The sequence below is a fragment of the Clostridium sp. DL1XJH146 genome, from assembly GCF_054819755.1.
The window spans coordinates 115344-161470 of the sequence record NZ_JBTVVN010000003.1 but is presented as its reverse complement, the minus strand read 5'-3'; the positions used below and the strand labels follow the sequence as shown (position 1 = coordinate 161470).

Sequence of the window (46127 nt, the reverse complement as noted above, 5' to 3'; positions counted from 1 at the left end):
CCTTTTTGAGATATAAAAAAATCATTATCACATTTAATGCGATAATGATTTTAATTTCATAGTTTTTCAGTGGCCTCGTTCTTAGTGGAGATAACTTTAAAAGATTATGATTACGATACAGTTTATATGTCACCTTCTTACTCACGCAAAGTAGAGTTTGAAGAGCCTATTGTGATTGATGTTAAATAGATAGATTATTGTAAAAAATATCAAATAGCAACTAAAAAGCAAGTAGGCCAAAGAAGTTTGGACCACTTGCTTTTTCTATCTTAGTTAAAAAACCATTGACAACTATTCTTGTCAATGGTATTATATATATGACAAGAATAGTTGTCAATATTAAATGTAAGTTTGTCAACATAATAAATAAAGTTGTCAAAATCATATACAAATTTTTAACAAGGAGGACAAGATGCCGTTATATAATACTTTGAAAGTGCAAAGAGCAAAGCTAGGTATTAACCAAACAGAATTAAGCAAAATGTGTGGGGTATCAAGGCAAACAATAAGTTCAATTGAAAGAGGGGAGTATAACCCTTCTATAACCTTGGTACTAAAGTTAGCAAAAATATTTGATACTGCGGTAGAAGAGATTTTTAATTATGAGGAGGAAGATGAAAATGAATAATGTAAATAAAATAAACAAAGTGAATAAAAAGACGCCGTTTCGTTTTTTACTATTATTATTTATCGGTGGAATTATTGGAGGAGTTTTATCTATAGCAATGCTCAAGTTTAAAGATTCGGTATATGTGGATTTATTCAATAATATGGGCAGTTTTTTCATGGAAAATAACATAAAAATAAATATTGCCTTAATAATATTTTTATTTCTTCCAGCTGTTTATTTTAATATTAAAGGTAGACAAATGATTAATAAGATATCTCAGGCAGAAGTGTCTGAAGAGGAAATGGAGGCACTCGAAAAATCCGGAAATAAATTTGGGGATATTTCCTTATCTATCAATGCTGCTTTCATTGTGCTAAATTTTATGCTTTTAGGAATGACTTTTGATGTTACTAGTAGTAAAGTTTTGATTGCACTCCTTGTGTTTTTGATTTGCTGTATGGCTGGTTCAATACTAGAGATTATAACTGTTAAATTTATTCAAAAAAATGATAATAGATTTAAGGGAGATCCAACATCTTTCAAATTTCACAAAGATTTTCTTGAGAGCTGTGATGAGGCTGAAAAGCTTAAAATATATAAAGCCGGATATAAATCTTTCCAATTTTCAAGAGGTGTATCTTTAGCTCTAGTAGTCATTACTATAATGTGTAACATGGTATTTAAAACTGGGGGCTTTTCTGTATTTGTAAGTTGTATGTTCATGTTGCTTCAAGTAAGCTCTTACAATTATTATGCTATTAAAGATAATAATTAGTCTAAGGGAGGGGTTAATTATGATAATAACAGGGAAAAAAGTTTGTACTTTTATTGGTTGGTTAGTATTGATAATTTCTACTTTGATGGTGCTAGGAAATCTTATCTTAGATTATGGTTTTTCTTATATTGCTATTGGGATTGGTATTGTAGCAGGTTGTTTAGTATTAACAATTTGTGCTGAGAAGAAGAACAGTTAATTTAACAATTGGAAGAGGCAAGTCTAAATGTCTGAAATACTAGTGGAATTGCTGATAAAAAATAGTATATAATATTAGATAAGTATAGGTAGTTATGATTTACAGTGAGCAAAGGAGAAGTTATGAAGGAAAGAACAAGTGATATAGTTTTTAAAAACATCCAGGCGAAAATATTCCGAGGAGAATGGAAACAAGGGGACAGAATTACTACAGAAACTCAAATGGCAGAGGAACTGGGTGTAAGTAGAATTTCTGTTAGGGAAGCCATTGAAAAATTAGCTACACTAGGTATTCTTAGCAAAAAGCAAGGTGGAGGAACTTATGTGAATGATTTAAAACCTAGTATTTATTTTAATAAGCTTATACCTATGTTTACATTGGATAGAGATAATTATATGGAGATTTTAGAATTTAGACTTATAACGGAAGTTGAAAGTATAAAATTATGTGTTGAGAGATGTTCTGATGAAAAAATTGATGAAATAGAAAAATCTTATGAAATTATGCTTGAACATAAGGAGGATATTGATAAATTTACAGAAGAAGATTTAAACTTTCATATGAAAATAGCTGAAGGAAGTAATAATCCTTTAATTATAAAAGTGAATGAGGTATTAAAAGATATATTGAGATATCATCAAATAGAACTATATAAAGGGTTGGGTCCTAGCGGAGGGATAAAAGAACACAAAATTATTTTAGATGCAATTAAAAATAGAGATGCTGAGTTAGCTAGTATATATGCCAGAAGGCATATTGAAAGAACGATAGAAGATTTGAAAAGGCATCAAAAAAATGTCTGAGATAGCTAGAAAGGTATAACTTCTGATCAGTAGATTGGGAGTTTTTTATTTAGGAAAATTCTTACAACATTAATAAGCAGCAATATCATTGCTACAGTAAAATTATTGTGATAAAATAAGATGCAATGAGAAAGGTGGCTAACAAAATTGAATAGAATAAGAACGATAGATTTCAAAATTTTATTAGTTCCACTTATAATTATGATTATTTTTGGTAATTTTACTGTATACCTACTCGCTTATATATTTGCTGATACTTATCAAATAGCTAAAGCTGCTTTAACTGGAGGACTAAAGAGACACAGAGCTTACTTGATTTTAAATTATGGTATGCTTATGGCTTTTCAAATTGTAGTTCAGATAGCTATGCTAAGTCCAATGTACGTTGGAATTTGGCATATAGTATTAGCTAAAATATGTACAGGAGTATTATTAATTGCACCATTTATTGTTGAAAAATATATGATTGTAAATAAAAATGCTACAGTAATAATGCCTAATATTAGGCAAGTGGGAGTTGCTTCTTACAAGGATTTAGCGAAGTTGAAAACAGCACTGAACAAGGATAGTATAGAGGATCTAATAGATAATGTAAGTAGAACAAGTATAGCTCAGTATACAAACAAAGATAGTTTGACAGAAAATTATTTTGAATTGTGTGATAAAAGTTTACAAAGAGACGATGAGGGTCAAATAAGATACAATCAAAAAGTATATATTATTGTATCTGATACGGGCAGCAGTACTAGTAATTTAGTTTCAATCTTTACAAAAAAGAAATATAATCATGCTTCTATAGCTTTCGATAGAGAACTTAATACTATTGTTAGTTATAATGGGGGGGAAAAGATATTTCCACCAGGGCTTAACCATGAGATGATTGAATATTTTAATAAAAAAGAAGGAGCAGCTATTGCTGTTTATTCATTAGATGTTACTAAAGAACAGAAAATTAAGATGATAGATTATATAAAAGAGATTAATGAAACAGGTAGCGCCTATAATACCTTAGGGTTAGTAACCAAACATAGCTTTAAAGATAATATGATGTTTTGCTCACAGTTTGTCTACAGCGTGTTAAAGATAGGTGGAGCAACTTATTTTAATAAGAAAGCTATAGACGTTATTCCTACTGATTTTGTAGAAAAAGACTATGAAAGAGTTTTAAATTTCGAGTATAAAATTGAGTTTTAATAAATTAAAAAAACTAAGGGATCCAGCCTCATAATTTTGAAGCTGGATTTTAATTTTAGCATTATTAGACAGAAAACAGGTCATGCTGATGGAAGCAAATCTAAGAAAACATTTAAGGTTTTACGTGGTACATTTACAGAAGAGCAAATGAAGAAAGAAACGGAGCGTTGTCTTGAGTGTGGTGATGCAGTTGTAGATGAATACATGTGTATAGGCTGTGGTCAATGTACTACTAAATTCAAATTTGATGCAATTCCGTTGGTAAGAAAATATGATAGTGCGGGTGTACCATTGAAAGAAATGAAACAGACAATTGTGAAAGTAAATCTATCTAGTATTTCTGGAACTAAAGAGAATTAACATTATAAAAAGTACCGAGTTAAATTAATTTATTATAAATAATGAAAACAACAATTAATAAGTAACGGTACTTTTTTAATTGGAGTGTATTTTGAATATTATCTCATAGTTATTGCATTATGAGGACAATAATCTATACACTTTTTGCAGCCAATACAGAGAGCTTTATCGACAACAGCGGGACCTTTATTAAAGAAACCCTGAGATTCTTGAGAGATTGCTTTTACAGGACAAGCCCTTTTAGATGCGCAAAACGGTGATCTATCACATTTATTTGGATTAACATAAGCTTTTTTCATTTTAATACCTCCATAACAACAATATACCCTGTGTGGGTATATTCATTATAAATCAATTTTTACAGCTTTTCAATAGTATTGATTAGTATTTTTGTTATAAATTGCGATATTGATATTAGTAATCTTAAGTTAGATAACAAATTTATATGTAAAATGCAGACAGGTAAAGACCAATAATTGTTAGAAAATAATGAAAATTACTAGAATTTAATATATAATATTAGTAAGTAAAAAGGATAATAGAATTAAAATATATACTATGCAAAAGGATATGAAAACTGGCAGAAAAACAGAGATAGATGGTCTTGTTTTTGAAATGATAAAAATGGCTAATGATTTAGGTGTCGATGCTCCTGTATATTCTATGATTGGCAAACATTTTGAATATCAAGGGAACAAGTTCTAGCTAATGGTCAGAGAATACGGGATGTTATTATTTTTCTAGACTATGTTTTAGAATATTGTGTATTAAAAATCTGTAATGGCAAAAGGTAGTGTGTTTATGGAATTTATAGAAAAAGTAATAGAGATGAGATTAATAACTATGGTAGAAATAATAGACTACTTTATAAAACTCGACGGTAAAAGAATTGAATACGGAAAAGTTATAGGGGATGGGTGGAAAGTAGAAGTTAAAGAAGAGAGTCCAATTAATCTAGGTTCCATCAGGCTACCTGTTATAACTATTGTATTTAATTTTAGAAAAGACCTATTTGATACAATGTACTATGATTTTTGTTTGAAATTTTCCCGTGGGGGAGGATAGTGAGCATATGTTTATGATAGCTAATATAAATAACAAAACAAAATTTTGAAATATAGCTAAGTTAGGGGTAGCTATATATAAAGTCTTTGACTTAATATGACAAAGTGTATATTATAGATATATATATAATATATCTATAATACATAATTAGCTACAGTTTAGAATAGGAGGGGAAAAATGTCAAGAAAAGGTAAAATGGATTTGAAAGAGAAATCATATTTATATATTAAAGAAAAAATAATAACAGGAGAGTTAAAGCCAGGTGAGTCAATATCAGAGGACGAATTACAAGAAGAAATGGGTGTTAGTAGAACACCAATAAGAGAAGCTTTAATGAAATTAGAAAATGATAGATTAGTTAATATATATCCTAGAAAAGGTATTTTTGTATCTAATATAACGGCAAAAACAATTAAGGAAGTATTTCAGATAAGAGAAATAATAGAACCTAAAGCTTTAGAAATTGGTAAGGACAATATTTCTAAAGAATGGTTACTTGATATAAAAGATAAATTTGAAAATGTACCTGATGAATTAAAAACAGAACTAGATATAAAAAATTATTATGTTGAACTAGATAAAAATTTACATACTTACATAATTGATATGTGTAGAAATACTTTTTTATCAGATGTAATGACTAATATTTGGTATCAAAATCAACGAATGAGAATTTTAACTTTTAATATGGAGAAAAGGAATGATGTTAGTAATCAAGAACACATTGATATTATTAACTTCTTATTAGATGATGAGTTTGAAAAAGCTAAAGGAGCATTACTGAGTCATTTATCAAAATCTGAGGAAGTTGCGTTTAAATATATCGAAGTATAAGTTTGGAAAAATAAAGTCTATTTAAAAAATAATGATTTTAGAAAGTATAACTACCTTATATAGAATAAATAATTTATATAGAATAATAATAAAGACGAGATTTAGTATAATAAATCTTGTGTTTTTTTTATAAGGTCAATATAGAATTAAAAGTTAAAAATTTAACTTTTAATTCTATATTGACTATCATATATAAATAATATATGATAGATATATCAGTGATATATATTACTGAAATCGCAAATGAAATCTTTTACAAAGATAAGGGGGAGAATTAATGAAAGTTAAATTTCAAGTAGTATTATTAGTTTTGGTTGCAATGATTTCATCTTTACTAGTAGGTTGTACTGGTGGTAATCCAAATAACTCAACTTCAAACAATGAAGTAACAAATGATGGTGGAGAGGCAGCAACAATAACAAGAGAAGATAATGAAGAATATAAAATAGGTTTTATTACTTCACAATTTGGACATAGTGTACCAATGGCATGGAGTGAGGGAATTGAAAAAGAACTTGCATATTTTGAAAATGTTACATATCAATCATTTGATGGCGAAGGAAAAGCTGAAGTACAAGAAACTCTTATGCAAGATTTAATAAATCAAGAATATGATGTAATCGTTCTTCAAGCATTAGATGCAGCAGCTTTATCTGCAGTAACGACACAAGCTGAAGAAGCTGGTATTTTTGTTATCACACTTAACCTTGATGTAGCAGTAGACCATGCAGCATTAGTTCAAATGGTTGATTATCAAGCAGGTGTTATAGTAGCTGATGAAATTGCTAAAGCTACTGGTGAAGAAGGAAATGTTGTTATACTTCAATCACCTCCAGGTGCAACTCTAGGAGTTAATAGAGAACAAGGTTTCAGAGATAGATTAGCTGAAAAATATCCTAATATGGAAATTATTGCAGCACAAAATGCTGAATGGATGAAAGATAAAGCAATATCTGTAATGAATAATATTTTACAAGCAAATGATAAAATTGATGGTGTTTATGCAATAAATGATTCAATGGCTGAAGGAGCAGCGATAGCAGCAGATTCAGCTGGAAGATTAGATGAAATGGTTATTTGGGGAGCTGATGGTGAAAGAGACGCTCTTACTATGATAGAACAAGGAAAACTTACTGGTACAGTATATACTAACTGTTATGATCAAGGAGCAACAGCAGCTAGACTTGCTATGTTCTTATTATCAAGCAATACTCATCCAACAGAGATTCCAAAGACAGGAGTAATCGAAATCGCTCCAGTAGCTGTTACTCAAGATAATGTTGATACGATTAGAGAAGAAGATAGATGGTAAATTAATTAATAATGGGAGCTGCTGGTCAGCTCCTTTTGTAAATTAATATTTAACAAAGACAGGAGAGGTATAAATGAAAATGAAGCAAGATACTATGAGAAGGCTAGTGCTTGTTGTATTACTTATTGTAACAATGGCTGTTTTTACTTATTTAAGTCCTTATTTTCTAACTACTAATAACTTGTCCTCTATTTTGAGAGAAGCATCAGGGATAGGAATAATTGCTATTGGGATGACATTTGTTATTATTACTGCGGGTATTGATTTATCTGTAGGTTCTATAGTTGCATTTGTAGCTATGTTATGTGTTAATTTTATGAATTACACTAGTATTCCTGTAATTATATTTCTTCCGATTGCTATATTGGTAGGAGCATTTTTAGGATTTGTAAATGGATTTATAATAACAAAATTTAAAATGCCTGATTTTATTGTTACATTAGCAATGATGGGTGTCTTAAGAGGTATGACAACACTAATTTCAATAAAACAGAATGGAATAATAAGAAATGTTGTAATACAAAACAAATCATTTGTTAGTTTTGCAGGCAAGATATCGGGAATATATTATGTTGCCATTGCATTCGCAGTTCTTGCAATTATAGGACATTTATTATTAAAGCATACAAGGTTTGGTACGTACACTTATGCTATAGGCGCTAATTTGAAATCTTCTAAGTTATCAGGAATAAACGACAAAAAAACAAAAATTTTAGTGTATACATTCTCTGGAGCAATGTGTGCTATAGCTGCAATATTCTTATCTGCAAGACTGATGACTGCAACACCATCTATGGGAAGTGGAATGGAAATGGATGTAATAGCTGCAGTTGTAGTAGGTGGTACTGCATTTAGTGGTGGACGTGGAGATATATTAGGAACAGTAATAGGGGCTCTTTTTATGGCGGTAATCCAAAATGGAATTTACAAGTTTCATATTTCTGCTGCTTATCAATCTATTATAATGGGTGTAATTGTAGTAATTGCAGTTATGTTTGATGAATGGTATAAAGGCCGTATTGATAATAAAGTAGCATAATAATATTATTTATAAAGGAGATAGGAAATGAAAGATAACATTTTACTTAGAGCTGAAAAAATCGTGAAATCTTATTCTGGAAATGTTGTTTTGAGTGATGTTGATTTTGAAGTAAAAGCAGGAGAAGTACACGCTTTAGTAGGTGAAAATGGAGCAGGCAAATCTACTTTAATTAAAGTAATTACTGGTTTTGTAGAAAGAGATTCAGGAGAATTTTACTATAATGGTGAGGACATAAAAATTAAGCATACTAGAAATGATGCGCAAGATATGGGTATATCAGCTATATATCAAGAACTTAGTTCAATACCAAGTTTAACGGTGGCACAGAATATTTTTTTAGGTAGAGAGCCATTAAATAAATTTACGAAAACTATAAATAAAAAAGAAATGTACAAACGTGCTAATGAATTAATTCAAAAATACAAATTTGACATAAAGGCAGATACGAAGGTTGAATCTTTAAGTATAGCCAAAAGACAATTGGTTGAAATACTAAAAGCACTTTCATTGAAAGCATCCTTGTTAATTATGGATGAACCGACAGCATCTTTAAGTGCTAGCGAATCAGAAATTTTGTTTAAAATTATTGCAGACCTAAAAAAAGAAGGCGTAAGTATAGTATACATATCTCATAGAATGGAAGAAGTTTTTGCTCTAGCAGATAGAGTTACTGTTTTAAGGGATGGAAAGAAAGTTGCTTTGCTTGAAAAAGATCAAATAGACCCAGAAGAAATAATAAAACTAATGATAGGAAGAAATATTGAAGAACAAGAATGTCATTCTATGCTGAAAAAGATAGATGGGGATAGTGTACTTAAAGTAGAAAAGCTTACTTCTGTAAAGGGATTTCAAAATATATCTTTTAATTTAAAAAAAGGTGAAATCCTTGGTATTAGTGGATTAGTAGGGTCAGGTAGGACTGAACTAGCAAGAGCTATTTTTGGTGCAGATAAGTATAATAGTGGAAATATTTATTTGAATGGTGAAAAATATAAACCTACAATAAAAAAATCCATTGCAAATGGAATAGGGTTTGTTCCAGAAGAAAGAAGAAACCAAGGAATAGTTCCCGAGATTTCAGTACAAAGAAATATTGCTATATGTAATTTCGAGAAGATTTCAGATAATAATGTGGTTAGTTTTGTAAAAGAGAATAAACTTGCTAGAGAAGCAATTGAGATAATGAATATAAAACCTAATAATACAGAAATTCATGTTGGAAATCTTTCAGGTGGTAATGCCCAGAAAGTAGTATTAGGAAAATGGTTAGTTAGAGATTTAAATATTCTCATAGTTGATGAGCCAACAGCTGGAGTTGATATTGGAGCAAAGGAAGAAATTTATACATTAATAGAGAAAATTGCGGCTAAAGGTGTAGGCGTAATAGTTATTACATCGGATTTACCAGAATTAACTCGTCTTTCAAATAGGATACTTATAATGAGAGAAGGTAAATTAATAAAAGAATTTTCTGAAGGGTCTATAGATGAAGAAACAGTTTTAAAAGCATCGCAAGGACTTATGGTATCAGGGGGTAGTTCAGATGAAAAAACTGAATAAAGAATTATTATATAAATATAGATTAGTTCTAATTTTAGTAGTTTTAGTAGTGATTTTATCGATTTTATCACCAAAATTTTTAACAGTTAGAAATTTATCTAATGTTTTATGGTCAGTAGCGATAACGGGTATTATGGCAGCAGGAAGTATATACACTATTATAACAGGTGGAATAGATTTATCAGTAGGGTCTGTAGCAGCCTTAGCGGGTATAGTATTTGCTACACTTATGGTCAATTTTGGTTTTAATATGATATTTAGTATTATTATTACTTTAGCAGTTGGTTCTTTGATAGGTCTTATAAATGGTATTCTAGTAGCCAGGTTCAAGGTTCCAGCTTTTATAGCAACGATGGCATCTTTAAGTTATATATTTGGTTTGAGCTTAGTAATATCTGATGGGCAAACTATTGGTATATTAGAGCCTAAATCATTTGTTTTTATTGGATTAGGTAAGATATTTGGAATACCTGTACCCGTATATATAATGTTTGTTATATTTGGCATAAGTTATTGGATATTAAATCATAGTTCATATGGTAGAAAAATTATTGCAACAGGGGGAAATCCAGTAGCATCTGAACTTTCGGGTATTGCAGTAAGAAAAATAACTGCTTTAGGCTATGTGATTTCAGCTTTTACTGCAACTACTGCAGGAATTGTATTATCGTCAATGACGCAACAAGCTAAATCAACTATGGCCCAAGGATATGAACTTGATGTAATTACAGCAATAGTTCTTGGAGGAACAAGTTTAGCTGGAGGTAATGGATCTATAAAAGGAGCTGTTTTTGGGACGGTTTTAGTAGGAATAATATCAAATGCAATGAACCTTTTAAATATTTCATCTGAATATCATTTGGTAATTAAAGGGATAATAATTATTGCGGCTATAGCCTTCGATAGTTTTTCAAAATCTACGCTCAATAAAAAGGTTAAAGTAAGTAAATCAAAATAAATAATTCTATCTAATAAAAGGAGAAAAGATATGAACAAAATTATGGAAATGGCGAATCTAATTGATTCAATGGAAGTAATTGATTTATCACAAGTATTAGAAGAAAATATTCCAGTGTGGCCTACACATTCGAAGTTTATGCATAATGTTTGGCATTCTATAGGACTGGGTGATGATTCAACCAATTTTCAAATAATTATGAATGAACATAATGGAACTCATGTTGATATGCCAGCTCATTTTATTGGAGATGGAGAATTAAGTAAAGTTAATACTAAAAACATAGAATTAGATAATTTTTATGGACCTTGTGTTAAAATTGACTGTTCAGATTTTACTAAAGGGCAAGTTTTAGAAAAAGAATATATAACAAATTGGGAAAAACAGTATGGAGATATTAATGAAGGCGAAATAGTGCTAGTGGATTTTGGGTGGGCTAAACATTGGAAGTGTAAACCAAATGATAGCGAGTTCTTAGATAATTGGCCAGGAGTAGGCAAAAGTGCAGCTCAGTATTTGGCAGAAAAGAAAATAAAGCTTTTAGGCGTGGATACTTTAGCAGCTGATGTTTATGGGTCTACAGAAAATCCAACTCATAATATTTTATTAGGTAATAAAATATGTATAGTTGAAAACTTAAATAATTTAGTAAAAATGAAAGAGCGAGGTTATTTTATAGCTCAACCACTTAAAATAAAAGACGGATCAGCGTCACCAATAAGACCAATAGGTATTTGTGAAAAATAATGGGAAAGAGGGATTAATATGAAAGCAGTTGAAATAAAAGAATCAGGAAAGATCGAAATAGTAGAAAAACCTATTCCAACACCAAAAAAAGGAGAAGCACTTCTTAAAATCCTTTACTGTGGTATTTGTGGGTCTGATATAGCAACATTTACAGGTAACCAGCCTTTTGCTAGTTATCCAAGAATTCCAGGACATGAATTTTCAGCAGAAATTGCAGAAATTGAAGAAAATGATTTAGGGTTAAAAGCTGGTATGGTAGTTACGGCAAATCCGTACTTTAATTGTGGAGAATGTTATTCTTGTGAGAGAGGAAAAGTGAATTGTTGCGAATCCAATGAAACAATGGGAGTTCAAAGAGATGGTTCATTTGCGCAGTATATTATAATGCCAATAGAAAGAATTAGGGACGGAAAAGGATTATCCCCTAAAACTTTAGCTCTAATAGAACCATTTTCTATAAGTTATCACGCAACTAATAGGGGAGATGTTCAAGACGGAGATAATGTACTTGTAGTTGGGGCAGGTGCTATTGGAATGTTTGCTATGCTTTCTGCAAAATTAAGAGGAGCAAAAGTGTATATTTCAGATGTACTTGATGGAAGATTAGAAAAAGCAAAAAAACTTGGAGCTGACGGTGTAATTAATTCAAGTAAAGAAAACTTAAATGAAAAGGTTAAAGAGATAACTAACGGAAATGGTATGGATGTATGTATCGAAGCAGTAGGACGTCCTGAAACATTCTTAAGCTGTATTGATAATGCTGCTTTTGGTTCAAAAGTAATTCTTATTGGAAATGGTAAAAAAGAAACTACATTTAATCACTCGATTTTATTGAAGAAAGAGTTAGATGTCTATGGTTCTAGAAATAGTTTACTTGATTTTCCAGCACTAATCGATTTAGTATCACAAGGAAAAGTAGAAATTGATGAGATTGTTACAGATGAATTTGAATTAGATAAAGTAACTGAGGCTTTTGATACATTGATTAACAATGACGGTTCGAAATTAAAAGTAATCGTAAAATTCAACTAGTTAAAATATGGGGAGGCATAAAAAGTGAGATTAAATAGAGAACTTAAATCAAGCATTAGAAATACAGAGAGAATAGTACAATTTGGCGAGGGAAATTTTTTAAGAGCTTTTGCTGATTGGATGATTGATAAAATGAATAAAGAAGCAGATTTTGATAGTTCAGTTGTCGTTGTTCAACCTTTAAAGCAGGGACTTATTGATAAATTAAATGAGCAAGATGGTTTATATACTTTGTATTTAAATGGAATAAAAGATGGACAAGCTATTAGTGAGCACAAAGTAATTGAATCTATTAGTAGAGGTATTAATCCTTATTTTCAACATGAAGAATATTTAGAATTAGCTAGAAATCCAGAACTAAGATTTGTATTATCAAATACAACAGAAGCTGGCATAGCTTTTGATGAAGAAGATAAATTAGAAGATAAACCTCAAAATAGTTATCCAGGAAAGCTTACTGCACTATTATATGAAAGATATAAAAACTTTGATGGAGATAAGAACAAAGGATTAATACTAATTCCTTGTGAACTTATAGAGAAAAATGGAGAAAAACTAAAAGAAATAATACTAAAGTATGCATCACTATGGAATTTAGAAGAAGGATTTACTAGCTGGATAAATGAATCAAATCAATTCTGTAATACTTTAGTTGATAGAATTGTACCTGGTTATCCAAGAGATAGAATTGAAGAAATCACAGAAGAATTAGGATACGACGATCAATTAGTTGTAGAGGGAGAGCAATTCCACCTGTGGGTTATAGAAGCACCATTGTGGGTAAAAGATGAATTCCCAGCAGAAAAATGTGGATTAAATGTAGTTTTCACTGATGACTTGACGCCTTATAGAACAAGAAAAGTTAGAATATTAAATGGCGCACACACAACTATGGTGCCTGTATCATTATTATATGGCATAGAAACTGTTAGAGAAACTGTTGAACATGAAGTAATGGGTAAATTTATAGAGGATGCGATTTTCAATGAAATAATTCCAACACTTGATCTGTCTAAAGAAGAATTAGATTACTTTGCAGGGGCAGTATTAGAGCGTTTCAAAAATCCATTTATTAAGCATTACTTAATGAGTATTTCTTTGAATTCAAATCCAAAGTTTAGAACTAGAGTACTTCCATCTTTATTAACTTACAAAGAACGCAAAAATGAATTACCAAGTAAGCTAGTGTTTGCTTTTGCAGCGACTATACGTTTATACAAAGGTGATATTAATGGAAATACAATACAATTAAAAGACAACCAAGACATATTAGATATGTACAAAGAGTTATGGTCTAATTGCAGTGGTGAAGAAGATTATAAAAATATAGTTACTACTGTTTTAGCAAGAGTCGATATTTGGGAAATGGATTTAAATGAAGTAGAAGGACTTGCAGAAAAAGTAACTTATTACTTATCTATAATTGAAAAGGTAGGAATGGTTGAAGCTATAAAAGAGGTGATGTAATGAAACCTTATATTAGAATTAATACTAGTGACAATGTAGTGGTTGCACTGCAGGATTTAGATAAAGATACAATAATTGAAATAGATGATAAAAAGGTTAAAACACAAGAGAATATTAAAAAGGGGCATAAGGTTGCTCTAAAAGATATTAAGGTTAATGAAAATATTATTAAATATGGGTCAGCTATAGGTCATGCTATAGCTGATATTGAAGAGGGAAAACATATCCATACTCATAATATTAAAACTAACCTAAAGGGTATTGAAGAATATACATTTTCTGAAGATTTTAATATTACTTTTGATAAGAAAAAACCATTGAGTTTTAAAGGATATGTTAGAGAAGATAATCAAGTTGGAATTAGAAATGAATTATGGGTAGTTCCAACAGTTGGCTGTGTTAATGGAATAGGTCAACAAATTCTTGAAGAATTTAAATTAGCAGAAAATCCTGAAGGGACAGATGCTATGGAAGTATTAAAGCATAATTATGGGTGTTCACAGCTTGGAGACGACCATAAAAATACAAGAAGGATTCTTGAAGATATCGTGAAACATCCTAATGCTGGTGGAGTATTGGTATTAGGACTAGGTTGTGAAAACAATGAAATGAAGATTTTCATAGAAAATCTAGGTGACTTTAACGATAAAAGAGTAAAATTTTTAGTAGCTCAAGATGTAGAAGATGAAATAGAAGAAGGCGTAAAGTTGTTAAAAGAGCTTTATGGACATATGAAAAATGATAAAAGAGAAGATGTACCTATATCTAAGTTAAAAGTGGGATTAAAATGTGGTGGTTCAGATGGACTTTCAGGAATTACAGCAAATCCACTATTAGGAGCTTTTTCTGATTCATTAATTGCACAAGGTGGTACAACTATCCTTACAGAAGTACCTGAAATGTTTGGGGCAGAAACTATTCTTATGGATAGATGTATAAATGAAGAAGTTTTTAATAAAACTGTACATCTTATTAATGATTTTAAAGAATATTTCATGAGTTATAACCAACCAGTATACGAAAATCCATCACCAGGGAATAAAGCTGGTGGAATTACTACACTAGAGGATAAGTCTCTAGGTTGTACACAAAAAGGTGGTACAGCCCCTGTTGTAGATGTATTAAAGTATGGTGAAATTCTTAAAACTAATGGATTAAACTTGCTTAGTGCACCAGGTAATGATTTGGTTGCTTCAACTGCTTTAGCTTCTTCAGGCTGTCATATTGTCTTATTTACTACAGGAAGAGGAACACCCTTTGGTACTTTTGTACCTACTATGAAGGTATCTTCAAATTCTGAGATTTATAATAAAAAACAGCGTTGGATTGATTTCAATGCAGGGGTTTTAGTAGAAGATAAATCTATGGATTTAGTGGTAGAAGATTTTATGCAATATATAATAGAAGTTGCTAGTGGAAAGCTAGTAAATAATGAAATAAATAATTTTAAAGAAATAGCTATATTTAAAAATGGCGTTACTTTATAGAAAATCACCAAAAGGTACTTTGAGACAAATACGTTGAAATATGGCGTATAAAAGTGATTGACACCAAATACACCAAAACGTCAATGTCGAAATTAAAAGAAAATATATATTAAGAAAACCAGTATCGAAATTATGATACTGGATTTTTCTTGTCTAAAGATAAGCAGTTAATAATTTAATGGAAAGGTATAGTGGGCTATAATGCTATTTGATAAGTTGGTATTATATTTATAAGTTGAAGGAGTTGTAAATGACAAAGTAGCTAGAGGAGTTCTAAGAAAAAAAGTCAAGATACAAATCTGAAATAGAATGGAATATTGATTATTATTTTATAAATTTACTAAAAACATAGAAGAAAATATGCGAATAATGTAGTATTATATACTTATATGAGTATAATTATTTACGTAAAGTTATTGATTTGTTCACATATATGTAAAGTTATTGAAATTAATTACACAATAAGTGTTTAATGCTTTTGTTTTTTAAGCTTTTAATTCTTTAACTGTACTCGTAAAACTGAAAATTATACTCTATGTTTCAGAAAAAAGGGGGTTATTATATGTTTTGTCCAAAGTGTGGTAAGAAAAGAGAAGGAGAAGCGAAATTCTGTGGAGGTTGTGGCTACAGATTTCAAGAAACAACTATTAACGATAAAGAAAATTCAGAAGACATAATAAAACCACAAGCTATAATAAATGCTAATGTAGTTAATGAGCAAGAAAAAAAGGAACAACAATCTACAGTAAAACAGAGTAACACTCAAAACGCAGTAAAACAGGATCAATATGTAAAAAATACTGCTAAAACTAAAGGTATGAGTAATAAATCAATAATAATTACAATAGTTGGGGTAGCATTTGTGGTGGTGGTATTGGCGGTGGTAATGGTTTCAATCATTGGTGGGGATAATAATTCTAATAACGGAAATCTTATAGCTGATAGCAATAATAATGATATTGAAGACGTTAAAAATGATGACACTGATAATAATTCTAAAGATAATTCCTTAGACAATATAGATAATAGCCAAAATAATATTGAGAACAATACTGGAAGTAGTATCGAAAATAATACTTCAGACAATAGTAACAATCCAAATGACATAGAAGACAATTCAAATCCAATAGAAGACAATGGAGAGATAGATTATTTGCTTTATGATGATAAATACATAGAACCACTTTCTATTGAGGCTTCATCTTATTTAGAATCTACAAGTAATGGTCACTATTTTCCAGAGAATATTAATGATTACAATAATGAAACAGCTTGGGTTGAATCAGTACCGGGTGATGGTAGTGGACAATGGATTCAATTAAATTTTGAAAAAGAAACTACAATAAATGGAATTGATTTTGAAATTGGATATAGAAAATCGGAGGAAACATATTTTAAAAACAATAGACCCAAAAATGTAAGAGTTGAATTTTCAGATGGAAGTGATTTTTATATTGAATTTAGTGATGGTTTTGGATACGGAAGCAGAGTAGAAACAGATTCAGTAAAAACTACATATGTAAAAGTCATTATAGAAGATGTTTATAAAGGAAGTTCTTATGACGACACTTGTATTTCGGAGATACATGTTTATTAAATAAAATGAGGGTTTAAATTATATAAAAAGGGGGCTTAAAATATTGGGGCAAGTTATCAATTTAATGATTAAAGGTATAAGAAAAGATTTTAAAAAGAATATGATTAAAGCTTTGGCAGTATCATTTGTGATTTTGATACTTAATTTTATCCTTTTGAGTAAATTTCAAAAAAGTGGACTCGGACCATATTTAAGTTCAACTCTTGCTATACCAGGTAATAGACTTGGTGGAACCTTATTTTGGTCATTAGCTGGTGCGAATGTAGTAAATGTTTTTTCTAAGTTAAAAAATAAGAAACAATTATTTATATGGACAAGAATTAAACCTGCTAGTAAAAGTGTACTTTCGTTTTCAGAAAATGAATTTAAATTAGCGTATATTATAGGAATTACATTAGCAATATTGTTTAGTAACATAACTGGGAGTGTTTCTTTTAGCCTTTTAGCAGCTATAACCTTTTTTTCTTCTTCAGTTCAAATAAAGAAGAGCAAACTGGCTTTTGTACTTAATATGATTTTTGGAAGATTAATGAGAGCAATGTTTAAAAAGAAAGGAAACGGGTCTATAAATTCTCTTATGAGTGGATCAACCTTAGGATTTATGTTTTACGGTTTACTTAATGGTAATGAAATAGGATTATTTATTGGACTAGCTTTAATTATTTTGTTTATTGTAATAAATGTTATGGATATTTTTAAGAAGAAAAAGAAAAACGGGGAGGAAATATAATGAAAAAATTATTTGCTTTTATATTCATTTTGTTATTGCTTCTACCTGTGATTTCTGTAAAAGCTATTGGAAATGTTGAAGAGAATATTAATACTATAAAAGATAGAGAGGGCTATAAGAAATATGATTTTGAGCTTTCTTTAGAAGAAATAGAAAATAGCGAATATATGATTATGGAAGAAAGATATAATTTTTATTCTAATGAAGGCAATTTACCAGATGTAACAATTTATATTAAAAATAATAAATTTCAAGAAACAATTCTTTCTGATGGAACACAGATTAAATCAGTGGAAGATTTCTCTAAGATAATTGAAAAAGGATATTATTATAGTGAAAAAAATGTTCGTAAGATAAAAATTGACCGTCCTTATTTCAGACAAACAGTAACATTAAATAAATATTCTAGAGAAACGGGAGATATTATAGAAGAGTTTCATGGAGTATTTGATGGAGTATTTAATGATGACGGTAGTATGCTAAAAGGTGACATTTTTGAGCACACTGTATATCCTGATAATACTGAATTTTCTGGTGCATATTATAAAATGGAGCTTTTCAAAACTGGTGCAGATTATTATAATCCAAATAATGATCCAATTATTGGAGAATGGTACCCGGAAGATTCATATTTTAAGACTGATTATTATTCTTTTACCGACTATTTAAATTTAGATGATGAATTTAATGTTCAAGAACAATCAACGCAAGCCTACAGAATTTCCATAGAAAATATTAATAACATAAGTGGAGGCAGCACAGGAAATTCGGGAACAACAGATGGAAATTCAGGAGGTAATATAGGGGGAGGTGATATTAATCCACTAGTAGATGGAATGCTTCCTTTTGTGGGTAGTTTATTAGCGATACTAGGTTTGCTGGGTTTATCTTCAGGACTTTCGGGATTCGGTGGTACTAGCGATCCTAATGGGACAGATGGAGAAGATTTTACCGATAATGAAGTTCAAGGAGATGGAGTAGGTGGAAATGACTCAGATGAGGAAGAAGAAAATACACTTGCAATAGAAGCAAAAATTTATGATGGGCCTCTAATGGCGGGTAATAGCAGAAAAAGTGTAACTCTTGTGGCTTCAATAGTGGGTAATGCAGAGGAAAGTGTAAAAGTACAAGCGGCAAGTAGTATATCAGTGGAGGCAATTGCAAGTAGCCAAGGTGCTTCTTACGTATACATTGAACAGGAAAGTAATAGTAGTGGAGCTGAAAAGCAGTTTTACATTTCATTCACATATTTAGCTAGCTCAAAATTCTATGAAGGAGATAGCGGTATTACATTCCCAATAGAAGTTCCACTAGTAGTTAACTGTGCTTCACCAAAGATTCATGCTAAGCAAGTAATGCTCAAGGTAGAAAAGGATGAAAAGAAATTAATTTTAGAGCCTAATTCCATTGTTATAGGAGATAAACAAATGGAGCATTATCCTATAAAAGTAAGAGTTAAATCCATGGAAAAATTAGAGTGGCAGTTTTCAGCTGAGGTTGAGCCTTCTCTTGAGATGGGTATAAAATATATAGATTGTATTGATGTTGAAAATGACAACTGCGGTATTAAGATAACACCAGAGATACTACCAGAAGGTTCAGGAACTTCCATTTCTAATACTGTAATTGTAAAGGCTATGAATATTAAAACGAATAAAGAGATTTCTAAAAAGTTACCAGTGACAGTAGCTAGAGAAGGATTAATAGTGGTGAGTGAAAAGCCTCTAAATATAGTTGCAGACGGTATTTCACAAGCTAAACTTAAAATAGGAGCTGTAACAGCAAAAAATGGGGAATTACAAACAGATTATGAGCTTCTTTCTAATTTAAAAATCGTACCTAAAATAAGTACAGATGAGAAGCTTGCCCAAAATGCTTTTGACGCTTCTAAAATCGAATTTAGCACAGGGAAATGGGATAATTTTGAGGGATATAAAAACAAAACACTATCGACTTATTCCTATGAAATGAAAACCACAAGAGAGATACCAGGTAATGGAGTAAACTACAGAGGGAAGCTTATGGCAAGTGCTTCAAGTGGAGATAAAATTTATAATGTAGAAATACCATTAGTTTTAGATGTACTGTCTATGGGGCCAGGTAGTCCAAGATGGGAAGAGGAACTCCAAAATTGTAGAAAAATCATTAAAATGATTCCAAAAGAATATCAACCAAAGATGAATAGTATTTTGGAAAGTAAAGCAAAGGTAATGGGAGCAAGAGGACTTTATACTCTTCGTAAAAAGATATGGAAGATAGGACAATCCCTATGGGAAGCTGAAGGTGGAAAAGGTTATGAAGATTTAGAAAGATGGGCTGGTTATATTGAGGATACTCTTAATGTAGCTCATTGGTTAGGTAGAATGGCTGCAGATGTTGCAGGGACAATGGTTACAGGAAGTCCATTCTTAGGTATAGTTGTTGGAGAGAGTCATGATGCTATAGTTTCAGCTTTGGTAGCTTATAGAGATGGTTTGGATTTAAATGAGTGGTACGAACAATATTTTTATAATGATTTGATGGATATGATTGAAGGTTTAGGGGAAGAGGCTGTAAGTCCTGAAAGAATAACTAAGTACTTAACTAAATTCTTCAAAAAAAATCCAAAGATGAAGATTGTAGCTTATTCAATGCTATTCATCTATAATTTAGTAAATAATATTTGTCGAAGGGATATGGATGTATTTGATGCTGCAAAGGCAGCAATAAAAGACATTCTGTATGCAGAGGTATTAAAATTTGTTGTAGGAAGAATTTCTAAAAAAGTTGAAAAAGGAAAAGCTAAAGGAAATGTTGATAGTTCCGCTAATAGTAAAGGAAACGTAGATGGTTCATCGAGTAGCAAGGGAAAGGTTACAGGTAATACTGATTTTAATGACCCAATGACGAATCAAAAGGGATTTTCAAAGGCAAATCAAAAGGTAAATAATTTGCATGACGCCGTTGAAAGTGGAGATCCTAAAGCAATTGAAAAAGCCGTTTATGACATTAAAACAGATAAGTATGCTATTGCTGAAATAAATAAAAAAATAGATGGTAAATCTGTGTATTCAGATAGCCTAAAAATTAAGGTTGAAGATGTTTATGATGATATGGTTAAAAAACCAGTAAATAGCAAGCTAAATAATAAAATAGAAGACCTCTATAATAAAAAAACTAATGTTTCAAAGGTTCTTGGAATTGAAGATACAGGACGTTCAAATCCTACTAAAGATGCAAAAGTAGGCTCCGACTGGGATGTAGGTAAAAAGGTTAAGTACATTGACAAAAATGGATGCTATAGAACTGAAATTATGAAAGCTAAAGATATGAAACCATTACTTACTGATTCTATTAATGAAACCATAGGAAATAAGTATGGAAAAGGTATAAGCCCAGAAGATTTAAGGGCAAAGAATGACATAGAGCCAATGGGAAGAGATGCAGCCGGAGGATTTGCCGATGATGTTGATAAGGCAATTGGTATCAAAAACAACAAAACTCATTATTACGATAATCCATTAGACATTAAAGATCCTGAGGCCTTTGGTAAAACAGCAAAACACAAGGTATTAGAGTGGTGGAGTGAAAAAGCTGATTATCTATCAACAAATGGAGGAAGTCAATTAGATATTAATAGCAACAAGCTTGAAGGATTAAAACAATACAACAAACAATATAATACTTTACTAAAACCAATGGAAGATATAGCAAAAATCAAGAAACCAAACTTAAAAGCACCGCCACAAGTACTTGATCAATTTCAAAAACTAACAGATGAAGTTATCAAAGGTCACAAATCTATAGAGTACATGGAAAATACCTTAAAGAAAAGCGGATATTCCGTTGAGAAAATAATCGATATATTTGGAAGTCATATAGAAACTTATGCCAAAGAACTATAGTAATTGGTTTTGTTTTAAAAAGGTGTTGATTTATAAAATATTGCTTTATTACTAAATAGTCTATTTTGTTAGTAAAATCATCTTTAATTGTGCATTGTACATTAAGGTCTTAAAGGTTTTAATATTTTAATTGCACTCTGCACTCTGCAAATTGCACACTTATTAAAAAGAAGGGGGTTTTAAAATGAATTTTGATAAGGCAGAAAAAGAGTTTTCATTTGCAAAACGAGCTTATGAAAATGGAGTTATAAACCAAGCTGAATATCTAAATAAAATTCGCAATGAGCTTTTAGTTCAAGATGAAAATACAGGGAAATGGATGCTTGATTATGAAAAAGGCAATTGGTTATGGTTTGATAATTTGAATAATGAATGGATTAGAAGAAATAGACCTGGATATAAAAAAAATGAAGAAGAATATATAATACAAATTACAGCATCAGAGCCACCACAAATTGATGAGAAAATCAGAAAAGAAATCTTACAGTATCAAAATGAAGAAGTAATAAATGAACCAAAAGTAGGAAAAGAGGAATTAATTAAAGAAGAAGTTTTTGAAAATATTAAAGAAGAATCCACAAAAAAATGCAATAAATGTGGGCAAGTTGTGGATAAAGATAATAAATTTTGTCCTATCTGTGGAAATAAAATTGAAGAAAAAAAGATGAACTTTTGTAGAAATTGTGGAAAAGAAATTAAAGAAGGTAATGAATTCTGTATATTCTGTGGGACTAAGAACTAAAAAGTGATTGATGAATCCAGTATTGAAAGCTATAGTCAATACTGGATTTGTATTTTAAAAATAAAAATTATTAATTATACAATATTATTTAGGAATTCAAATCTTACAGTTTTGAATCTAAAAAATACCATGTTTTTTAAACTTTTTATACGTGAAAGGATTGCCTTCCATAATACATTTAAGACGTCTTATAACTTCAGTTATTTCGTGATTATGTTTTCGAGCTGAAGCTTTTTCACTATTAGACATATCATGACGGTTACCTTCATCTGTATTACTTTCTCTAATTTTAATATAATTACTTGGAGCATATTTTTTTGCTATATCATAGGCATTATCGCCAACTTTATTAGTAAGCGCTACATTAGCACCTCTATCAAGTAAGTCGTGAATAGTGTTAGTAGGCATATATTTAGCTGCAACCATTAATGGGGTAACACCTTCTAAATTTTGATGGTTTATATCTTCAGTTTTATTGACGATTAAATCATATTTTTTGCGGCTCTTTTTTACAGCTTCAAATAAGGGTGTTCTACCTTTATTGTCGGTTATATTTGGATTTGCACCAGCTTGTAGTAAGTAATCGACACATTCATCATTATATTTTGTTTCAATAGCATAAAATAAGGCTGACTTACCATTACTTTTGTTTTTTATATCTACATTGATGCCAGATTCTATTGCTTTTTTCATAACATCCACAAAAGATAATTCGCCTTTTTTAGGGAAGAAATGTGAGCTTACAGCTATCATTAAAATATTACGGTCCAAACAATCGGTAGCGCTTAAAGAATCGTTTTGCAAATAGCCTATTAATTCATTCACTCTATCAAGATTTTCGTTGTGATTGGATTGAGATTTTTTTCTTAATATTAGAATAATTTGAATAACAGTGATTAGAAATAATATGAAAAAGATTATTGTCATTATTCATCCCTCCCCTTAATTCGAGAACCACAATTTCCACAGAAGTCACCTTCCGTATTTAATTCTGTGCCACATTTACTACAAAACTTGTAGCTTGGGATAGCTTGCTTTTGAACTTGTACTTTTTCATTTTGTGTGAATGTTTTTTCTTCGATTTTATTTTCAGTGTTATTATCAGTATTATCTTTTACAGTTAGATTATAATATTTCTTAGGCTCATACTTTATAGATTTTTTGTATTTATACAAACCTAAATTTACTAATATAAATACAATATTTAATAATAAGCCTTGCCAAAAGGTGCTTGTACCAATGTCGGTTTTCATTACAATAAATGGTATGCCAAAAGCGATGAATAAGAAGCCTAAAACGATAGCTAAGCCAATAAGTGGATTTTGTTTATGCTTTTTTTGAATTTTCATAATCTTTTCTTTTGTTTCTTGTTTTTCTTCAGTGAGTGGTATTTCTTCAACTGGGGTCTTACAGTTTGGACAGAATTTTTGTTTTAACACTAATTCTTCACCACATTTAATACAATAATGATTTTTCATAAAAACCTCCCTTTTTTCCTGTTTACGCATCAAAGTTCACAGTATATAATTGAAAGATTAAAGCATCAAAAGATTAATAAATAATAAATCGACAAATTAACTTTAAATTCCCTATAATACCAGTTTATCATAAATGAATAAATATAATCAAAAGTAAAATTTGTCTTTTAGGGCAACGAGACATTAAAAATTAGGTTCTGTAGTAAATTGTAACATTCGTATCAATATGGATGAAGATATTTGGTTAGAAATTTAAATGAATGGAGAAAGAATTTTATCATAATAAATGTTATTTAAACTGTATGAAAATTATGAATACAGAGGAGTGCTTAAATGAAGTAAGTTCTAAAGAACTTTTATTACAAAAATATAACAAATGACAAAAATATATAAAAATTGCAAAAAAAATGTGGTAAAATATAAAGGTAAATAGATTGTAGCTTATATTCTAAAATTTTGCGACTTAAAGGGGTGCATATTACGGAAACGGAAGTAGTAAAATCAACGGAAAGTGAAATGAAAAGGCAAAGTAAAAAATCATATCCAATAGAGGGTAGAGTAAAAAAACGCAAGAAATTATTTATAGGTATTTTAAGTCTTATAGGCATTTTAGTTTGTATATATTTTGGTATGTCCATTTACTTTATGAATCATTTTTATTTTGGGTCTACTATAAACGGTGTGAATGTTTCAGGTGAAAGTGTGGAAACAGTAAATGAACTAATGGCAGCTGAAATAGGCAAATATCAGTTAACGCTTAAAGAACGTGATGGAATAGAGGAAATAATTATACCAGATGAGGTTGGTTTAACCTATGAGGGAGACGGAGAATTTAGAGAGCTTAAGGACAATCAAAATCCTTATAGATGGGTTATAACACTTTTTGATAAAGAAAATTTGAACATAGTAGAGGGCGTTAAACTCGATGAAGCTCTTCTAGCAGAAAAAATGGACAAACTTTCTTGTTTCGATGGTAGTAAAGTAATAATTCCACAAAGTCCTGTTCTTCAATATAAAGATGGTTCTTATGAACTTATACCTGAAGTAAATGGCAACGAGGTAAAGAAAGATATACTATATAATGAAATGAAGGATTCATTACTTGAGAGACAAGCTGAAATTGACCTAGAGGAAATTGATTGCTATGTGAAACCTGAATATACTATAGATTCAGAAGAGGTTGTTGATGCAGAAAAATTGATTAATACTTATGTAGCAGCAAAAATTACTTATAGCATAGGAAGTGACCAAGAATATTTAGATGGTGATACAATAAATAAATGGATTACTATAGATGAGAATTATAATGTGACTTTTAATGAAGAAGAAGCTAGAAGTTATGCAGCAAGTCTTGCTAATGAATATACTACTGTAGGTAAGCAAAGATCTTTTAAAACATCAGGAGGGTCTACAATAAATGTTGGTGGTGGAGATTATGGATGGGCTGTAGGTATAACCAAAACTACAGAAGCTTTAATTGAATCCATAGAAAAAGGCGAAACAGTAACTAAAAAGCCTTCATACTATGCAACTGCAATGGTAGAGGGTAGAAATGATATTGGAAATACCTATGTAGAAGTAGATCTTACAAATCAGCATTTATGGTTTTATAAAAATGGAACATTAATAGTTGATGGACCTGTTGTTACGGGTAATGTAAGTGCTAATAATGCAACTCCAGCTGGTGTTTATAAATTAAAGTATAAAGAGAAAAATGCTACTTTAAGAGGAGAAGATTATGAGACTCCAGTTGATTATTGGATGCCTTTTAATGGTGGTATAGGAATACACGATGCAACATGGAGAAGTGAATTTGGTGAAACAATATATCAGACAAGCGGTTCTCATGGTTGTGTAAATTCTCCATACAGTTTAGCAAAAACAGTTTTTGAGAATATTACGCCAGGTACTCCTGTTGTTTGTTATAATTAACCTTAAAAATCCAGTACTGAAGTATAGTACTGGATTTTTGTTTTAGTAATAGAACATATGATTAGCTAATTAGGGGATTTAAGTCTAAATTTGTTGAGAATGTTTAAAAATAATAATATAATGAAAGTAAAGTAAAAAAATAGGATGAGTTTATGAGAAATAATAATAGAAAAATAGAAATAATAAAAATTAGCATTATTGTTATTGTTGTAACGTTTATATTGAGTATGCTAGAATGGGTATTGTTGAATGATTATAACAATAATGTAAGTTCTTATAATAATGAAATTCAAGAGTATTATGAAGACCAATACAATACAGTTATATACCAATATAGAATGCTCTCAAAAGCGTATTTTGATGAAACTATTAATAATAATCGGGTATTAAGTATTATTGAAGAAGCTAATGCAGCAGACGAAGAAAATAGAAGTGAGTTAAGGGAAGAATTGAACGATATTTTAGTAGGAACCTATAATAATGCAGTAGAAAACAATTTTAGGCAACTTCATTTTGTTTTAAGAGATTCCACAAGTTTTCTGAGAATGCACAAAGTAGAAAAGTATGGTGATAATTTAAGAGACATTCGAGATACTGTAAGAATTGCAAATGAAGAGAAAATATATGTTGAAGGTTTTGAAGAAGGACGTGTTTTAAATGGATATAGATTTGAATATCCATTGTTTAAAGATAATGAACATATCGGTTGTGTTGAAGTGAGTATATCATTTATTTCTATTATTAAGATGATGGATCAATTATTTGAAAACCCAAGTGCATTTATCATCAAAAAGTCAGTAGTGGAAGATAAGGTATGGGAAGAGCAAATTGAAGACAATTATGGGCAAAGTAGAATATCAAATCTTTATTATTATGATAAAGAAGCATATGAGTATATAAGTGATAAAGAAAAATATAATGATTTTCTCGGAAGTGTAATAAATGATAACAACGTATTAGAAAAGGTAGGAAAGTTATTAGAGAAAGAAGAAACTTTTATAATAAATACTAATAATAATGATCAAATATATACAGTTTTCTTCTTAAAGATAGAAAATGTAGTGGGAGAACAGGTTGGATATCTAGTTTTTTATAATGAGAATGATATATTTTCTGCGTTTAAACAAAGTATCATTATAAAAAGTATTTTTATAGCTATCTTATGGGTATTGATTTTATGGACTATTTTTATTATATACAGATCAAAAATTGAAATGGATAAAATTACATATTTTGACAAACTAACTGGTGCATATAATAGAAACAAACTGTATCAATATATTCAGCAAGAGATAGAACGTAATAAAAGATATGGGACAAGTTTTTCAATTATAATCTATGATATAGATTATTTCAAAAGAATTAATGATAATTATGGACATTTAGTCGGAGATTTGGTGCTAAAAGAAATTACTCATTTAATCAAAAATAATATAAGGAGTAATGACTATTTATTTAGATTTGGGGGAGATGAGTTTATAATTTTACTACCCAATACAAAGCTAGAAAATGCAAAAATAGTGGCTGAAAAAAATAGAGCTATGATTGATGAAAAAGAGTATGTTACTGAAGCAGTAGATAATATTACTTTGAGCACAGGGGTAGCACAGTATATTGAGGGTGAAAAAAGCGAAGAACTTATTAGTAGAGCAGATACTGTACTATATAAAGCAAAATCAGAAGGTAGAAATAGAGTCGTTGGAGTATGATGAGTTTTAAAATTAATAAATAAGTAAGAAATCCAGTATTGCAATTTAATACTGGATTTTTATTTTTTTGAAAATAATTTTTGAATTTAATTATATATATAGTCATTAAAAAGTATAAATATATATATAAATAAATAGGTTAAATTTTCAACAAAATTAGTATGATATAAATTAATTTTAAAACTTTTATTAATTAAAGGGGTGGGGATTACGGGGAAGAAACCATTAAATCTAATAGTAACTTTTATAAAAAGGCGAAAGAAAATCATCAAATGGGATTTAATATCTTTTGGTATATTTATTAAAAGTAAAATACTAAACCCTATAGGAAGAGTGATAAAAAGAAACAAAAAGATTTTTATAGGTATTTCAATAACACTTTGTTCTTTACTTGTTATATATATGGGTATGGTGATTTATTTTATGAATCATTTTTACTTTGGTACTACTATAAATTGTATAAGTGTTTCAGGTAAAAAAGTGGAGGCAGTCAATGAATTGATGGAAGATGAACTTGACAAATATGAGCTGAAGCTAAATGAACGTGGAGGCATACAAGAGGTAATTAAAGGAAATGAAATTGGATTATGTTACGAAACAGGTAGAGAATTTAGGGATACTAAGGATGAGCAAAGTCCATATAAATGGGTATCATCTATTTTTAATACAGAGGATTCAAAGATGATAGAAGAAGTTAAATTTGATAATGAATTATTAAACAAACAGATTAATAGCCTTTCTTGTTTTGATAGTAGTAATGTAATTGAACCACAAAATCCTTGTTTTGAATATGTAGACGAAAGCTACGAAATTATAGCTGAAGTAAATGGGAACAAGGTAAATAAAGAGGTTTTATATAGCTATGTAGAAGATGCGCTTCTTAAAAGACAATCTTCAATAGACTTAGAGGAAATTGATAGTTATGTTAAACCGGAATATACTTCAAATTCTCAAAAAATAATTGATACAAGAGACTTACTTAATAAATATGTATCATCTAAAATTACATATAACTTTGGAAGTGACAATGTAGTTTTAGATGGTAATACAATAAATACATGGCTTAGTGTTGATGATACTATGGAAGTTAAATTGGACGAGCAAGAAGTAAAAAACTATATTGACGAACTTGCAAATAATTATAATACAATTGGTTCAAAAAGGAATTTTGCTACATCTTCGGGAAGCACAATACAAGTAAGTGGAGGAGATTATGGCTGGTCTGTTGATAGAGCAGAGGAAACCGTCGCCTTAATAGAATCTATAAAAGCAGGTGAAATTGTCACAAAAGAAACAGCATTTTCTCAAAGAGCAATGTGCCTTGGTAAAAATGATATTGGAAATACTTATGTAGAAATAAACCTATCAAATCAACATTTATGGTTTTATAAGAATGGATTATTAATAGCAGATGGACCAGTTGTTACTGGTAATATAAGTGCTAATCATGGGACACCATCGGGTATTTATAGATTGAAATATAAACAAAAGGATGCTGTTTTGCGGGGCGATGATTATGAAGCACCTGTGGCATTTTGGATGCCTTTTAACGGAGGAATAGGAATGCATGATGCAAATTGGAGAGGTTCTTTTGGAGGGTCAATATATAGGACAAACGGGTCACATGGTTGTGTGAATTGTCCCTACTATTTAGCAAAAGCAATATTTAATAACATTGATGCAGGCACCCCGATTATTTGTTATAAATGACTTTAACTCAAGCTTATAGTTGAAAAAAGGTACCTACCACCAAAAAAAATTCCGACATGATCTTTTATAATTTATAGTATTTTTATTGCAATAATTCCTATATTTTTTATTAGCAAAATACACTTTTATAGTCTAAACAATAGAAAAAGAAAAAAGCAGATAGTAATTTAATAAGATTTATAATAAATGTAAAATATAAGCTGAAAAAATTACAATATACAAAAATACAAAAAATCTAGCATCTTAAAATCCTTGTATAAAAAACTTAACAAATTATAGAAAATATATTAAAATATTACTTAAAGATATTTGTTAGTATGGTAATAGGAGGTTTACAAGATGACTTTGGGAGAAAAAATTAATAAATTAAGAAAAAGTAAATCTATTTCACAAGATGTATTTGCGGAAGATATGAAAGTAGCTAGACAGACTGTAGCAATGTGGGAACTAGACAAATTTTATCCTGAAATAAATAAATTAATAGTAATAGCTAATATTTTAGATGTTACTTTGGCTGAATTACTTAACTAGAATAAAATACTTTTCGATAAATTATTTTAGAAAATATAGATGTGTGGTAAAATCAAATTATAATAATATAAGAGTTACTTCAGAAGAAATGGGTGATATAAATTGATAGATAAAGCTATTAGTAAGATGATTTTTTATTTTGATGGAGATGTAAGAAGGATTAATCACGCTCTAAAAGTTTATTCTTTTTCTAAAATTATTGGAGAACTAGAAGGCTTAAATTCTAAAACTATGCTTACCTTAGAGCTGGCAGCTATCTTCCATGATATTGGGATTAAAGTTAGTGAGGAGAAATATAATTCTTCAAGTGGAGTGCATCAGCAAATAGAAGGGCCACCTATTGCGAGAGAGCTTTTAAAAAAATTTCAACTAGAGGAAAAAACTATAGATAGAATTTCTTTTTTGATAGCTAATCATCATACGTATTCAAATATAGTTGGAATTGACTATAGGATATTGATTGAATCAGATTTTTTAGTGAATATATATGAAGATGAAATGGACAAAGATGCAATTTTAAATGTTAGAGAAAAATATTTTAGGACAAAGACGGGATTAGAGTTCGTAGAATCTTTATATTTAAGCCAATAAAAATATATGATTAAGAATAAATAGTAAGCCATTTTGCAATATGCAAGATGGCTTATTTATCTATTTTAGTCATTTTGTAATGAAAGTATTTTAACATGAAATTTAATTCTTAAGGAGATTTTGAAAGGGTAAAATTGATACATATATTTAATAAACATTAAAAGTAAAATTGAGAAAATTAAGTAATATTTTGAGCTGTATTATGTTATTATATATATAAATAGGTAAAAGTGTAGAAAATAAAAATCTAGGAGTAACATTTTGATGAAAAATAGGTTGAAAAGATTCCTTTTAATGGTTTTAATAATAACATCAATAATTACTAATGGGAGCATATTATTTCTAATCAATTATCAGGTTAATAAAAATATTGAAAAAACAAAAGAATCTACTATTAAAGATATAGAAAAAATTGTTTTAGAGTTTGATAGAAAGATAATGCAGATGGAAAAAGAAATTAATTTACACGGATATTCTGTAATAAAATATGTATCAGGGGAACTAATTGAAGAGGGTATACTAAAAGAAAATGTTAATAGTTCTTACTTAGAGGGATTATGCAGTGAGTATGAAATTGATGACATATATTTAGTAAGAGACGATGGTAAAATATATAAGAGCACTGATCCTAGAATGTTGTATATGAACATTTTCCAGATGCCGGATTATCTAACAAATAATATTAAAGAAATTTATGGTAAGGGGGAGGTTTGTACTCAACGCGTTATACCAGAAATTAATACGGGCAAATTGAATAAATACTATTTTTATAATCCAAAGGATACGGATTTAATTATAGGAATAGCTATTGATTTTAATTCATATATAGAGGAGCATAACTATAAAAGTTATAATAAAGAATTATTAGCTGATATTTTATTAGATCCAAGTTTGAATAAAACACATGTAAATGAAATAGATGTATATGACTTAAGTAATGATATTGGTTGGTCTGTAATGAGGTCGAAAAAAACATTAAGTAAAGATATAAATTTCATTGAAAAACTTCGACTAGAAGATACAATTGTTGAGAATAATAAAGGACAAGTTGCTATATATGATTATCAAGAAAATGATGAAGGTAGGCCTTATTGTATTGAAGTAAAAATGGATTTTACTATAATTTATGATGTGCTTTATAAAGTTATGATTATCATTTTAATCATGAGTATAATACTTGTATTAGTTCTATACCCAATTATATTTAGATATTTTATTATTAATTTTAATGACAGAATAGAAATAATTAATAGGCAATTAAATAAGCTTAGTAATGGTGATTACAGTATTGATGGTGAATATGATAAGAGCCCTTCTAGATTACATATTAAAGATAGTGATGAATTACAAAATATTATTTATAATATTGATGAATTAAGGGATAATATAGAAACACGTGAAAATGAATTAAAGTCACAGCTAAGCTATATAAAATGTTTAATAGATACTGTTCCAGTACCAATGTTCACTAAAAATTCTTTAGGAATTTATAGCGATTGTAATATAGCTTATATGAAAGCGTTTAGCATATCAGAGGATTATCTAAAAGATAAGAAGTGTTTAGAATTTTTTTCAGAAGAATTGAAGAGAACAATTAAGGAAACAGATAAGTATTTATTAAAAAACGGAGGAGAAAAATTCACTAATGAAAAAATTGTTTACGCCGATGGTTCAGTTCATGACATAGTCTTATGTAAAAGCACATATGTAAACGCTGATGGTTCAATAGCTGGCATAGTGGGTGTTTTTTATGACATAACCAGTAGATTAGAAGCTGAAAAAAATAAAATGCTTTTAGAAGAGACTATAGAATTAGATAGAATAAAAACTGAATTTTTTGCAAATATATCTCATGAATTCAAAACACCAATAAATATTATACTATCATCAATACAACTTATTGAACTTTATTTAAATAAGAAAGATGATAATTTAGATATTTCTAAAATAATAAAATATACTAATGTAATGAAGCAAAATGACTATAGATTGATTAGGCTAGTAAATAATTTTATTGATGTTATAAAATTAGATTCAGGATATATAGAAGCAGATTTAAAAAATCTAAATATTGTAGAAATAGTTGAGAATATTACGCTATCTGTTGTTTCTTTTATTGAGAATAATGGGATTGAAATTGAATTTGATACAAATTTGGAAGAGAAAATTGTAAGTTTTGATCCATATCATATGGAAAGAATATTATTGAATTTGATTTCTAATGCTATAAAGTTCACAAAACCAGGTGGCAAAATCACTGTAGTTATACAGGTTGAAGAAGAAGAAACTTATATTTTTGTAAGAGACACAGGTATAGGTATTGCAGAAGATAAACAAGAAATTATATTCAAAAAATATATCCAAATAGATAAAAGCTTAACAAGAGAACATGAAGGTAGTGGAATAGGATTATCTATAGTCAAGAATTTAGTGGAGCTAAACGGAGGCGAAATTAGTGTCAATAGTAAATTGGGAAAAGGGTCTGAATTTATAATAAAAATACCTAATAAAGTGATAGAAACAAGTAGCCAGGAAAAAACTAATAATTATAATTCTTTAGTAGAAAGGATATCTATTGAATTTTCTGATATTATATCTAGTTAATATTAAAGTCTTATTTTTTAGTAAGATATATAGGAAAATTTAATGTAATACATTCAAAAAATACTATTAAAAATTAATGACTATATAAAACATAGACTTAATCGTAATAGTATTTTTTTGACCATTCTTCTAATGCATCTAATGCAGGCAGAAGATCTTGACCTTTTTCTGTAAGGCTATATTCTACTCTAGGAGGAACCTCAGGGTAAATTTTTTTGCAGATCAAACCATGTTGTTCCAATTCTGATAATTTTTCTGTTAATACTTTTTGACTAACACCACAAGTAATACGTTGAAGTTCTAAAAATCGTTTGGGTTCATCTTCTAAGTGGCATAATATAACTGATTTCCACTTACCACGTATAAAGTCCATAGCGAGGTCAAGATGACAGACATAATTTTTATTATTGTATTTAAGCATTGGACACCTACTTTTTAGAGTTGATTGATATAAATTATAACATATAGAATATACAAGTAAATAGTAGATAGGTAATAAATTTATATGCTATGAGTTATTGAAATTACTTAAGACTTACCAAAAGGTAAGCTATCTAACGAAAAAGTGCGTACTTTCCATGTGAAAATATATGTTATATACTTTCAATATAGAAACAAAAGGATTTATTTCAAAAAATAATGGAGGGTTTAATAATGAAGGTTGTAGCTTTTAACGGAAGTCCGAAAAAAGAAGGAAATACTTATCACGCAATAAAACTAGTTACTGAAGAACTTAAAAAAGAAGGCATTGAAACTGAAATAATTCATGTTGGGAATAAAACAATAAGAGGATGTGCTGCTTGTGGTATGTGCTCAAAAAATAAAGATGAAAAGTGTATTATTAAAGATGATGAAGTAAATGAGTGGATTCAAAAAATGAAGGAAGCAGATGGAATTATACTAGGATCACCAGTTCATTATTCAGCTATTGGAGGAACAATGAAAGCTTTTTTAGATAGAGCATTTTTAGTAACTAGTGTCAATAGTGGAATGTTGAGACATAAGGTAGGAGCACCTGTAGTTGCAGTAAGACGTTCAGGAGGCGTTCCAACATTCAATCAACTGAATAATTATCTTAATTATTCAGAAATGGCAATACCAACTTCAAACTATTGGAATGTTATTCATGGAACAGAGCCAGGGGAAGCTCTTCAAGATGAAGAAGGTATTCAAATTATGAGAGTACTTGGTAAAAATATGGCATGGCTTATGAAAATAGTAGAAAACGGAAAAGATAGGGTAGAAGAAACTGAAAAAGAGGAAAAGATATTTACTAATTTTATTAGATAACTAATTTTATTTTGGGCAGTTATTTATTATGAATTTGATGTTTTATTTAAAAGGAAACTGAGCAGTAAAGAGATTTGCGTAAAGTAAATCTCTTTACTGCTTTTTTATTATATATTTTTATAAAAGATAGAAATAAAAATTTTCTGTAAAAAAGTCTATTTTAATATAGTTGTGACATTAGTATTATATAATAGCATTATCTTATTTATTAATATTGATATTATATAGTTATTTTCTTTAAATATTTATATAACTTATCTTAGATACATATAGATTTTAAATAATATGAATAAAATTTCAATGTAAAATATATATAGAAAGGAATAAACAGGCATGTTAACTTTATATATGATTTTATCAGCAATGTACCTTGTCCTAAGTTTTTCAATATTTACAAAAGATTCAAGATGGGTAAATAGATGTTTTGCTTTAATGGCTTTAAATTTATCTTTTTTCTCTTTCATGAGTGGATGGTACACTATTAGGATGAATAATTATAATGGTAGATTTATGTTTTTAGTATTGATTATTTTAGATATTATATTTTACTACAATATGCTAATTTTTGTTATTCTACTAACAGAACATCAAAATTGGTTTAATAAATTATGGAAAAAAATAGTTTTTTCGTTACCTATGCTAGTTGCTATTTATGTTTATACAATTTGGAATTATGACCCTCTGGAATTTTCTACAGTTATAAGAGGAGAATATTTATTTAAAAATATACAGTATGGATATTTTTATAATACATATTTTTATATATATTATAGTGTAGTTGGAATACTTTCATTAGTTTTACTTTTAAATTGGTATATAAAAGCGACCTTAAAGAGAAAGAAAAGACAAGCTATGATTATATTTATTGCTACGATATTAGCGTTGATTGTAGGTACGGTTATAGATTATTATGTGCTTCCATCTACAGAAGGGATAAATTTAGACCCAGCCCGTATAGTACCACACATTGACCCTTTTATGGTAATAATAACTGCAATTCCATGTATAGCTATTACATATGCAATGAAGAAGTATAAAATGATGAACGTTGAACCTAAAAGTTTAGCGGTAGAAATCGCTGGATTAATGTATGAAGGTATTTTTGTTCTAAATCATAAAGGAGTAATTGAATATGCTAATGATGGAGCTAGGAAGATGCTTGGATTTGAAAACAAAGAGTTATTAAATCAGAATATTTCCTTAGTTATAAAAAAAGATTATGAAAAATTGAAAGTAAAAAATATAAATAGTAGAGAAATCAAAATAACAACTAAAGATAATAAGGAAATTCCAGTTTTATTATCATCAACTATGAGTTGGGATGATTTTGATGAAATAGTAAGTATTGTATTAATATTCCAAAACATATCTCAAATGAAAGATATCCAGAATAAAGTTATAGAAATGAATAATGATTTAGAAAAAATTGTTACTGAAAGAACTAATAATCTAAATAAGACTAATAAAAAACTAGAGGTTGAAATCCTAAAGAGAATAGATGTTGAAAAAGATATAAAGTTTATGGCAAATCATGATTATTTAACTGGACTCTCTAATCGTAGATATTTAATGGAACAGTTCACAACACCTGTTGACCCTAATGAAAAGTTAGCTATTATTTATATGGATATTGATTCATTTAAAAATATAAATGATTCACTTGGACACACAATTGGTGATGAGATTTTGTTAGAAGTAGGAAATAGACTAAATAAAATCATCAAAAAACCTAGTATAGTTGGAAGAATTGGTGGAGATGAATTCTTATTTTTGATTAATGATTTTAAAAGTAGTGAAGAATTAGTTAAAATACTTGATGATATATTACATTGTTTTGATGATACATTTGAAATTGAGCAAGAAAAAATAGCAGTGTCTACAAGTTTAGGGGTGGCTATTTACCCTGAAGATGGTGAAGATTTTGTAACGCTTATGAAAAATGCGGATATTTCATTGTATAGTGCAAAGGCTGAAGGAAAGAAAAGGTACAAGATCTGTAGTGAGGAATTAAAAGAGCAGGTTAATGAAGAATTAAAGTTAATAAGCAATCTTGAAAATGCATTAGAGAACAAAGAAATTGAAGCTTATTATCAACCTAAAGTTAATCAATCTACGGGTAAAATTATTGGATTTGAAGCCTTAGCTAGATGGAATAATAGTGAGTTTGGGGCTGTAAGTCCTGTTAAATTCATTCCTATTGCAGAAAAAACAGGGATAATAGTAGAAATAGGAGAGTATATATTAAGAACTGCTTGTGAAAGAATGAAAATCTGGGTGGATAGAGGATATAACGACTGGGTGATGTCTGCCAATATATCTGTTATTCAAATAAGAAAAGATAACTTTGTAGAAAGAATAAAATTAATTATAGACCAAACTGGATTAGAATATAAAAACTTAGAATTAGAAGTTACCGAAAGTTTACTTATTAAGAATAATGATTCTATAATAAATAAGTTAGTAGAATTACAAAACATGGGTATTAAAATATCTATGGATGATTTTGGTACAGAATATTCATCCTTGAGTTATTTGAAATACTTACCAGTGAATAAGATTAAAATTGCACGTGAATTTGTTTCACAGATTAATATAAATAAAAAGGATGAAGCAATTATAAAATTAACTTTAAATTTGATTAAGGAATTTGGTTTTGAAGTAATTGCAGAGGGCGTAGAAACATTAGAGCAAGCCGAGTTTTTAAGAAAATTAGGATGTGATGAAATTCAAGGATACTATTATTATAAGCCTATGCCTTGGAAACTAGTAGAAATGGCAATAGAAGAAAAAGAGATAGAGAAAAATTAATTTATAGAAATTAAAAGTAAAATGGCATAATATCAAACAATACTAGAATAATAGTGTTATAATATATCAATAGTTTCATAATGATAACATTATAACTAAGTTTAAAATAAATTTAAGCTGAGGTATTAAATTTGGAGGGGTAAAGATTTATGTCTGATAAAAATATTGAAATGATGAAGAAAATTTTAGAGAAGAAAAAAGAGCAACAGAATAAAAAACAAAATTTTACAACCAATAAAAAAATTGGTTCAACAAGTGCAGCAAAGAATAATATGAAAACACGTGGGTCAAATAATAAAGTTTAAATAAATTTTATAAAACAGGAGATTATATAATGGAATTTAAATCATCGGTTATGGATATTATTAAGAGTAGACGTTCAGTAAGAACTTATTCTGACAGAAATATTGAACAAAAAAAGAAAGAAATTATGAAAGTGAGCATAGAGAGTTTAAATAATGAAAACTTTAGATTTGAAATAATAGACTTCAATTTTAAAGAAGGCGAAAAACTTGGTACCTATGGAATGATTAAAGGGGCATCTACTTATATTATAGGAATATTAGATGAAAAATTCACCTTTGATAAAGAAATAGCTGTAGATTTTGGGTATGCTTTCGAAAAAATCGTACTAAAGGCGACAGATCTTGATTTGGGAACATGCTGGATGGCTGGTACATTTAAAAGTAAAGATTTGATAGATGTTGTTGATTTAAAAGATGAAGAACAAATAGTTATGGTATCACCTCTTGGATATGGTGATAAAGTAAGAGCTACAGAAAAGCTTGCAAGAATAATAGCAAAATCAGATAAACGTAAACCTTGGGAAGAGTTGTTTTTTGAAGATGATTTTAATAATAGTTTACGGAAAGAGAACGCAGGAGAGTATTCTGATGTATTAGATATGGTCAGAATAGCTCCATCTGCAGGTAATACTCAGCCTTGGCGTATATTGAAAATAGACAATAGATATGATATTTATATAGCTAAGACATCATTTTCTGAAAAAGAAAAACAGAAAATTAATGTAAGTTACAATGATATAGGAATAGCAAAGCTTCACTTCGAATACTCAGCTAATGAAAAAAAATTAGCAGGGAATTGGATTGTAAATAAAGAATATGCGAGTAAAGAGGAAAAGTTTTCTTATGTGTGTAGTTGGCAAATGAATAATAAATAATATTGAATATTGAGATCCAGTATCAAAAGTTGATACTGGGTTTTGACTGTATGTTAAGATAATTTTACAAATATTATATTGCGAAATATAAATGTGTATGCTAGCATATGAGTATATTGCAATATACTCATATTTAAGGCGGTGTATTATAAATGACAGAGATATTTAAAACCCTTGGAGATGAAAATAGGCTTAGGATCTTAAATTTACTTATGCATGATGAATTGTGCGTTTGTGAAATTGAAGTAATTCTCCAAATAACACAATCAAATGCTTCTAGACATCTAAGTAAACTTAAAAGAATAGATATAATAAGTTCTTCAAAAGATGCTCAATGGATACATTATAAAACAAGCGAGGAATTTAAGAAGCAAAATAAATTAATATTTCAATACCTAGAAGAAAAATTTTTTGTTAATAAACTATTTCTTAATGATTTAGAAAGATACAAAAGATATAAAGAACAAAACTTGAACTGTAAGTTCATCACTGAGGATAAAGAAAATGTATTGAATCTTATAAAATAAAAAAGAGTACAAAAGATGATTATAAAATAGCATTACATAGGAGGATTTAAAATGAATGATAAAAAAGTTATAAAAGCAGCTGATGGAATGGGCATATTTGGAAGATATTTAACAGTCTGGGTAGCACTTTGTATTGTTGTTGGAGTAATGATTGGCAGGTGGATACCGGCCATACCACAAACTCTTAGTAAATTTGAATATGCCAAGGTTTCTATTCCAGTAGCTATACTAATTTGGTTAATGATTTATCCAATGATGCTTAAAATTGATTTTACTAGTATTGTTGAAGCTACTAAGAAGCCTAAAGGATTAACTATAACATGTGTGACTAATTGGCTTATAAAACCTTTTACAATGTATTTGATAGCTGCCTTTTTCTTGAAAGTTGTATTTAAAGCTTGGATAGGACCAGACTTAGCAAACGATTATCTAGCTGGAGCAGTGCTTTTAGGAGCTGCACCTTGTACTGCAATGGTATTTGTATGGAGCCATCTTACAGAAGGAGACCCCGCTTATACTTTAGTCCAAGTCGCGGTAAATGATTTGATACTTTTAATTGCATTTACACCAATTGTTGCTTTCTTACTGGGAGTAAGTGATGTAGCAGTGCCTTATGATACTTTATTTTTGTCAGTAGTATTGTTTGTAGTAATACCACTAGTTGGCGGCTATCTATCAAGAAAATACATAATAAAGAACAAAGGGCAAAATTATTTTGAAAATAAATTTATTAAGAAATTTGACAATACAACTATTATAGGATTGTTATTAACTTTGGTTATTATATTCTCTTTCCAAGGAGAAATAATTTTAAACAATCCATTCCATATTTTACTTATTGCAGTACCATTAATAATACAAACATTTTTTATTTTTTTTATAGCGTATTTATGGTCCAAAGTATGGAAACTTGACCATAGCATTGCTGCACCAGCAGCCATGATTGGTGCAAGTAATTTCTTTGAACTAGCAGTAGCAGTTGCAATTTCACTCTTTGGACTGCAATCAGGAGCTACACTTGCAACTGTGGTTGGTGTATTAGTAGAAGTACCGGTTATGCTGACACTTGTGAAAATAGCTAATAGAACAAAAGGATGGTTTAAGTAGAGCAAATACAAAATGTACTATACGCTAATATTAATTTAAAGATATAGATATTAATAATATAATTTGGTGTAGTGGGTACTATACTTCATACTTAAAGGAGCGATATATATGAGAATAGTTGTTATTGGTGCTGTTGCTGCGGGGACTTCAGCTGTAGCAAAGGCTAGAAGAAATGATGATGAAGCAGATATAGTTATATATGAAAAAGATCAGGATATTTCTTATTCAGGGTGCGGACTTCCTTACTATATTGGAGGAGAAATAGAAGATATAGGAGAACTTACTCCAAGAGATCCTTTATTTTTTAAGAAAAAGTATGACATTGATGTTTTGACAGGATATGAGGTGTTGAAAATTGATGCAAGAACTAAGGAGTTGACTGTTAAAAATTTATATTTCGGTGAGATATTTGTTGATAAATATGATAAATTGGTTATTGCAACAGGAGCAACTCCATTTGTTCCAAATATAGAAGGTATTGAGAAGGATAATGTATTTTTCCTTAGAAACGTTCAAAGTGCTAGAGTTATTAGGAATTTTATAGAGAAGAAACAGCCTAAACATGCAGTGATTGCAGGAACTGGATTTATAGGTTTTGAAATGCTTGAAAATTTAATGGCTGATGATATAAATGTTACCATAGTTGAAATGCAAGGTAAGATTACTCCTAATCTTGATATAGATATGGCTCAATTCTTAGAAAATGCTTTACTTAAGAAAAACATATCTATATTGAAAAATGCAATTATAACTAAAATATTAGAAGATAAAGTAATACTTAAAGATGGAAGAGAATTAAAAAGTGATATGGTTATTATGGCTACAGGTGTAAGGCCTAATGTGGCTTTAGCAGAGGCAGCCGGCGTAGAATGTGGAATAACAAGAGCTATAAAAGTAAGTGAAGCTATGGAAACTAATATAAAAGATATTTATGCTTGTGGAGATTGTATAGAAACTTTCTCAGCTATTACAGGAAAACCAGTTTATAGACCACTTGGTTCTACTGCTAATAAAACTGGAAGAATAGCTGGTGATGCATTGACAGGTGGAAGGCTACGATATAAAGGAAATTTAAGTACTGGAATATTTAAATTATTTGACATGACTATAGCAAGTACAGGTTTGTCAGAGAGAGAGGCTTTAGAAGAAGGCTATAATATTGAGATAATACATAATATAAAACCAGATAAACCCGCTTATTTCCATGGGAAGGAAATGGTTATAAAGGCTATAGCAGATAAGAATACACAAAAAATATTAGGTGTACAAATAATAGGATATGAAGGAGTGGATAAGAGAGTTGATGTATTTGCTACACTTATAACTTATGGAGCAAAAGTAGATGAATTATTTCATTTAGATTTAGCTTATGCACCACCTTTTTCTACAACTAAGGATCCAGTACATTATACTGGAATGATATTAGATAACGCTATTAATAATAATAGACCTATAATTACATCAAAAAAGGTTCAAGCTTTAGTAGACAAAGGAGACAATCTTCAAATAGTAGATTCCAGAATAAGTAAACAATATAATGAGGCACATATGGATTCAGCTATAAATTTGCCACATAGTAATTTGAGATATAGGCTAGAAACTTTAGATAAGGAAAAGTTAACAATAACTTATTGTAATAAAGGTGTTACTGGAAATGCAGCCCAAAATATATTGATTAATCGTGGATTTAAAAAAGTTTATAATCTATCAGGGGGACATAAATTTTATAAAGGAAGCAAACAGAAATAGAATTAATATAATAAAAGTGCCAGGTACCAATCATTATAATAATCTAAATATAAAAGAGTACTATATCTATTAGAACTCTTTTATATTTCTTTAAATTGGAATTATTACAATTTATGATAAATATATTTTATTCGTGTATTGATGTTAAAATCACTTCGAATTTATTCATATTATCTTCAATATATGATCGTACCTGGCCATGATGAAGGTCTACAATGCTTTTTACAATAGCAAGCCCAAGACCATTACCGTTTTTAATTGTATCTAATTGATAAAAGCTATTCCAAATATTATCTAATTCATTTTTTGGAATTAAGGGACCTGAATTTGATATAGTAAATTTAACTTTATCTGATAAGTTTATTAAATTAACAATGATTTGTCCACTTTGGTTTACATATTTAAAGGCATTGCTAGTTAAATTAATTATTACTTGTGCTAGACGTAAGGAATCACCGTATACTATACAATTTTCATCCATATTAAGAATAACATCAATAGATCTTTTATTGGTAATATATTCGTGCCTTTCAAGAGCATTTTCTATCAATATATTGAATTCAACTTCTTCTTTTTTCATTGTGAATGTTCTAGATTGGTAGCAAGATAAGTCAAGCAAATCTATTATAAGCTGATTCATTCTTTTGCCTTCATCTAGAATAACTTCATAATAGTAATTTAGATCTTCCTTAGTTTTTGGTATACCTCTATGTAATCCATCTGCGTATCCAAGTATTATGCTTATAGGATTTTTTAGTTCATGGGATACATCTGATACAAATCTTCGGCGCATAGTCTCTAAACTTTTTTCTTTAGATAATTCTTTTGATAGTTGTTCATTACTCTCATTTAAGGCTTCAATATTTTTAGATAGCTCTTTAGCCATTATATTGACACTTACAATCAATTGGCCTATTTCATCCGAGCCTCTTTCTACTAGGGGATCTTGAAAATTAAGAGAAGCGATTTTCTCAGCAGCATCTTTTAACGTTACAACAGGACGGGTGATACGGCTCGAAAAGAAAAGTATAATGAGGAATGCTATGATATAGATTAAAGCAGTGGTAATAGTCAAAAAAAACATAAATGTTTGTTGCATTTCACTAATTATACCTAAGTGTTTTACTATAATTAGAAGGTTTCCATTATTAAGAAAACGTCCATATAGAATTTTAGAACCATCTACATCTTCGCTATTGGTAACGGTAAAATAGCCGTTTTTAATATTAGTACTAGCGTTATTTTCTATTAATTCTAATTCAGCATTGGTGATTATTTCATCATTATTACCTAGCATATGTTTATCTCTTGGTGGAAGGTCATCATTAATAAGGATAACATTACCACCGGTAGCACCTGTTAGTTCTTTTGATATACGAAAATTATTATCATTATCATAATCAAGATATTTGGCGGACTCATGAATTATATTTGATTTATTGATTTGAATAAAGAAATTATCGATGAAAAAGTAATTTATAACAATTAGAATAGTTAGCATCAAGAAAAATATTCCTGAATAGATTAATAACAGTTTAGTTCTAATGGATTTAATTTTCAGGGATTTCAAGTTTATATCCAACTCCTCTAACGGTTTTGATAATAGTACTATAATCACCTAATTTTGCTCTTAATGTTTTTATGTGAGTGTCTACAGTTCGGGGGTCTCCATAGTAATCATAACCCCAAATTCTATCAAGGATTGTAGCTCTTTCTAATGTGATGTTTTTATGATACATAAGTAATTCTAATATTTTAAATTCTCTTTGTGTTAAATTTAAATTTTCTTCATCAATTCTAGCTTCACTATTTGTAAAATCAATATTTAAATTATTAATTGTAAGTGTTTTAGGTTTAAATGTCTGATATTTTCGAAGACATGCTTTTATTCTTGCAACTAAAATTTCATAAGTGAAGGGTTTAGTTATAAAATCATCAGCACCGAGGTCCAAGCCTTTTACTTCATCATAAGTTTGATTTAATGCTGTAAGAAAAATAATAGGGGTGTTAGTTACTTTTCTGATTTCTTTTATTGTTTCAAACCCATCCATTTTAGGCATACGGATATCTAGTAGTATAAGGTCAAAATTATTTTGTGCAATAATTTTATTCAGGCCATCTATACCGTCTTTTCCTTCAACTATGTCAAAGCCTTCATTTTTTAAATAATCACCGATTATTCTTCTTACTTTTTCTTCATCGTCAATGATAATAATTTTCATGTTTTCACCTCAATTTTATTGTTTGTTATCTTTGGTATTCTCAAATACATCTTCAAATATATTTTCAATAATGGTATTTATTATAAATCATATCATGGTTTCTTTTGTATGTCTTATAGAGTTTTTGGTAAACCTGTTTATATCACTAGTTTTCTGAATAAATATAAATAATGTTATGAAGAGGATATGCTATATGAAAATTATATAGAAACTGTGTGAAATTATTGTGAAGTATAGTAAAGGAAGTGCTTCTGCTAGAAAAGGCGGAGATAATATGTTTAACTCTGTACGTTTAGTTAGAACTATAAGTGAATAAAATATAATATATAACATAAAAATAAGGATGCCCAAGGTATCCTTATTTTAGTTATCTCATTTTATTAGATTATATTTTCTTTACAAATTCAGATTTTAAGCTCATAGCTCCGAAGCCATCAATTTTACAATCAATATTATGGTCACCATCAACCAATCTTATATTTTTAACTTTTGTACCTTTTTTTAAAGCTGACGAACTTCCTTTTACTTTAAGATCTTTAATTATAGTTACTGAATCACCATCATTTAAAATATTTCCGTTGGAATCTTTGATGATTTTCTCATTTTCCTTGTTTTCATTTTCTGTTGTTAAAGTCCACTCATATCCACATTCTGGGCAAATAAAAATATTTCCATCTTCATAAGTGTATTCTGAATTACATTCAGGGCAATTTGGTAAATTGTTCATAAATTAATTTCCTCCGTCGTTTTATAATCATTTACCATTATAGCAGATAAAAGTGCATGGCACCAAATACGTCAAAAGAGTAGATACCCAAAATACTGTTGCTTTATAAAGCAGTATTTTTATTTCATCATTAATAGTGTAAAAAAAATGGAGAAAATTGATAAAAAATTGATATTGTTGTTGAAAAAATCTACATATATGGTAAAATAGTATTAAATAATAATAAATATTGATTACAAAGTGTTATTGATGTTTTGGTGGGGGGATACTATGAATATAAAAATTAATAATGAAAAATTATACTATGCTTATTTATCAGGGGCAAAAGAAGTTATGATTAATAAGAACGATTTAAATAAAATAAATGTATTTCCTGTTGCTGATGGAGATACAGGAAGTAATCTTTATTCAACAATGAACTCTATAATTAAAGATTCTAAATTAGGACAATCTATAAAACATACAGTTGAATCAATAGCCGATGCTGCACTTGGTGGGGCAAGAGGTAATTCAGGAATAATTTTTGCTCAATATCTTCAGGGAATTAGCGATGAAATAGAAAATGAGAATCACTTAACAATGGATAATTTTATAAAAGCAAATAAAAACGCAGTTAATTATGCATATAATGCTATTGCAAATCCTGTTGAAGGTACTATGGTTACTGTAATAAAAGCTTGGTCAGAAGCTTTAAATAAATTTAAGCAAAATAATTTTGATATGATTGAAGTTTTAAATCATTCATATAAACAATTAGAAGAAGCTGTGAAAAATACACCTAATCAGCTAAATGTTTTAAAAAAGGCATCTGTAGTAGATTCAGGAGCTAAAGGTTTTACTATTTTTATAAAAGGATTTATAGATTTTTTGAAGAGTGACAATGAAAAATTGGATTTTTATGAGGATAATATTGAGGAGGAAGACTTAATTGTTGATGTGAAAGAACATACACATAATCATGAAGAAATAACTTTTAGATATTGTACTGAAGCTTTAATAGAAGGTGAAAATATAGATGTTAGCAAAATAAAAAAATTGCTTAGTGATGTTGGAGATTCATTAGTTGTAGCTGGCAGTAGTAAAAAAGTTAGAGTGCATATTCATACAGACAAGCCTTACGAGGTTTTTGAAATTATGGATAAAATAGGAAAGATTATATATCAAAAAGCTGATGATATGAAAAAACAAAAGGATATAGTGGAAAATAGAAAAAATGATATAGCAATACTAACAGATTCTATAGCAGATTTGCCGCAAGAATTTATAGATGAAAATCAGATACATGTAATTAATCTAAATATAATTATGCAAGATATTAATTACTTTGATAAGCTTACAATCACCAATAAAAAGATTCTTGAATATGCGAATAATAATGAAAAATTACCGACAACATCTCAACCAGATTTCAAATCGGTAGAAAATATATTTCAATATCTATCAACTTATTATAAGTCAATAATTGTTCTGACAGTATCTAAAGAACTCAGCGGAACTTATAGTATTATTAGTAATGTTGCTAAGAAATTTAATGATGAAAATAAAGATAAAAAAATATCAGTAA

At 29.2% G+C, this 46127-nt stretch carries 41 protein-coding genes and 1 pseudogene (1 of these 42 only partly in view); 35 read left to right on the top strand and 7 right to left on the bottom strand.

What is annotated here, in order from left to right:
- Nucleotides 1-412 precede the first annotated feature (412 nt).
- From ACVHXK_RS03115 to ACVHXK_RS03090, 6 genes and pseudogenes are all read left to right on the top strand, one after another.
- Complete coding sequence (locus ACVHXK_RS03115; RefSeq protein ID WP_461204894.1) at nt 413-628, top strand: helix-turn-helix transcriptional regulator; 216 nt, start codon at nt 413-415, stop codon at nt 626-628.
- Nucleotides 621-1385, top strand: a complete 765-nt coding sequence (locus tag ACVHXK_RS03110; protein WP_461204893.1) for a DUF3169 family protein — start codon at nt 621-623, stop codon at nt 1383-1385. Before ACVHXK_RS03115 ends, ACVHXK_RS03110 begins: the two co-directional genes overlap by 8 nt.
- A gap of 19 nt (nt 1386-1404) precedes the next feature.
- Entirely contained in the window at nt 1405-1584 is a 180-nt protein-coding gene (locus tag ACVHXK_RS03105; RefSeq protein ID WP_461204892.1) for a hypothetical protein, read from the top strand.
- Nucleotides 1585-1706: 122 nt separating this feature from the next.
- Entirely contained in the window at nt 1707-2387 is a 681-nt protein-coding gene (locus ACVHXK_RS03100; RefSeq protein ID WP_461204891.1) for a FadR/GntR family transcriptional regulator, read from the top strand.
- Nucleotides 2388-2534: 147 nt separating this feature from the next.
- The gene (locus ACVHXK_RS03095) at nt 2535-3581 is read left to right on the top strand and encodes a hypothetical protein (protein ID WP_461204890.1); all 1047 of its coding nucleotides are present in this window, start codon (nt 2535-2537) and stop codon (nt 3579-3581) included.
- 66 nt (nt 3582-3647) lie between these two features.
- Nucleotides 3648-3941 (top strand): annotated as a pseudogene (locus tag ACVHXK_RS03090) (hypothetical protein); the annotation flags it as partial.
- Between the two features lie 98 nt (nt 3942-4039).
- Here the strand turns inward: ACVHXK_RS03090 and ACVHXK_RS03085 are convergent.
- Nucleotides 4040-4240 carry a 4Fe-4S binding protein gene (locus tag ACVHXK_RS03085; RefSeq protein WP_461204889.1) on the bottom strand — a complete coding sequence of 67 codons (201 nt, stop codon included), beginning with the start codon at nt 4238-4240 and terminating at the stop codon, nt 4040-4042.
- A gap of 259 nt (nt 4241-4499) precedes the next feature.
- Here ACVHXK_RS03085 and ACVHXK_RS03080 point away from each other — a divergent pair, with 259 nt between their 5' ends.
- The 15 genes from ACVHXK_RS03080 to ACVHXK_RS03010 all read left to right on the top strand — a co-directional run bounded on the left by ACVHXK_RS03080 (nt 4500) and on the right by ACVHXK_RS03010 (nt 22398).
- Complete coding sequence (locus ACVHXK_RS03080; protein ID WP_461204888.1) at nt 4500-4646, top strand: ketopantoate reductase C-terminal domain-containing protein; 147 nt, start codon at nt 4500-4502, stop codon at nt 4644-4646.
- Between the two features lie 96 nt (nt 4647-4742).
- The gene (locus tag ACVHXK_RS03075; RefSeq protein WP_461204887.1) at nt 4743-5006 is read left to right on the top strand and encodes a hypothetical protein; all 264 of its coding nucleotides are present in this window, start codon (nt 4743-4745) and stop codon (nt 5004-5006) included.
- A 177-nt stretch (nt 5007-5183) separates the two neighbouring features.
- Nucleotides 5184-5840 carry a GntR family transcriptional regulator gene (locus ACVHXK_RS03070; RefSeq protein WP_461204886.1) on the top strand — a complete coding sequence of 219 codons (657 nt, stop codon included), beginning with the start codon at nt 5184-5186 and terminating at the stop codon, nt 5838-5840.
- A gap of 277 nt (nt 5841-6117) precedes the next feature.
- Nucleotides 6118-7152: a sugar ABC transporter substrate-binding protein gene (locus ACVHXK_RS03065; RefSeq protein WP_461204885.1), complete on the top strand. Its 1035-nt coding sequence runs from the start codon at nt 6118-6120 to the stop codon at nt 7150-7152.
- A gap of 73 nt (nt 7153-7225) precedes the next feature.
- Entirely contained in the window at nt 7226-8191 is a 966-nt protein-coding gene (locus ACVHXK_RS03060) for an ABC transporter permease (protein ID WP_461204884.1), read from the top strand.
- Nucleotides 8192-8218: 27 nt separating this feature from the next.
- On the top strand, nt 8219-9754 hold the full coding sequence (locus ACVHXK_RS03055; RefSeq protein WP_461204883.1) for a sugar ABC transporter ATP-binding protein: 1536 nt from the start codon (nt 8219-8221) through the stop codon (nt 9752-9754).
- Complete coding sequence (locus tag ACVHXK_RS03050; protein WP_461204882.1) at nt 9738-10712, top strand: ABC transporter permease; 975 nt, start codon at nt 9738-9740, stop codon at nt 10710-10712. Before ACVHXK_RS03055 ends, ACVHXK_RS03050 begins: the two co-directional genes overlap by 17 nt.
- 30 nt (nt 10713-10742) lie before the next feature.
- The gene (locus ACVHXK_RS03045) at nt 10743-11459 is read left to right on the top strand and encodes a cyclase family protein (RefSeq protein ID WP_461204881.1); all 717 of its coding nucleotides are present in this window, start codon (nt 10743-10745) and stop codon (nt 11457-11459) included.
- 18 nt (nt 11460-11477) lie between these two features.
- Complete coding sequence (locus ACVHXK_RS03040; RefSeq protein ID WP_461204880.1) at nt 11478-12491, top strand: zinc-binding alcohol dehydrogenase family protein; 1014 nt, start codon at nt 11478-11480, stop codon at nt 12489-12491.
- 24 nt (nt 12492-12515) lie between these two features.
- Complete coding sequence (locus tag ACVHXK_RS03035; RefSeq protein ID WP_461204879.1) at nt 12516-13958, top strand: tagaturonate reductase; 1443 nt, start codon at nt 12516-12518, stop codon at nt 13956-13958.
- The gene (locus tag ACVHXK_RS03030; protein ID WP_461204878.1) at nt 13958-15445 is read left to right on the top strand and encodes a UxaA family hydrolase; all 1488 of its coding nucleotides are present in this window, start codon (nt 13958-13960) and stop codon (nt 15443-15445) included. Before ACVHXK_RS03035 ends, ACVHXK_RS03030 begins: the two co-directional genes overlap by 1 nt.
- 562 nt (nt 15446-16007) lie before the next feature.
- Complete coding sequence (locus ACVHXK_RS03025) at nt 16008-17042, top strand: NADase-type glycan-binding domain-containing protein (protein WP_461204877.1); 1035 nt, start codon at nt 16008-16010, stop codon at nt 17040-17042.
- A gap of 43 nt (nt 17043-17085) precedes the next feature.
- A complete protein-coding gene (locus ACVHXK_RS03020; protein WP_461204876.1) occupies nt 17086-17772 on the top strand; it encodes a hypothetical protein in 687 nt (228 codons plus the stop codon).
- Nucleotides 17772-21656: a hypothetical protein gene (locus ACVHXK_RS03015; protein WP_461204875.1), complete on the top strand. Its 3885-nt coding sequence runs from the start codon at nt 17772-17774 to the stop codon at nt 21654-21656. Before ACVHXK_RS03020 ends, ACVHXK_RS03015 begins: the two co-directional genes overlap by 1 nt.
- A gap of 184 nt (nt 21657-21840) precedes the next feature.
- Nucleotides 21841-22398 carry a zinc ribbon domain-containing protein gene (locus ACVHXK_RS03010; protein ID WP_461204874.1) on the top strand — a complete coding sequence of 186 codons (558 nt, stop codon included), beginning with the start codon at nt 21841-21843 and terminating at the stop codon, nt 22396-22398.
- A gap of 117 nt (nt 22399-22515) precedes the next feature.
- On the opposite strand, the gene ACVHXK_RS03005 is transcribed toward ACVHXK_RS03010, so the two are convergent.
- Both ACVHXK_RS03005 and ACVHXK_RS03000 read right to left on the bottom strand, forming a co-directional pair.
- Entirely contained in the window at nt 22516-23325 is an 810-nt protein-coding gene (locus ACVHXK_RS03005; protein ID WP_461204873.1) for an ankyrin repeat domain-containing protein, read from the bottom strand.
- Complete coding sequence (locus tag ACVHXK_RS03000; protein ID WP_461204872.1) at nt 23325-23876, bottom strand: hypothetical protein; 552 nt, start codon at nt 23874-23876, stop codon at nt 23325-23327. Before ACVHXK_RS03000 ends, ACVHXK_RS03005 begins: the two co-directional genes overlap by 1 nt.
- Nucleotides 23877-24392: 516 nt before the next feature.
- Between ACVHXK_RS03000 and ACVHXK_RS02995 the strand changes: the two genes are divergently transcribed.
- The 6 genes from ACVHXK_RS02995 to ACVHXK_RS02970 all read left to right on the top strand — a co-directional run bounded on the left by ACVHXK_RS02995 (nt 24393) and on the right by ACVHXK_RS02970 (nt 32953).
- Nucleotides 24393-25808: a L,D-transpeptidase family protein gene (locus ACVHXK_RS02995; protein ID WP_461204871.1), complete on the top strand. Its 1416-nt coding sequence runs from the start codon at nt 24393-24395 to the stop codon at nt 25806-25808.
- Between the two features lie 152 nt (nt 25809-25960).
- Complete coding sequence (locus ACVHXK_RS02990) at nt 25961-27517, top strand: sensor domain-containing diguanylate cyclase (protein WP_461204870.1); 1557 nt, start codon at nt 25961-25963, stop codon at nt 27515-27517.
- A gap of 423 nt (nt 27518-27940) precedes the next feature.
- Nucleotides 27941-29227, top strand: a complete 1287-nt coding sequence (locus tag ACVHXK_RS02985; protein WP_461204869.1) for a L,D-transpeptidase family protein — start codon at nt 27941-27943, stop codon at nt 29225-29227.
- 339 nt (nt 29228-29566) lie between these two features.
- Nucleotides 29567-29758, top strand: coding sequence for a helix-turn-helix domain-containing protein (locus tag ACVHXK_RS02980; RefSeq protein WP_461204868.1), 192 nt, complete (start codon nt 29567-29569; stop codon nt 29756-29758).
- Nucleotides 29759-29884: 126 nt separating this feature from the next.
- A complete protein-coding gene (locus ACVHXK_RS02975; protein ID WP_461204898.1) occupies nt 29885-30349 on the top strand; it encodes an HD domain-containing protein in 465 nt (154 codons plus the stop codon).
- 264 nt (nt 30350-30613) lie between these two features.
- Nucleotides 30614-32953: a PAS domain-containing sensor histidine kinase gene (locus tag ACVHXK_RS02970; protein WP_461204897.1), complete on the top strand. Its 2340-nt coding sequence runs from the start codon at nt 30614-30616 to the stop codon at nt 32951-32953.
- 97 nt (nt 32954-33050) lie between these two features.
- Here the strand turns inward: ACVHXK_RS02970 and ACVHXK_RS02965 are convergent, their stop codons facing one another.
- Nucleotides 33051-33374, bottom strand: a complete 324-nt coding sequence (locus ACVHXK_RS02965; protein ID WP_461204867.1) for a winged helix-turn-helix transcriptional regulator — start codon at nt 33372-33374, stop codon at nt 33051-33053.
- A 233-nt stretch (nt 33375-33607) separates the two neighbouring features.
- Between ACVHXK_RS02965 and ACVHXK_RS02960 the strand changes: the two genes are divergently transcribed.
- The 7 genes from ACVHXK_RS02960 (at nt 33608) to ACVHXK_RS02930 (ending at nt 41614) form a co-directional block, all read left to right on the top strand.
- Complete coding sequence (locus ACVHXK_RS02960; protein WP_461204866.1) at nt 33608-34243, top strand: flavodoxin family protein; 636 nt, start codon at nt 33608-33610, stop codon at nt 34241-34243.
- Between the two features lie 333 nt (nt 34244-34576).
- The gene (locus ACVHXK_RS02955; protein ID WP_461204865.1) at nt 34577-37051 is read left to right on the top strand and encodes an EAL domain-containing protein; all 2475 of its coding nucleotides are present in this window, start codon (nt 34577-34579) and stop codon (nt 37049-37051) included.
- A 149-nt stretch (nt 37052-37200) separates the two neighbouring features.
- On the top strand, nt 37201-37356 hold the full coding sequence (locus tag ACVHXK_RS02950; RefSeq protein ID WP_461204864.1) for a hypothetical protein: 156 nt from the start codon (nt 37201-37203) through the stop codon (nt 37354-37356).
- Between the two features lie 29 nt (nt 37357-37385).
- A complete protein-coding gene (locus ACVHXK_RS02945) occupies nt 37386-38231 on the top strand; it encodes a nitroreductase family protein (RefSeq protein WP_461204863.1) in 846 nt (281 codons plus the stop codon).
- Between the two features lie 152 nt (nt 38232-38383).
- Entirely contained in the window at nt 38384-38758 is a 375-nt protein-coding gene (locus ACVHXK_RS02940; RefSeq protein WP_461204862.1) for an ArsR/SmtB family transcription factor, read from the top strand.
- Nucleotides 38759-38809: 51 nt separating this feature from the next.
- Complete coding sequence (gene arsB / locus ACVHXK_RS02935; RefSeq protein WP_461204861.1) at nt 38810-39865, top strand: ACR3 family arsenite efflux transporter; 1056 nt, start codon at nt 38810-38812, stop codon at nt 39863-39865.
- A 108-nt stretch (nt 39866-39973) separates the two neighbouring features.
- Nucleotides 39974-41614: an FAD-dependent oxidoreductase gene (locus ACVHXK_RS02930; RefSeq protein WP_461204860.1), complete on the top strand. Its 1641-nt coding sequence runs from the start codon at nt 39974-39976 to the stop codon at nt 41612-41614.
- Nucleotides 41615-41741: 127 nt separating this feature from the next.
- Here the strand turns inward: ACVHXK_RS02930 and ACVHXK_RS02925 are convergent, their stop codons facing one another.
- The 3 genes from ACVHXK_RS02925 to ACVHXK_RS02915 form a co-directional block, all read right to left on the bottom strand.
- Nucleotides 41742-43184 (bottom strand): sensor histidine kinase, encoded by a 1443-nt coding sequence (locus ACVHXK_RS02925; RefSeq protein WP_461204859.1) that lies wholly within the window; start codon nt 43182-43184, stop codon nt 41742-41744.
- Nucleotides 43165-43836, bottom strand: a complete 672-nt coding sequence (locus tag ACVHXK_RS02920) for a response regulator transcription factor (protein ID WP_461204858.1) — start codon at nt 43834-43836, stop codon at nt 43165-43167. The genes ACVHXK_RS02925 and ACVHXK_RS02920 overlap by 20 nt, the downstream gene beginning before the upstream one ends.
- A 385-nt stretch (nt 43837-44221) precedes the next feature.
- A complete protein-coding gene (locus ACVHXK_RS02915; protein WP_461204857.1) occupies nt 44222-44563 on the bottom strand; it encodes a zinc ribbon domain-containing protein YjdM in 342 nt (113 codons plus the stop codon).
- Nucleotides 44564-44833: 270 nt separating this feature from the next.
- Here ACVHXK_RS02915 and ACVHXK_RS02910 point away from each other — a divergent pair, with 270 nt between their 5' ends.
- A protein-coding gene (locus ACVHXK_RS02910) for a DAK2 domain-containing protein (RefSeq protein WP_461204856.1) crosses the window boundary here: on the top strand, nt 44834-46127 show its 5' portion. 506 nt of this gene lie beyond the right edge of the window; the window shows 1294 of its 1800 coding nt (coding positions 1-1294); the start codon lies at nt 44834-44836; its stop codon lies off the right edge, out of view.

Coding starts and splice junctions, on each gene's coding strand:
- ACVHXK_RS03025 (WP_461204877.1), top strand. CDS start 16,008: ATGTTTTGTCCAAAGTGTGGTAAGAAAAGAGAAGGAGAAGCGAAATTC.
- ACVHXK_RS03115 (WP_461204894.1), top strand. CDS start 413: ATGCCGTTATATAATACTTTGAAAGTGCAAAGAGCAAAGCTAGGTATT.
- ACVHXK_RS03110 (WP_461204893.1), top strand. CDS start 621: ATGAATAATGTAAATAAAATAAACAAAGTGAATAAAAAGACGCCGTTT.
- ACVHXK_RS02940 (WP_461204862.1), top strand. CDS start 38,384: ATGACAGAGATATTTAAAACCCTTGGAGATGAAAATAGGCTTAGGATC.
- ACVHXK_RS03045 (WP_461204881.1), top strand. CDS start 10,743: ATGAACAAAATTATGGAAATGGCGAATCTAATTGATTCAATGGAAGTA.
- ACVHXK_RS02930 (WP_461204860.1), top strand. CDS start 39,974: ATGAGAATAGTTGTTATTGGTGCTGTTGCTGCGGGGACTTCAGCTGTA.
- ACVHXK_RS03080 (WP_461204888.1), top strand. CDS start 4,500: ATGCAAAAGGATATGAAAACTGGCAGAAAAACAGAGATAGATGGTCTT.
- ACVHXK_RS02960 (WP_461204866.1), top strand. CDS start 33,608: ATGAAGGTTGTAGCTTTTAACGGAAGTCCGAAAAAAGAAGGAAATACT.
- ACVHXK_RS02980 (WP_461204868.1), top strand. CDS start 29,567: ATGACTTTGGGAGAAAAAATTAATAAATTAAGAAAAAGTAAATCTATT.
- ACVHXK_RS02990 (WP_461204870.1), top strand. CDS start 25,961: ATGAGAAATAATAATAGAAAAATAGAAATAATAAAAATTAGCATTATT.
- ACVHXK_RS02965 (WP_461204867.1), bottom strand. CDS start 33,374: ATGCTTAAATACAATAATAAAAATTATGTCTGTCATCTTGACCTCGCT.
- ACVHXK_RS03100 (WP_461204891.1), top strand. CDS start 1,707: ATGAAGGAAAGAACAAGTGATATAGTTTTTAAAAACATCCAGGCGAAA.
- ACVHXK_RS03005 (WP_461204873.1), bottom strand. CDS start 23,325: ATGACAATAATCTTTTTCATATTATTTCTAATCACTGTTATTCAAATT.
- ACVHXK_RS03085 (WP_461204889.1), bottom strand. CDS start 4,240: ATGAAAAAAGCTTATGTTAATCCAAATAAATGTGATAGATCACCGTTT.
- ACVHXK_RS03075 (WP_461204887.1), top strand. CDS start 4,743: ATGGAATTTATAGAAAAAGTAATAGAGATGAGATTAATAACTATGGTA.
- ACVHXK_RS02975 (WP_461204898.1), top strand. CDS start 29,885: ATGATTTTTTATTTTGATGGAGATGTAAGAAGGATTAATCACGCTCTA.
- ACVHXK_RS03055 (WP_461204883.1), top strand. CDS start 8,219: ATGAAAGATAACATTTTACTTAGAGCTGAAAAAATCGTGAAATCTTAT.
- ACVHXK_RS03065 (WP_461204885.1), top strand. CDS start 6,118: ATGAAAGTTAAATTTCAAGTAGTATTATTAGTTTTGGTTGCAATGATT.
- ACVHXK_RS03060 (WP_461204884.1), top strand. CDS start 7,226: ATGAAAATGAAGCAAGATACTATGAGAAGGCTAGTGCTTGTTGTATTA.
- ACVHXK_RS03040 (WP_461204880.1), top strand. CDS start 11,478: ATGAAAGCAGTTGAAATAAAAGAATCAGGAAAGATCGAAATAGTAGAA.
- ACVHXK_RS02915 (WP_461204857.1), bottom strand. CDS start 44,563: ATGAACAATTTACCAAATTGCCCTGAATGTAATTCAGAATACACTTAT.
- ACVHXK_RS03105 (WP_461204892.1), top strand. CDS start 1,405: ATGATAATAACAGGGAAAAAAGTTTGTACTTTTATTGGTTGGTTAGTA.
- ACVHXK_RS03010 (WP_461204874.1), top strand. CDS start 21,841: ATGAATTTTGATAAGGCAGAAAAAGAGTTTTCATTTGCAAAACGAGCT.
- ACVHXK_RS03050 (WP_461204882.1), top strand. CDS start 9,738: ATGAAAAAACTGAATAAAGAATTATTATATAAATATAGATTAGTTCTA.
- ACVHXK_RS02970 (WP_461204897.1), top strand. CDS start 30,614: ATGAAAAATAGGTTGAAAAGATTCCTTTTAATGGTTTTAATAATAACA.
- ACVHXK_RS02945 (WP_461204863.1), top strand. CDS start 37,386: ATGGAATTTAAATCATCGGTTATGGATATTATTAAGAGTAGACGTTCA.
- ACVHXK_RS03000 (WP_461204872.1), bottom strand. CDS start 23,876: ATGAAAAATCATTATTGTATTAAATGTGGTGAAGAATTAGTGTTAAAA.
- ACVHXK_RS02950 (WP_461204864.1), top strand. CDS start 37,201: ATGTCTGATAAAAATATTGAAATGATGAAGAAAATTTTAGAGAAGAAA.
- ACVHXK_RS02985 (WP_461204869.1), top strand. CDS start 27,941: ATGAATCATTTTTACTTTGGTACTACTATAAATTGTATAAGTGTTTCA.
- ACVHXK_RS02920 (WP_461204858.1), bottom strand. CDS start 43,836: ATGAAAATTATTATCATTGACGATGAAGAAAAAGTAAGAAGAATAATC.
- ACVHXK_RS03030 (WP_461204878.1), top strand. CDS start 13,958: ATGAAACCTTATATTAGAATTAATACTAGTGACAATGTAGTGGTTGCA.
- arsB (WP_461204861.1), top strand. CDS start 38,810: ATGAATGATAAAAAAGTTATAAAAGCAGCTGATGGAATGGGCATATTT.
- ACVHXK_RS03070 (WP_461204886.1), top strand. CDS start 5,184: ATGTCAAGAAAAGGTAAAATGGATTTGAAAGAGAAATCATATTTATAT.
- ACVHXK_RS03015 (WP_461204875.1), top strand. CDS start 17,772: ATGAAAAAATTATTTGCTTTTATATTCATTTTGTTATTGCTTCTACCT.
- ACVHXK_RS02955 (WP_461204865.1), top strand. CDS start 34,577: ATGTTAACTTTATATATGATTTTATCAGCAATGTACCTTGTCCTAAGT.
- ACVHXK_RS02995 (WP_461204871.1), top strand. CDS start 24,393: ATGAAAAGGCAAAGTAAAAAATCATATCCAATAGAGGGTAGAGTAAAA.